The organism is Rhodococcus sp. KRD197, from assembly GCF_017168235.1.
Classification (GTDB): domain Bacteria; phylum Actinomycetota; class Actinomycetes; order Mycobacteriales; family Mycobacteriaceae; genus Rhodococcoides.
The window spans coordinates 56675-112601 of the sequence record NZ_JABFAO010000004.1 but is presented as its reverse complement, the minus strand read 5'-3'; the positions used below and the strand labels follow the sequence as shown (position 1 = coordinate 112601).

Sequence of the window (55927 nt, the reverse complement as noted above, 5' to 3'; positions counted from 1 at the left end):
ACACCTGATTCGCCGACGCTCGACTGCGAGCGGGAGAGTCGCCGCGGTGCCCGACGCGAATGCTGTTAAGCCCCTTCTTCGCAGGCGTAACCTGTGCGCATGTCGAAGACCTTCGTCGGTGCGCGGTTGCGGCAGCTACGCACCGAACGCAAGATGAGCCAGGTTGCGCTCGCTGGACGGCTCGAGATTTCGGCCAGCTATCTCAATCAGATCGAGCACGACGTGCGCCCGCTGACGGTCCCTGTGCTTCTGCGCATCTCCGAGGTGTTCGGCGTCGACACCTCCTTCTTTTCCTCCGAGGACGACACGCGCCTGGTCGCCGAACTCCGCGAGGTCGCGCTCGACCAGGACATGGGCATCGCCGCCGATGCACACGAGATCGCACAGATGGTCTCGTCCCATCCGCAGTTGGCGCGAGCGATGGTCAACATGCATCGCCGCTACCGAAACACCACCGCTCAGCTGGCCGCCGCAACGGAGGAACGCTTCAGCGACGGCAGCGGAAGTGGCTCGATTTCCAAGCCGCACGAGGAAGTCCGCGACTACTTCTACCAGCGCCAGAACTACCTGCACGAGTTGGATACAGCGGCGGAGGAGCTCACCTCTCGCATCCGGTTTCATCGCGCCGATGTGGCCGGCGAGATCGCCAAGCGATTGCAGACGGTGCATGAGGTGCAGATCGTGCACCGGATCGATCTCGGTGAGAACGTGCTGCATCGCTTCGATCCCGAGACGCGCCTGTTGGAGATCTCGCCGCATCTCTCGGGTGGACAACGGGTGTTCAGGTTCGCAGCCGAACTCGCCTACCTGGAGTGCGCAGACCTCCTGGACACGATGGTCGCGGAGGGCGCATTCACGAGCGAAGCATCCAGAAAGCTCGCCGTTCTCGGCTTCGCCAACTACTTCGCCGCTGCCACGGTGCTGCCATATCACCAGTTCCACGATGTGGCCGAGGAGTACCGCTACGACATCGAACGTCTATCCGCGTTCTTCTCCGTCAGCTACGAAACCATCTGTCATCGACTCTCGACCCTCCAGCGCCCCGCACTGCGAGGCGTCCCGTTCTCTTTCGTCCGTGTCGATCGGGCCGGCAACATGTCGAAGCGGCAATCGGCGACGGGGTTCCACTTCTCGTCGAGTGGCGGCACCTGTCCGCTGTGGAACGTCTACGAGACCTTCGCCTATCCCGGCAAGATCATGACCCAGATCGCCGAGATGCCCGACGGACGCAGCTACCTCTGGATCGCCCGAACCGTCGAGCGTCGCGCGGCGCGCTACGGCCAGCCGGGCAAGACGTTCGCGATCGGTCTGGGCTGCGAGATCCGGCATGCCGGCCGGCTCGTCTATGCCGACGGCTTGGACGTGCACGGCGCCGCGGTGGCCACCCCCATCGGCGCGGGCTGTCGCGTCTGCGAGCGTTCGAACTGTCCGCAGCGCGCCTTCCCGCCCCTCGGCAAGGATCTGGACATCGACGAGCACCGCAGTTCGGTGTCTCCGTATCTGGTCCGCTGACCCCCGCACCCGCAGATCTCACCCTGTCGGATTTCACCCTGTCGGGTTGTTTACTCGGACGCCTCCGTGGATGCAGGATCGATTGCATGGCCGACGAGAGTGCCACCCCCAGGCGCAGCCTGATCGATGCGTTTGTCGAATCTCCGCTCTCGGGGCTTGCGCCGTGGATAGCGATGTCGCTGATCGTCGGCCCGGGTCGCTTCGAAGAGGCGGCGAGCATCTCGCTGGGCATGGCGCTGCTGTTCCTCGTGCTCGGGCACCAGCGGCGGGCGAAGCGAAGCAAGCCGACCGATCGAACCGGGCGCCCCAGGATCAAGGCGATGGAACTGTTCGACGTGGCCTACTTCGCCATCATCGCCGCCATCGGCCTGTTCGCATCTGCCGAGGTCATCTCGTGGATGGAGTTGTGGTCCGGCGAGATGACCAACTTCGCACTGGTGGTCTTCGCGTTCGGCTCGATACTGCTACGCAATCCGTTCACCCTGGAGTATGCGAAGGAACAGGTCGACCCGGAGATGTGGGACAACCCGCTCTTCTTGACAGTCAACTACCGGATCACGCTCGCGTGGGCGTTGGCTTTCTCGTTCTCGGCGACCGTGGGCCTGTTCGGCATCATCGTCCTGCACTCCTCGGACAACTTCTGGACCGGTTGGATTCTGCAGATCGGCGCGATGCTGTTCGCCGTCGCGTTCACCGAGTGGTACCCCGATGTGGCGCCGAACAAGGCCGAGATGGCGGCGGGGATACCGACGGACCCGCCGCTACCGCTCATCGATCTCTTCGCCTGGTTCCCCACGTTCGTCGGAATCGTCGGCGCGGCCCTACTGATCACCGATTCCGGTCCGGTGTGGCTCGGCATCGCACTTGTGGTGGCCGGTCTGATCGCCTTCGCCGTGGTCCGACGCGTCAGCGCCCGTAGCCACGCCGCAACCTGACGCCTGTCGGTCCGCCCGCCCGCAGCAGTGAACCGGCGTCGGCGAACGCTTTTGCTCTTCGAGCGAGTGTGGGTGGTGCGGCCGGTTCACCGTGCCACAGGCGGTACAACGTGGACATGCTCAGTACCAGCCGTTCCGGCGAATCCCAGTGCGCAAAGCGTCGAAACTCGGGCGAGGACAGCATGTTCCGTGCCGCGGTCGCCGACCCGACACCAGCCTTGTACTGTTCCCTGCCGGCGGCATCGACCCACAGCCAGTACTCGCGGAGTTCCCGAATCTCGGCAACCCCGCACTGCGGACCATGACCGGGCAGATACACGGCCGCGTCGAGCGATATCAGGTGGTTCAGGGCATCGATCCAGTTGCCGAGCGGGCCGAACCACAAGACCGGCGTCGACTCGATGAACAGCAGGTCGCCGGTGAATACCACGCCGCAATCGGGCACGTGGGCGATCAGATCACCCTCGGTGTGGGCCGGGCCGAGGAATCGAAGCTGCACGTCCCGGTGCCCGACGGTGATCGTCTCGGTCGACTCGAAGGTGTGATCGGGCAGTCGCGGACGCGTGCGCGGAAATGCGGCCCCACCGCGAATCCTGTTCATGTAGCCACCCATCGCACCGACCGGACCCGGTACTCGCCTGACCAACGAACCGAGCGTGGCGAACGCGTCGACACCCGCGGGCGGCGTCTCCTCCTTCATCGCATGCAGAGATGCAGCGCTCGTCGTGATTCGGGCGTCGGCGGGAACGGTGTCGTTGCCCCACCAGTGATCTCCGTCGGAGTGAGTGTTGATCACCTCGGTGATCGGTGCGTCACCCACCAGCTCGGCGGTCTCAGCGGCGATCTGCTCGGCCCGGACCGTATCCCACACGGTGTCGAGCACCATCGTGGCCGCGCCGGGGTCCACGAGCACCCCGGTGTTGGTCTCCCCCCAGCTTCCGGGCTCCCACATGAACGCCCAAACGTTGTCACCGATCTGCGTCGGTCCGGTCTCTGTGTACTTTGCGCCTCTCCCCATGAGAGGCGACCGTACTGGACTGGGCTGTCAGATTTCCTCGTTCTCGAGCGGAATAGTGACATCCACCAGCGCGGGCATTCGTGCCGCTCACTCCCCGTTGCGTTCGAGCAGTTCGCTCCGTTCGAGGTTCTCGGCCTCGATCTCGTCCTCGCGCGCGAGGCGTTTGCTGCGGGCGATACCGTATGCGGCGCACACCAGCCCGAGAATTGCACCGAAAACCATGCCGACGATCGTCGGCGACCGGACGCTTCCGTCTGCATCGGAGAAGACCAGCGTCACCACTATGCCGATAGCTGCGGTGAAGTAGAGCCCCAGGTACAGGAACAGTCTCGGCCGTATCAGTTTCTGCGAGGTCTGCATGTCCACGCCGCGACTCTTGGTGTACGCCGTGACGATCCAGCTGATCGTCAGTAGGACCAGGAGTATTCCGAGGGCCGTGTAACTTCCGGGGACCCCGGCGACCCACGGAAGAACCGCCCCGGCAATCAGAGAGCACCAGAGGAACAGCTGAAACCCTATGGCCGAGGCCTCGTTCCAGACGTCTCGCTGACGCTCGTCGTGGTAGAACTCGTCGTCCAGATCTCCGACGAAGCGCATTGCTTTGGTGAAGGTACTCATGCTCGTCACTCCTCGCCTGCGAACAGTATTTCGACAGTGGTGCCCAGAGCTTTCGCAAGTTTCAGGCCGAGGTAGACGCTCGGCGCATAGTCGCCACCCTCCACCGAAACGATGCTCTGCCTGCTGACTCCGCACGCCTTGCCCAGTTCCGCCTGTGTGAGCCGCGCGGCTTTGCGGTAGTCGCGCACCTTGTTGGTCCTCGGTGCGTCGCGCATGGGAAAAGTCAAGCCGACTTGTCACCAAAAGTCAAGCAGGATTGTCATTCTTTCAGCACCGTTCCAGCACGAACCCGACAAACCGGGCCGACCTGGGGTGTTTACACACTGGTAATCCTCGAAACGAACTTGTCACCGCACAACACATTTACGCAATAACCGGCCCTTAATGTCTGCAATCGCGAATACAGGTCCGTATACAAGCGAAAGGGCGTCAAAGATGCCTGCTTTTCCCTCCAACAAGTTTGCTACTCGTGCGCTGGTTGCCCCAGCTGCACTGGCAATGGTCGGTTTGGCACTCACCGCGTGCGGTAGCCGTGCCGGTGACACCGACACCGGTGACGGCGCAAGTGCCGTCGAGTCCTGCGTAGACACCTCCGGTGACACCATCAAGGTCGGATCGCTCAACTCCCTCTCCGGCACGATGGCCATCAGCGAAGTGACAGTGCGTGATTCGATCGCACTGGCCGTCGAGGAGATCAACGCCTCCGGCGGAGTCAACGGCAAGCAGATCGAGGTCGTCGCCGAGGACGGCGCGTCGGAGCCCACCGTATTCGCCGAGAAGGCGGAGAAGCTGATCAGCAGCGACTGTGTCGCAGCAGTGTTCGGCGGCTGGACTTCCTCCTCGCGCAAGGCGATGCTCCCGGTTTTCGAGGACAACGACGCGCTGCTGTACTACCCCGTGCAGTACGAGGGCCTCGAAGCATCGGAGAACATCTTCTACACCGGTGCGACAACCAACCAGCAGATCATTCCCGCCCTGGACTACCTCAAGGAACAGGGCGTCACCTCGCTGTATCTGGTCGGTAGCGACTACGTCTTCCCTCAGACCGCCAACCGCGAGATCAAGGCGTACGCCGAGGCCAACGGCATCGAGATCCTCGGCGAGGACTACACCCCACTCGGCTCCACCGACTTCTCCACCATCATCAACAAGGTGCGCGCAGCAGACGCCGACGCCGTGTTCAACACCCTCAACGGCGATTCCAATGTCGCGTTCTTCCGCGAGTACACCAACGCCGGCCTCAATGCTGCGGACATGCCGGTGATCTCGGTGTCGATCGCCGAGGAAGAGGTTGCAGGCATCGGTGCGGAGAACATCGCCGGCCAGCTCACCTCCTGGAACTACTACCAGACCGTCGACACTCCGGAGAACGCCGCATTCGTCGCCGCCTACAAGGCGAAGTACGGCGAGAACAAGCCCACATCGGATCCGATGGAGGCCGCGTACACCTCGGTCTACCTGTGGAAGAACACCGTAGAGAAGGCGGACTCGTTCGCAGTCAGTGACATTCAGGCAGCCGCAGACGGCGTCAGCTTCGCAGCACCGGAAGGCGAAGTGACCATCGACGGCGACAATCACCACATCACCAAGACCGCGCGTATCGGTGAGATCCGCCCCGACGGTCTGATCTACACCATCTGGGAGTCGCCGGCACCGATCGAGCCCGATCCGTTCCTCGAAACCTACGACTGGGCCGACGACCTCAACTGACCCAGGCGCTCCGCGCATGTGAGTGGAAATACATAGCCCGCTATGTATTTCCACTCACATGTGGCGCAGCCGCCTAGAAGGAGCCTCATATGGATGTCGTAGTCGGGCAGCTGTTCACCGGCCTGAGTATCGGATCGATCCTCTTGCTCGCCGCTCTGGGCCTGTCGCTGACGTTCGGTCAGATGGGCGTCATCAACATGGCCCACGGTGAGTTCATCATGGCCGGGTCGTACACCGCGTACGTCGTGCAGCAGGTTCTCTCCACCGGCGGAGCGTCACTGTTCATCTCGCTGATTGTCGGATTCCTCGTCGGCGGCGCCATGGGCGTCCTGCTCGAGGTCACCCTCATCCAGCGGATGTACCACCGACCGCTGGACACTCTGCTCGTCACGTTCGGCGTCGGACTCGTACTGCAACAGCTGGCCCGAGACATCTTCGGGGCGCCGGCGGTCAACGTCGTCTCCCCCGCTTGGTTGACGGGCGGCGTCGACATCCTCGGTGCCGTCGTCCCCAAGACCCGCATCTTCATCCTCGTACTCGCGATCATCTGCGTCATCGCACTGTCGGTCGCGCTCAAGAAGAGTCCGATGGGTCGACGCATCCGCGCTGTGGTGCAGAACCGCGATCTCGCCGAAACCTCAGGCATCTCGAGTCGCAGGACCGACATCTCGACGTTCTTCATCGGCTCCGGACTCGCCGGAGTCGCCGGAGTCGCACTGACACTCATCGGGTCGACCAGTTCCACCGTCGGCCAGAGCTACCTGATCGACGCCTTCCTCGTCGTCGTCGTCGGCGGCCTCGGACAGATCAAGGGCGCAGTCATCGCCGCGTTCGCACTCGGCATCCTGAACTCGTTCATCGAGTACAGCACGACCGCATCGATCGCGAAGGTCATCGTGTTCGTCCTCATCGTGATCTTCCTCCAAGCCCGCCCGCAAGGCCTGTTCGCGGTCAAGACAAGGAGTTTGGTATGAGTACCGTCGTCCAGAAATATGGGGCGTGGCTCGGGTTCGCGGTCGCCGCCATCCTCCTGTTCGCCGTCGCACCCGCCGTCCTCAGCGATTTCCGGTTGAGCCTGCTAGGCAAGTTCATCTGCTACGCCATCGTCGCGGTCGGCATCGGTCTGGCCTGGGGCCGAGGCGGAATGCTCACGCTCGGTCAGGGTGTCTTCTTCGGGCTAGGCGCCTACATGATGGCGATGCACCTCAAGATCGCCGACGCAGAGATAGCGGGCGACGACGTACCGGATTTCATGTCCATCGCCGGTATCCGCGAGTTGCCCTCGTACTGGGTGCCGTTCACCTCTCCGTTCGTGACCATCGTCGGAATTCTGTTCGTGCCGGGGCTCGTCGCGCTGGTGCTGGGGCTCGGGGTGTTCAAGCGACGCGTCAAGGGTGCCTACTTCGCCATCCTCAGCCAGGCACTCGCCGCTGCCTTCGCGATCCTGCTCATCGGCCAGCAGACGACCGGAGGATCCAACGGACTCAACCGGTTCCGCACCTTCTTCGGATTCAACCTCAACGACCCCGCCAACAAGCAGATGCTGTTCTTCATCGCCGCCGGTGTGCTGCTGGCCGTCGTCGCCATCACCCGCCAGCTGATGTACTCGCGCTACGGCGAACTGCTGGTGGCTGTTCGAGATCAGGAGGAGCGCGTCAGGTTCCTCGGCTACGACCCCGCCAACGTCAAGGTCGTCGCCTACGTCACCGCGGCGTTCTTCGCCGGCCTCGCCGGGGCTCTGTTCGTGCCGATCGTCGGTATCGTCTCCCCCAACGACGTCGGCATCGTCCCCTCGATCGCCTTCCTGATCGGTGTCGCCATCGGCGGGCGCACCACGCTGCTCGGCCCTGTCCTCGGCGCACTCGGTGTCGCCTGGGCGCAGACCACCTTGTCCGAGCAGTTCCCGTCCGGGTGGACATACGCGCAGGGTCTGCTGTTCATCGTCGTCGTCGGATTCTTCCCGGCGGGTGTCGCCGGTCTGTTCGCTCTGCGGCGACGCAAGAAATCGGCAGACGATGCCGGTGACGTGGTCGATGTCGACGAGAAAGAGCTGGTCAAATGATTCACACCGACAGCCACCAACCCACCTTCGGTGGAAACGCCGGAATGTCGAGTCAGTACCTCGAGGTCCGCGGGCTCACCGTCAGCTTCGATGGATTCAAAGCCAACACCGATGTGAACCTCACGCTGATGCAGGGCGACCTTCGGTTTCTCATCGGCCCCAACGGTGCCGGCAAGACGACGCTGATCGACGCCATCACCGGCCTCGTACCCGCCACCGGATCGGTCACCAAATCCGGTGTCGAGTTGCTCGGCAAGAAGGTTCACAAGATCGCTCGTCTCGGGGTGGGTCGAACCTTCCAGACCGCAAGCATTTTCGAGCAGCTCTCGGTGCTGCAGAATCTCGACATCGCCGCCGGTGCCGGTCGATCGGTGATGACGATGCTCCGCAAGAGGAAAACGGTCAGTGCCGAGATCGAGGAGGCATTGGAGACGATCGGTTTGACGGCCGAGCGCGACAAGCCTGCAGGCATCCTCGCGCACGGTCAGAAGCAGTGGCTCGAGATCGGCATGCTGCTCGTGCAGAACGCCGATGTGCTCCTGCTCGACGAGCCGGTCGCCGGGATGAGCCATGAGGAGCGCGAGGAGACGGGTGAGCTGCTGCGCCGAATCGGCGGGGAGCGAACAGTTGTGGTCGTCGAACACGACATGGATTTCATGCGGGCTTTCGCCACCTCGGTGACGGTGCTGGCCGGTGGACGCATCCTGTCGGAGGGCACCGTCGCCGAAGTGCAGGCGGATCCGAAGGTCCAGGAGGTGTACCTGGGAACTGCCGCAGCAGGAGAAGAACTCGATCAGGTCGCCGAAGCGGGAGACGCCACACCACGAGGAGAGAGCAATGCTTGAACTTGTCGACGTACGCACCGGTTACGGCCGCAGCGAAGTCATCCACGGCGCGTCACTGACCGTCCCGGCCGACGGGGTAGCCGCTGTGATGGGCCACAACGGCGCCGGCAAGACCACGTTGCTGCGGGCTGCCGTCGGACTGCTCTCCGTCACCTCCGGCAAGGTGCTCTTCGACGGTGAAGATGTCAGCTCGCTGCGACCGAGCGCCCGCGTTTCTCGGGGGCTCGCCTATGTCCCGCAGGGCCAGCAGTCCTTCGGCCAGCTCACCACCGCTGAGAACCTGCAGGTCGTCGCCGACGGCCGCAAGCGTGGAAAAGCGCTGATCGACGAGGCACTCGACCTCTTTCCTGCGTTGAAGGAACTGCTGACCCGACGCGCCGGCCTGCTCTCCGGTGGTCAGCGCCAGCAGCTCGCGATCGCGCGGGCGCTCATCACCGAACCGAGGATGCTCATTCTCGACGAGCCGACCGAGGGCATTCAGCCCTCCGTCGTTGCCGAGATCGAACGCACCATTCTCGATCTGACCCGACGCGGCGGACTCGGCGTGCTGCTGGTCGAGCAGCACATCGGGTTCGCGCTCGAATCGGCACAGAACTACTACATTCTCGAAGCCGGACGGATCACCTCCAGCGGAACCGGTGGTTCCGAATCCGAGGCCGATGTACGCGCTGCCATGGCGATCTGATAGACCGAAACCCATGGCGCGCACCGACCTTCGCGAGAAGGTCTACACATCGTTGCGCCGAGACATCATCTCCGGCGCCATCACGGCCACCGAACGCCTCGGGGAAGAGCGACTGGCCGAGCTGTACGGCGTCTCACGCACTCCGGTGCGTGAGGCGCTCGCCCGACTCGAAGCCGACGGACTCGTCGTGCGCGGCGAGGACGGTGTGCACCCGTACCGGCCACGGGTGGACGACCTGGCAGATCTGTACGAGCTGCGTCGCACTCTCGAACTACGCGGAATCGCCCGGGCCATCGAGGATTCGACGTTGCGCCACGATACCGCGTCCATCACCGTCGAACTGGAGACTTGGCGCCGGGCACGAGAGTTGCTGCCGGACGAGAGCGAGATAGTTCAGATGGACGAGCAGTTTCACACAACTCTCCTCGCAGCCTCGGGCAACACAGCGCTCTGCGACGCACTGCGAACGGTGAACGCGAAGATCCGCCCGGTGCGAGTCCTCGGCCCGACCAACGAGGAGGCCATCCGCACACTCGTCGACGAGCACATCGCGATCGGCGAGTCGCTGGTCGAGGGGAACCTGGAGCAAGCCTTGGCCGCCTTGCTCGAGCACATCGACGCCTCGCGCGATCGGGTCATTGCCCGTGCGATGCAGGCCGCCTCCATGGCCGACGCAGTGCGCGCCTAGCCCGTGCGGGCGCGGGTCAGCACGAACGGGGTGCCCGGTGCGCGGCGCAGGCCGGGGACGTCGACGAACGTCATACCGAGCAGGACCCCGTCCGGGTGCCACGGCCGGAACTCGTCGCGGACCCACCGCCATGGCCGGGGCCCGTCGGCGGGGTACGTCACCAGCAGCGCGGGTCGGCCGTCGGCGAGCGAGGATCCGATCGCCGCGCTCATCGGCAGGGTCTCGGTGAGTCCTGCTCCCCGCGTGGGCCGTAGGAGGTTCTGTCCGTCGAGCGTCCCGGGACGGTTCGGTGACGCGGCGAACCGCTTGCCATACCACCGCGGGAGCCCGACCAGCGCCAGCCCGCGCGGCGCGACGGCCCGCAGGGGCCGGCCGACGTACGAAGCCTCGAAATCGCCGACCAGGTCGGTGAGCTGTGGCGTAGCGAGCGTCCCCCAGGCCCGGCCCAGCTTGCGCAGGGTGTGGTCGTGGATCGTCATGAGGTCCTCCCGTCCGCGAGGGCATCTATCGGCTCGCGGCGCTCCGCGTCCGGCGGTGCGTCCGGAAAGCCGGCCGCGAATCGCTCGGCCATCGCGGTGATCGTCAGCGACGGGTTGACGCCGAGGTTGGCCGGGATCGTGCTGGCATCGGCAACGTAGAGGCCCGGGTGGCCGAACACCTCGTGGTGCGCGTCGACGACCCCCTCCGTCGCGTCGGAGCCCATCGCGGCGCCGCCCAGGATGTGGGCCGTCACCGACAGACCGCCGAGGGTCTCGCCGATCAGGTTGAAGGGCGTGCCGCCGGACGCCTCGGCGTACGCGCGGGTGACCTCGTTGGCAACCGGCAGGAAGCTTGGTGCTTCGTGGCCCTTGACCGAGCGGGAACGCAGCACCCGACGCCACGGCCGGAACGGGGACCGGCGGAACTCGAACGCGAGCTCGTTGTCGAGCCGCTGCATCACGGTCAGCACCGTCATCCGCTGCTCGAAGTCGCGCGCCACCATGGCTCGGAGCTGCCGGAACGGGTGCCGCAGCATCGCGCCGAGCGTCTTGCCCGCCCGCAGCAGGGGTTGGTGGCCGTCCATGATGGGGCCGATCTGCAGGCGCATGTGCCAGCCGCCGATGTAGCGGTTCTGCGTCACGTGGGTGTCGGCGTCCGGGTGGAAGTCGGTGGTGATGGTCGGGCCGTACGAGAGGTCCTGCCCGGGCGGCTGCTGGATCGCGGTCAGCGCTTCGCTGTTGGTGCGCACGTGCCGGCCCAGCTGGGTCGACACGCGGGTCAGGGTGCCGAGCTCGTCGCGGCAGCGGAACAGCAGGTCGAGCGTCCCGAGCACGCCGCCGGCCAGCACGACCCGGCGCGCGCGGACCGGCGCGCGCCGGACTCCGCGCTTCCATGGGTGCCCGACGGTGAGCTCGTAGCCGCCACCCTCGAGCGGGGTGATCGCGGTGACGTCGTGCTCGGCGCGGATCTCTGCGCCGTACCGCTCGGCCAGGTGCAGGTAGTTGCGAGTGAGCTGGTTCTTCGCGCCGTACGGGCAGCCGAGCAGGCACTCGCCGCACAACTTGCAGCCCGTACGTTCAGGTCCCTCGCCGCCGAAGAACGGGTCCGGCTCGGTGACACCCGGCGCACCGAAGTGGATCGCGACGGGGACGGGTCCGAAGGTGTGCTCGGCGCCGACCGCGCGGGCCGCTTGGTGAAGGTAGTCGTCCATCGGGCCGGTGTGGCTGTTGGTTACCCGGCCGAGCATGCGGGCCGCCCGCTGAAAGTGCGGGGCGAGCTCGGCCTTCCAGTCGTCGGCGAGGTGCGCCCACGCCGCGTCGCGGTAGAACGTCTCGCCGGGCTCGAGTAGCACGCCGGCCCAGACGATCGAGCCGCCGCCGACGCCGTTGGCACCGATGAGGCCGACGTCCTTGAAGATGCGCTGCCAGAAGAAGCCACGCATGCCGGCTGCGGGTTGCCAAAGGTACGCCCGAGGGTCCTTGCGGGCGCGCAGCAGGTCGTCGTCGCTCAGCCGTCGGCCCCGCTCCAGGACGATCACCCGGTGGCCCGCCTCGGTGAGCCGCAGCGCGGTCGCGGAGCCGCCGAATCCACTGCCGACCACGACCACGTCGGCGTCAAAGGTCGTCATGGCGCTGACACTAGCCTCAGCGAGGGGTTGGGCGACGGATATTGCGAGCAACCACTCTCTAAGTTAGCCTTCGAGGTAGACGGTGATGGAGGTCACATGCGCGCTGACGGTTCTTACGACGTAGTACTGACCGGTGGGACGGTCTACGACGGAAGCGGGGGTCCCGGAGTCCGCGCCGATGTCGGCATCGCCGACGGCGTCGTGCGCGCCGTGTCCACCGACCCGCTCGAGATCTCGGCCTCGACCGAGGTTGTCGACGCGACCGGCCGGTGGGTGATGCCCGGCTTCGTCGACGTCCACACCCATTACGACGCCGAGGTTCTGGTCGGCCCCGGCCTCGAAGAATCCGTCAGACACGGGGTCACCACCGTGCTCCTGGGCAACTGCTCGCTCTCGACGTTGTATTCGACACCCGTGGACATCGCCGACCTGTTCAGCCGCGTCGAGGCATTGCCACGCGACCACGTCCTCAAAGCCGTCGACACGCACAAGACATGGTCGGGTCCGGACGAGTACATCGACGCGCTCGAACGTCTACCGCTGGGCCCCAATATCGCCGCGCTCGTCGGGCATTCCGATCTGCGAGCCCACGTCATGGGCCTCGACCGGTCGACCGACCGGAGCCAGAAGCCGACGCGCGAGGAATCGAAGGCGATGGCCGACGCGCTGAACTCGGCCCTCGACGCCGGCCTGCTCGGCATGTCCACGATGACCAATCCGTGGGACAAGCTCGACGGCGATCGGTACCGCTCCCGTTCGCTCCCGTCCTCGTACGCGCGGTGGTCGGAGTTTCGTGCGCTGCACAAGATCCTGCGCCGACGCGGCCGCCTCCTGCAGAGCATCCCCAATCTCAACACCAAGTACGACATGGCGTTCTTCCTCGCCGCGACAACGGGACTGGGTCGATCCCCGCTCAAGGTCTCACTGCTCGCTGCGGCCGACCCCAAGGCATCACCCTGGATTCATCATGTTTTCGGGCCACTCGCGCGACTGGTGAACGGCCCCGGTCGGGGATTGTTCCGCTGGCAGCACCTGCCCACGACGTTCGATGTGTACTCCGACGGCATCGATCTCGTCGTCTTCGAGGAGTTCGGTTCCGGCCGAGCCGCCCTGCATCTGCGGGAGGAACTCGGCCGCAACGAACTGTTGTCCGATGAGGCGTATCGCCGTTGGTTCCGCGCCGATTTCGAGAAGAAGTTCAGCTCCCGCGTCTGGCACCGGGATTTCGCCGACGCCCAGATCACCGAGTGTCCCGACGCGTCGGTGGTGGGTAAGAACGTCGCCGAGGTCGCCGCCGAAAGAGGCATCCACGTCGTCGACGCTTTCCTGGACCTCGTGGTCGAGCACGGCCGGAAGTTTCGCTGGCACACCACGATCGCCAACCACCGCAAACGGCAGATGGACAAGCTGATCAACTCCCCCGGCGTCACCGTCGGCTTCTCCGACGCGGGCGCGCATCTGCGCAACATGGCGTTCTACAACTTCGGCATCAGGCTGCTGCACCGCGTGCACGAGGCCGAGCGCGACCGTCGACCGTTCATGAGCGTGGCGAAGGCGGTGCACAAGCTCAGCGCCGAACTCGCCGATTTCTACGGCGTCGACGCGGGCCACCTGCGGGTCGGTGATCGCGCAGACATCGTCGTCGTCGACCCGAGCGGGCTGACCGATGAGGTCACCGCCTACCGGGAGGAGACGATGCCAGAGTTCGGCGGCCTGAGCCGAATGGTCAATCGCAACGATCGCGCGGTCACGGCCACGCTCGTCGCCGGTCGCATCGTCTACCGCGACGGTGTGTTCGCGCCGTGGTTCGGGGTCTCGGAGCGCGCAGGCAGCTTCTTACGCGCGGGTGTACCGAGCACCCCCCGGCGCCGGGTTCGCGCGTGAGCCGAACCCAACAGCAGCGCCGAGAGCAGACAATCGGCAAGCTGCTCGACGCCACCATCGATTCGTTGTGCGAAAAAGGTTATGCAGCAACAACGGTCAGTGCAGTCGTTTCTCGCGCTGGACTGTCCTCCGGTGCACTGTTCCGCCACTTCGCCACCCGACTCGACCTCCTCGTCGCGGCCGCCGACGAGGTCCGAAGGCGCCAGTTCTCCGAGTTTCGCGCCGGGATCACCGCCTTCGGGGGTGCGTCGATCGAGCAGTGCCTCACCTTGCTCCGCGCCGCGTGTCGCGCTCCGATCAACGGCGCCTGGTACGAGTTGCTGATCGCCGCCCGTAGTGACGCCGAGCTACGAGAGCGACTCATCCCGTTCACCGTTCGATATCACGCGCAGATAGCAGAACTCGCCCGAACGTTACCTGTGGCCGCAGCCATCGATCCGCGCCAGCTCGATACCGTCATCTTCTCCGTCGTCCATCTGCTCGACGGAGAGGCGCTCGCAGCCGTCGTCCATCCCCAGCCCGAACAGGAGGACATGCGGCTCGAGATGATTGCACACATGCTCCGCGCCGGAACCGTCCACACTCGAATCGAGGCAGTGTAAAGCAATGGCTGACTGGATCGTAGAAGCCCCGGGCGCAAGAATCGCGGTGTTCGAATACGGCAATCGCAGCGCCGACGCGACCGTGTTGCTGGTGCACGGGTATCCCGATGACCACCACGTCTTCGACCCCTTGATCGCAGAGTTCGGCGATCGAGCCCGCATCATCGCCTACGACACACGAGGCGGAGGTGAGACCGTCGTCGACGACGGTCTGTCGAACTACTCGATCGAGCGTTTGGCGGCCGACGCGTTCGCCGTGGTCGACTCGATTCCCGACCGCGCCGGCCCGGTCCACGTGCTCGCGCACGACTGGGGTTCGGTGCAGATGTGGGAGGCGATGGCCTCGCCGCGGGCAGCACAGGCATTCGCCTCGTACGTGTCGGTGTCCGGACCGAGCCTCGATCACATGCGCGAGCTGTCCCGGTCCTGGCTGCTACGCCCCACCCGATGGCCCTCGCTCGCAACACAACTCGGACGCTCCTGGTACATCTGGGGATTTCACGTTCCCGTGCTGCGTGGCCGCGTCCCGCACCTGTTCTCCTCGCTCGGCAACGAGGACGCACCGGTACCCGATCCGGCCGATCAGCAACGCGGTGTCGCTCTGTACCGCGCGAACATCCTGCGGCGCCTCACTGCCGGCCCTGCCCCCAGGTGCGAGGTGCCCACCACCGTCGTCGTTCCCCGCCGTGACCGTTTTCTGTCCGAACATCTTGCGGAGGATTTGGATCGCTGGATTCCGCGTCTGCGCGTCACTCGGGTCGATGCCGAGCACTGGTGGCCGTACACCCACCCGGGTGATGCGGCCGCGCTCGTGCTCTCGTACTCCTGACCGTCACATCTTCCTGGTATGTGCGCGGGTCCTGGTGTGCGCGAGCGCACGCAGGTAGCGTCGCTCGGATGAGCACACCACGTATCCCGTCCGGTTCGTTCAGCCAACTCGGTCCGATCAATTGGGTTCTGTGCCGAATACTGTCGAAGGTCGCCGGAACCCCCGATGCACATCTGTTCAGCACGCTGGGCCGGACCCGAGGACTGTTTCGCGGCTGGCTGTTCTACAGCGGCAAACTCATGCCGGGGGGACGCATCTCTCGCAAGGAAACGGAGCTGATCATCAACCGCGTTGCCCACCTGCGCGATTGCGGATACGAGATGGACCATCACCGTAGGATCGGCGCCCGCTTCGGTGTCACCGAGGAGCTCCTGGCGCAGGTGAAACAGGGCCCGCAGGCCCCCGGACTGACGCCGCGGCATCGCAAAATCCTGACGGCGACCGACGAACTGATGGACACCAAGAACCTGTCCGACGCGACCTGGGCAGCGCTGGCGGGCGAGTTCGACGATCGCCAACTGATCGAATTCCTGCTCTTGGTAGGCCAATACGACTCTCTGGCCACCACCATCGCAACATTGCGCATCGAGCGTGACTTCTAGGCCCACCCCACCCTGCCACGAAAGCGGAGCCGAAGGTGCCCGAACGCCCCCGCAGTCGCCCCATTCCGACCTCGCGCATCGCACGCGGGAGCCGATTGGGTCGAGCAGCTGCAAGTGCGGCACTTCGCACCGCCGGGACGCGGATGTCGATGGTCTCTCGTTCCGAGGAAATGCGATCACTGCTGGCCGAGAAGTCCTCGATTCAGGCCGCGGATCAACTCGTCAACGTTCTCGGCGGTATGAAGGGCGCCGCCATGAAGATCGGGCAGATGCTGTCGGTGCTCGACTTGGCGTTGGTCCCCGAGCAGCACCGTGAGCGTTTCCAGAACAAACTCGCCGCACTGCGCGACCGAGCACCGGACGTCGACTTCGAGTCGATGAGGTGGGTCGTGGAGAAAGACCTCGGCCGCTCGATCGACCAGGTTTTCGCGCGGTTCGACGAGACACCGATCGCGGCTGCATCGATCGGCCAAGTGTATCGAGCGATCTTGCACGACGGACGCGAGGTGGCGGTGAAAGTGCAGTACCCGGGCGTGGACCTCGCGATCGAATCCGATATGAAGAATCTCGCGCTGTTCCTCAAGTTCTGGCGGTCATCCATGCCGTCGTTCTCCGCTCCCGCACTCATCGACGAACTCCGCATTCACTTCGAACGAGAACTCGACTACACGGAAGAGGCTCGTACGCAACGCATCTTGGCGCAACGATTCGCCGGCCATCCGTCCGTTTTCGTACCCGACGCCATCCTCGATGTGTGCAGCCCACGCGTTCTCGTGACGGAATTCGTCCAAGGTCGCCGCTTCGACTCGATCCGGGATCTCGACGCCGGCGAACGCGATCGGATCGGCGAGATCATCTACCGCTTCTATGTGGGTTCGCTGTACAGGTTCGACGAGTTCTGCGGAGACCCGCACCCGGGCAACGTGCTTCTCTGCGAGGACGGCCGAGTGGCTTTCATCGACTTCGGACTGTACAACCGAATGCTGCACGAACACGTCGAGTTCGAGATCGACTGTCTGCGCGCTGCAGCCGAGGAGCGGGGCGAGGATCTGCTGGCGGCGATGATTGCCCGCGGCATCGTCGATCCGGATGCCGGTGTCACCGCCGACGAGTGCCTCGAGTACACCTTTGCAGCGTCGGAGTGGAACCTGGTGGACCGAATGCTCACGGTCACACCATCGCTCGCGACCAGCGGACTGCTGCTCGCAGTGAATCCACGGGGTGGTCGATTCGCCGGCATGAAGAGTCAGTACCTGCCGCCGGAGCACCTCTTCTCGCGGCGCGCCGACTTCTTGACCTTCGGAGTGCTCGGCCAACTGGAAGCGACCGCGAACTGGCATCGCATCGCGCGCGAATGGATCTACGGAGACCCCCCGACGACCGCCATCGGCGCGGACGAGCAAGCGTGGCTCGCGCACGCACGTAATCGGTGAGCCGAGCCCTCTACCGCTCGCCCACACCCATCTTGCTTTGGGCCGAACGCCCCGCCCGGTACAGCGGCGCGAGAAGGTCCTGATACCGAGGGCCGACGATACGCGGAACGAGATCGAATCCCCTCGCGTCGGGACCGATGAGAATCCTGGCTTTGTTTCGCTCCACACCGGCGAGGATGACCTGCGCCGCCTTGGCGGGTGTGGTCATCGCGATCTGTTCGAAACGCCGTGTGACCTCGTCGCGATCGCCGAGGTCCTGCATACCGCGTGCGTTGGCGACGATATTGGTCTTGATACCTCCGGGGTGCACGCAGCTGACACCGACGCGATGACGAGCGATCTTCATTTCTTGACGCAACGCCTCCGTGAAGCCGCGCACTGCGAACTTCGCCGAGTTGTATGCGCTCTGGCCAGGAATCCCCATCAATCCGAACACGCTGGAGATGTTCACCACGTGACCGTCACCGGATTCGATCAGCGCGGGGAGAAATGCTTTGGTTCCGTTGGCGACGCCCCAGAAGTCGACGTTCATGACCCACTCGAAGTCGTCCCACGTCATGTCCACGACGTCGGCACCGAGTGCGACCCCCGCGTTGTTGACGACCAGGTTCACTCGGCCGAACTCGGCCAGCACCGCATCGGCGTGCCGGTGAACGGCAGCCCGATCGGATACGTCGAGTTCGAACGACACCGTGCGGGCGCCAGCTTGCTCACAGAGCGCATGCGTCTCGGCAAGACCGGCGGGATGAACGTCGGAGATGGCCAGATACGCGCCCCGACCCGCGAGATCCAGAGCCAGCGCGCGGCCGATTCCCGACCCGGCGCCGGTGACCACGGCCACCTTGTCGTCGAAGTTCTTCATGCGGACACTTCCTTCGATTCGACGAGTGAGTCGGCGTCCGGCGGTTCGTCCACCGGGCGCCCGACGCGTGCGGGAAACAGAAACTCGTACTCCGACGGGACGAAACGCCTGGTTCGCAACCAGTACTGCCAGGTGAAGCCCGGCCACACGGTTCGGTTCACCCCGTGCGAATCGAGGTACCAGCTGGTGCAGCCGCCGGTGGACCACACTCCCGTGGACAGCTTGCGGGCGATGTCGGAGGTGAACTGGCGCTGAACCTGTGGACGCACGGTCAGTGCACCGGCCGCCCCAGCCTCGACGAACTCGATCGCCTCCAACACGTACCGAATCTGTTGTTCGATCATGAACACCACAGAGTTGTGTCCCAGGGCAGTGTTGGGGCCGAGGAGGAAGAACGAGTTGGGGAAGCCGGCAGTCACGATACCGAGATACGTCTCGATCCCGTTCTCTTGCCAGTGCGGGACCAGTTCGCGGCCTCCGATCCCGGCCACATTCATCGACTCGAACCCGTCCGTCACGTGAAAGCCGGTGGCGTAGACGATCACATCGACATCGCGTTCGGTTCCGTCGGACCCGACGATCGATCCCGTTCGAATCTCCTCGATCCCGTCGGTGATCACCTCGGCATTGGAACGAGCGAGCGCAGCGTAGTAGGAGTCCGAACCTAGGATTCGCTTGCACCCGATTCGATAGTCGGGCAGCAGTTTGCGTCGAAGAACTGGGTCCTTCACTTCGCGTTCGATGTACTTGCGTGCGGCGTATTCCATCGGACGCAGCAGATTCACGTGACCGTTCAAGCCAACAGCGAGCCACTCGGCCGAAAGGTACACCGAGGTGCGGAATGCCCTGCGCAACAGCGGTACCCGGCGGAACATCCGCCGCACCGGGCCCGGTATGGAGTAGTTGCTGCGAGGCAGCACCCAGGCGGGTGTGCGCTGATAGAGCTGCAGTTCTCCGACCGTGTCGACGATACGGGGAACGAACTGGACTGCACTGGCGCCGGTTCCGATGACGGCGACCTTCTTGCCCGTCAGATCGACATCGTGGTTCCAGCGGGCCGAGTGAAAGGTGTCACCGGCGAACGAGTCGATACCGTTCAACTCCGGAACATTCGGAATGTGCAGGGCCCCGATGCCGGAAACCAGAAACTGCGCGATGTACTCGTCGCCGTCGGCGGTACGAATGTGCCATTGCAACTGCGCTTCGTCCCAGTACCCACCGACACATTCGACACCGAACCTGATGTTCTCCTCGAGCCGGTACTTCTCCCCCAACCCGTCGAGGTAACTCTTGATCTCGGGCTGCTGCGCCCACATCTGCGACCAGTCCGGATTGGGTTCGAAGGAGAACGAGTACATGTGCGACGGAACGTCGCAGGCGCAACCTGGGTAGGTGTTGTCGCGCCACGTACCACCGAGCGCCTGCGACTTCTCGAGCACGAGGAAGTCGGTGCGCCCTCGCTTGCGAAGCTGAATTGCCATGCCCAGTCCGGAGAATCCTGCCCCGATGACGAGGATCCCGGTGCGATGTACCGTCACGAAATCTTCCTTTCGGACGCAACTCCGGTGAGCGTCCACAATGACGAGGTGATCATGCCGTCGAGCAAATTCACCGAATCGAGGAATTCGACGACCGGCGCGGCCGTGTCGATCCTGCGGTTGCGGCGCACTCGCCTCGACGCGATCAGCCCCCGCACGGGCGAGAACCCAACCGAGCGATACACCGCGGGCGAGAGGTTCAACCGAAGTATTACGTTTGCGAGGAGCGCGAGCAGCACTCGGTTGAAAGCTCGCTCGATCCGTCCCGATCTCGACTGCGCGGCAGCGACTTCCGATCGTGCGTAGCTCAACCGCTCCTCGGACTCGAAGCGATATATCTTCACCGCCTGACGCACGTGCGGTTCGATGTCCGGGTCCTCGACGACGCTCTCGATGCCACGGATGAACGTCTCCTCCACCAGCAGCGTCGAGGCATACGACGCCGAGCCCAGCGGCAGAAAAGCCAACAACTTGGCAGCCGTCTCGGTGCCGCGCGGCGGTTTGTACGGCTCCAGCCCGGTGGCCCGCACGAGCCGACCGAAGGTGATTGTCGCCCGAGATCCGCGCGCAACCTCGAGCAGCGCACTTCTCGATGCCGCGCTGTTCAGACCCTCTTCAGCCGCTCGCCGGAGTTCGTTGCCCGAGAGAATCGCAGAGAGGTACGCGAGCGTGCTCCACCCACTGACGGCCTCGTGCAGCGCGAGGGTTCGCTGCTGCTCCGGCGTCAGCTTCCTCCACCTGCGTGTGCCGTACAACGACACCGACGTGGGCGGCAACGCGAACATCTCGAATTGCCAGGGTGCATCCCAGTCGATATCGACGTGCGGATCGAAGTGGACTCGTGCCGCACGTGAACTCATAGGAGGTCGTCCGGCATCGCGCGGGTCATCCGCCACAATCTGCGGGTCACGAAGCCCTCGCACATCCCGGCGTCGGCGAAGAACCTCACCATCGGTTCCGACATGAACTGCACGTTGTTCTTGTACGTGGTGCTGAACATCGCAGTGAGGCTGCCTCGAATCGGGTTGATACCGACTGCTCGATAGACCCGGGGATTGACGAGAGAGGGATAGGCGACATTCGCGATCGCCGCAAGAATCACCCGGTGTAGCGCCCGATTGAACCGATTCATCGACCGCATGCCGCGGACGAGTTCCTCGCGCGCGTAGGTGATGTGCCGAGATTCCTCCACCACGTGGATACGCATCAGCTGGCGCAGGTGCGGTTGCATCTCCGGATCGTTCTGGATCTCGCGCTGCGCGCGGTCGAGCACCTCTTCGATCAGCAAAGTCGCGCCGTACGTGGCCGGACCGATCGGAAGGAACTGCCCGAGCTTGACCAGAGTCAACGAGAACTTCGGCAGTAGGTAGGGCTCGATACCCGCCTTTTCGATGAGCTTCCCGAACATGATCGAGTGCCGAGATTCCTCGCCCACCTCGGCGATCGAATACAGCGAGTGGTCCGAAAGCGATCCCATCCCGAACACTCGCAACAGGCTCGTACTCAAGAACCCCTCGGCATAGATCCCGAACGAGAGGATGCTGACGATCTCGTGCCGGCCGAGTTCTCGTCGCTGCTCCTCATCGAGCTTGTTCCACAGCGAGGTGCCGTAGAGCGAGATTCGATGATCGGGGAGCCACTTCTTGCCCTCCACCACTGGTGCGTCCCAGTCGATGTCCACCTCGGCGTCGTAGAACTTGTCCGCGGTGGACTTCAGCAGACGCCGAGCCGTCTTGTCCCGTGGACCGACCGTTCGCGCCCTGACGGTGACGGCGTCCTGCGTCGTGAGAGCGGGCCGCGCGGCCTCCACCGGATTCATGACAGATCCCCCTCGTGATCGCCGATGTGCTGCACCGAAATCCCCCAATTCCCGAACCACAAACTACCGACAACGCCCGAAGAACGCACCGATCAGTACCCGAAACCCCCGGTAGCCAGTACCAGCGGTAATGGGTACTATCGAAGTGTGGTTCAGGTCACCGAGCATGTCAACCCCAACAACCATGCCGAGTCGTCTCTACCGCGGGTCGACGCCCGCAGCGAGAGATGGCGCGAACACCGACTCGCGGTGCGCCAGAGCTTCGTCGAAGCCGCACTCACCGCCATCGAGCAGTTCGGCCCAGATGTCAGCATGGGCGATATCGCGAAATCTGCGGGTGCCTCCAAGCCCAAACTCTATCGACACTTCGCCGCCAAGACCGACCTGTACGCGGCCATCGTCGATCACGTCCAGAACATGCTGTGGGACCGAATACTGCTCAGCGTGAACCTCTTCGAAGATTCGGTATCAGCTCTCGTCGAACAGGGGACGGGCGAGTACGCAGTCATCGTGGCCGAACACCCCAACCTGTTCCGATTTCTGGTGCACAGTCATTTCACCCAGCGCGCGACCGACAGGCATGCGAGACCGGACCCGACGCTCGCGTCCGCGCGCCTGGCCGCGAGTCGGCTCGCGCATCTGTTCGCAGATGCCACCAGCGCACGAGAATTGGACGGCGCGGCAGTCGAAATGGTGTCCTATTCCGCGTTCGGTGCCGTCGCCTCGGCTACCGACTGGTGGCTGGGCGACTCGGCACACTCCGAACCGGCAATGCCCATCGAAACCTTCACGGCCTATGTCGCCTCGTTGATACGTGGCCTGATGAACTCCTCGTGCGCACTCGCAGGCGTCACTGTGGACACCGATCAACCCATGCACACCGCGTTCTCGCGAACAGAAGGAGAGCAGCACCTGTGAGCGATCTGTCGGGAAAGCCCGATTTTCGAGGCGACGCGACGCTGACCTTCGCGACGCCTCCGGCTCGGTTCGACGTCGAAGTCGATCTGCGGGGGCATTCACAGCCCATCGACGGACGCTACCGGTGGTACGGGCGAATCCGACCGCACGACGAGTTGGATGCGTTCATGGCGGAATGCGGCGGGCGCAACCGTTCGGGCACTCTGCGAACCGAGTCCGGCGAGGGCGCTGTCACCGTCAGCGAAGTCGATTTCTGGGGTCGGTACCGGCTTCAGGGTGCCGGAATGCCGCCCTACCCCGTCGATGGCGACAGCGGCGAGACCGAGAGTGGCGACAGCGGCGAGACCGACGCTGGAACGGCTCCCGTCTCGGACGCAGCCGATGCCCTGGACCGAGCAGTTGCGCTGATGGAACCCGACGCCCGCGCATCTGTCGAGCTGTCCCGCGGTTACGCGGAGCTGCTCGGAGGCACCCCAGCTCCGTCTCCCACCGCAGCGAGCCGAGCGATGAACAGCCGCGTCGTGGCTTCCATCTACGAAAAGCTCTGGCGCCCTGCCGGGGTCGCGATGATGGGCCTCGGCGGCTTGTCGATGACGGCCGAGCGCGACAAAGCCGTCGCCGATCTGCGACTGTCCGGCGATATGACCGTCCTCGATGTAGCCTCCGGACCGGGCAATTTCACCAAGCACCTGTCCACCCATCTGTCCGGAGACGGCGTCGCGCTCGGTTTCGACATCTCCGAGCCGATGATTCTGCGTGCCGTCCGCGACAATCGTGGCCCGCACGCCGCTTACGCCCGCGGAGATGCTCGAGCACTCCCGTTTGCCGACGGCACATTCGACGCCGTGTGCTGCTACGCCGCGCTCTACCTGGTGCCCGAACCCTTCACCGTGACACAGGAACTCCTGCGAGTCCTACGTCCGGGAGGCCGAATCGCGATCATGACGAGCTATGGCCGCGAAGCCGCGCCGGTGCGGACGTTGCTGCGGGCCGGCTCGAGACGGATCGGAGTCACGATGTTCGACAGAGACACCTTTCCGTCCATCTTCGCGAGCGCCGGGATGACAGAGATCGAACAGGAGATCCGAGGGCTGGCGCAGTTCGTCAGTGCAACCAAACCTGCAACCGAACCCGCGACCGGTCAGGCCTTCGGTCCGTAGTCGCTGACGGTCCACAACCCGTCCTGATCGGTCACCGTCACCGTGAGCAGGTTCGGAACCGCACCGGCATCGGGCTGCTGCACGTTCTGCGTGGTCTGCTGCGCGAACACCGTCACCTTGTATTCGCCTCCACCTTCGGAATCGACTGCTGCGGAGAGCACTTCACCTGTCGCGACCACTTGCGATTCGGTCATGATGGTCGTCAGCGCATCGCGCACACCGTCGTACCGATCACGCAAGCCCTGCGAGGCCCCTTCGTCGACACCCTCGAAGAAGGCGTCGAGATCGCGATAGTCGTACGTCAGCGACCGCGCAGCGTAATCCGTAGCGGTGTTGATTGCGATCTGCCGATCTCGCTCCTGAGCCTGCGCCGAAGCGAGGTCGCTCGCCGCGGCGCGCCACAGAAACCCGAATACGACAGCCAGCACCACAGCGACGAGCGCGATAATTCCCAGCAGCAGCGGCAGCCGCGTGCGAGCGGTGGAGGTGGCTTCGGTTGGTGTCTCGACGGTCATGAGGGGTGCTCCGTTCAGTTCGGTATCTCCACCGAGAGCTTGGCCGGCCCTCCGGGCGGAAACACGGTGTTCAGCACGTCGACGATCGAACCTGCGTCGAAGCGTAAGGGTTTGATGGGCTCGGTGTACGGCTTCAGCAGTGCGGCGATCAGCGCCATGTCCGGGGTGACCGGGGTGAGATAGCCGTCGATCTTTTCGACGAGCGGACCGAGCGGGGAAACCCAGACATCCGAGGCCACGTAGGAGAACTTGTTGAAGGATTCGAGCAGTTCGGCCACTCCGGCGCCCGTTGCGCCCACCTTGGGCGCGGATTCGGTCAGCACCGGTCCGTAGCCGTATCCGTCGCGCCCCACCTGCTGGGCGTTGTCGTACAGGTTCTCGATCTCGGTGTTCTTGTCGCGCAGCGTGGCCGCCAGATAGCCGAAGGTTTCGACGAGTCGATCGATGTCACTGTCACGACCCTCGACCGCCTCGGTCGCGGTCGCGGCGAGCGAGGTCAGCGCGTTCGCGTCCAGTTGCGCGGCGAGTGCGTCACCCATCGCGAGTGCCTCGCTCACCGTTGCTGCCGCGATGACACGATCCGATTCGATCACGTCGCCGTCGGTGAGATACGGGCCGCCGGCGGTCCGTGGACGAATATCGATGTATTGCTCTCCTGCCGCAGACAGGTTGGCGATGTACACATCGGAGTCGACCGCTACGGGATGCCCGGCATCGAGGGCGATACGAGCCTCCAAACCTCCTGCCGTGACCGAGATTCGCTCGACGGATCCGACGTGGATACCGCGTGAGGTCACCGCCGAGGAATCCATCAATCCACCCGAGGTGTCCATGCGGACGGTCACGTGGTGCGTCGTTCGCCGCGGATCCATGTCGAGCACCCCGACTGTCAGGTACCCGACTCCGGCAAGGGTCAGCACCACGAGCGCGACGAGGGAAAGCGCTGTCGACGGTTTCACTTGACTATCCCTATCCCACGGAGGATTCCGATCATCTCGTCGGCTCGCGCGACTGCGCCCTGATCCGCCGACACCGAACGCACGGCCACATTCGGGACCGATTGGAAGTACGGGACGAGCCGATCGCGCAGCAACGCGTTGACTTTCTCCACGTTCATCGGAACGGTCGAATCCGCGTTGCCGATGGTGACCAGGGCGGGCGCGAGGATACCGATGGCCTCGCTGAGCTCCTCGTACGGTGGACCCAGCACGTCGCCGATGTTCTCGGACATGTAGCCGAGCGCGAAGATGAGGTTGACGACGCTGAAGAGCACCTCCGACAGTCCTCCTGCCCGCTGCGGCCCGACGGTGAGAATGCGATCGACGCCGGCCTGACGCTCGACGATGGAGTTGGACACTCCCTCTGCCGCAGCGAGTATCCGGTCGATCTCAGCGGTGTTGTCGGCGATATCGGTCAGTGCCGCCCGCGCTGCCGTGTTGACCGTGTCGAAGTCTCGAGGATCGGAGGGCACAGCGGCATTGACGTTGCCGACCGCCTCCTGCAGTTGCACGTAGTGGCCTCCGGTCACCACGTTGGACAGACCGCGCAGGACGTCCTCGACGTTGTCGGCTGGTTTCGTTCGTGCGAGGGGAATGACGTCCCCGTCCCGAAGTAGATCGGTGTCGCTGTCGGAACCTGCGTCAGAACCTGTTTCGGGACCCGGGGGCGGCAGCAACGATATGTAGATTTCTCCGAGGATCGTCGATTGCCTGAGCTCGGCGACGGTGTTCTTCGGCAGACGCACCGCCGCAGCAAGGTCCACCGTCGCCACCGCCGTGGTTCCCACCAACTCCACCGTGTCCAGGATTCCCGCGTCGACGCCACCGACGACTACCTTGGCCTTGCTCGGTAGGTTCAGCACACTCGCGAATTCGATGTCGATCGAATAACTCTCACCCGAGACGTAGCTGCCCGGGACGGGTAGCTCCACCGCCTCGACACTGCATCCGGCGAGCACCGCCACGGAGCACACCGCCACGCAGCACACCGCGGCTGCCACTCGCCTCATCGCCAACCTGCCGATCCGAGAATCAGCTGCACGAGTCCGACATCGATGACATCGCCTCGCTGTTGGTCCGCCGAGCAGGTCGGCGAGTACGTGTTCAGGAGAGCACACACCTCGTTCGGCGAGTTGGTGTCGATCTCGAATTGCGGTGGACGGTAGATCAATCGGCCACTTCGCAGATCACTGTCGTACATCGTCATCAGGTTTTCGCTGACGCTCGGAACCTGCTCGAGAATGTCCTTGATGTCACCGACCCGCCCGAGTGCGACTTCGACGATCGGCATCAGCTGATCGAGCGCGCCGTAGACCTTCTCGTCGTACTTCTCGATGGTGCGAGTGAGCGGGGGTAGGAAGTCGACGGTCAGCAGCACCGCGCTCGCGAACTCCTGGGTGAACTCCGAGAGTGTGATCATCCCGGCCGCAAGGTTGTCGAGCAGCTTCGCGACGTCGGGCCAGCTCACCGCGAACGTCTCGATGAGTCCGTCGAGGTTGTCGATCAGCCGCCGTACGGTCGTATCGCGGTCTGAAGGCTCGCCCACCAGCTCCGCCAGCTGCTCGAGCGCAGCATTCAGCTGGGCGCCCGAGCCCTGAAAGGAGCCATCCACTGCGCGTAGCGTATCGCCGAGGACCTCGGCGTGCTGTCCGTCCTCATCGGGCGGCCCCAGCAGATCCGAGGCGAGTTGCTCCACTGCATCGAGGGTTTCACTGATTCCGAGCGGAGTTCTCGTCCGCTCCAGCGGGATGCAACTCGCACGGTCGAAGCTCGGCCCACCTGTGTACGGCCGAGTGAATTCGACGCGCCGGTCGGTGACGATCGAGCTCGACAGCGTCACTGCACCGACATCGGCGGGCAACGTGACGGTGTCGTCGACGTCCATGGTGACCACCACCGAGGTGTCCGCGCTTTCGATCCGGGTCACCGTGCCGACCTCGACGCCGAGCATCGTCACCGAATTGCCCTCGTACAGACCGACGGTGTCCGTGAATTCGGCGCAGACGCTGGACGTGCGTGTGCGTATGTCCATCACACCGGTCGCCGAGGCTGCCGTCCCAGCTACGGCCACGATCGTCAGCACCGACAGCGCGGTGACGATACTTCGTCTCATCAGCACGGCCCTCCCGGCACCGGGATACAAACCCCTAGATCGGTGACGGTGCTCTGTGATTGGTCGATCACAGGGCCTTCACCTCCGGCGAGCAGCGAAGCTAGCTGGTCCGAGCTCTCTTTCATCAGGGTGATCGCGCCGTCGAAATCGCCGAGCCGGGCGAAGAGCTTCTGCGTGATTTCTTCCAATTGCAAGATCGACGGCTCCAGCCCTTCCTCGAATGCCATGACCGGCCGGTGGAACAGCAGAAACAGTCGCCCGAGAAGGTTGAACGCCCGGACCACATCGTCGCGTTTGTTGCCGAATCCCTCGGTCAGCGTGCCGAGTTGACGTACCAGTTCGGTGAGCATCAATCGGTCTGCGGCCAACGCCCCGACATATTCGTCGGACACCGTCAGGCCACGCTCGAGCTGGTCCGACCGTTGCGCGATCACGTCGGTCAGCGAGGTGAGATCGTCCACGATCGCCCGCGTCGACTCGGGCTGTGCACTCAGCGCAAGGTCGACTTCCGCGACGGTTCGACGCAAGGTGTCCCCGTCGATATCGCGCACCAGCGGCGTTGCCGTCTCGATCACGTCGGACAACTCGTAGGGAACCCGTGTACGTTCGCGCGGGATGTTCGCCGAGCCGAGTTCGGAATCACCTACCGGATCGAGCATGATGTAGTGCCCGCCGATAGGTGTCAACAACTTCACGGTCAACGTGGATGCAGCGCCGACGAAAACATCGCTGCGAACACCGAATTCGATATCGACGTGATCGCCAGCGAGTTCTACCGAGCGCACCGAACCGACGCCGATACCCGCGATGCGCACCTCGTCCCCGGGTCGCATTCCCGCCGCGGACGCGAAGTCGGCGGTGTAGGTGCGTTCACCGAACGGCATCGCGTAGAGCGCCCCCGCAACCAGCACGAACACGAGGGTGACGGCCACCCCGACCGTGCCCCAGAACAAGTGCGCCTTGTTCTCCGACTGTTCGTCGCGGACACCCTTGCGCACTACACGCCCGATCATCGGCACACCACCAGCTTCTGATTGCCCAGCACTATCTGTCCGATTCCAGGAATCTCCTGACTTCCGCGACTGCACGAGTACGTCTGTGCACCCGGCTCGGGAATGCTGCTGTTCAATCCGGTCAGCAATCCAGGTGTCAGAGCGAGGATTTCGGTGACCTGTTCGGTCTGTGGTAGCGAGCGCCGCAACAGTCCGTCGATGGGCATGTACCCCTCGTCGTAGGCGTCACGCAGCTGCTCAGCGATCCCGACCAGCGGCCCGAGTCCGTAGTTGGCGTGATCCAGCGCGCCGAGCACCCCTTCCATCTGAGTACTGAGCCTCGATACCAGACTGGTCAGTTGCTCGATGAGATCGGCAACGGCCGCCGACTTTCCACCGATCGTCGTCGAGATCTGACCGAGATTGTCGATGAGCAGTCCGATGATCGCCTCGCGCTGGACAGCGAAGTCGGCGATGCGGTCGATATCTCGCATGACAGGGGCAAGACCACTGCCGTCGCCCTGGACCATCCGGAGTATGTTCTCCGCGAACAGATTGACCTCCGCCGTATCGAGTGTGTCGAAGATCGGTTGGAAGCCCCGGAACAGCTCGGAGATGTCGAACGACGGAATCGTCTGCTCTCGCGCAATCGTCTCCCCTGCAGAGAGTGTCGGTCCCGGTTCGGTTGTCTGAACCAACTCGACGTACCGCTGCCCGAGCAGGTTTTGGTACCGAACAGCGGCCTGGGTGGTGGCGAACACCGGCCGCCCGTCGGATATCGAGAAGGACACATGTGCGATCGCCCCGTCCAGATCCACCCCGGTGACCTTGCCGATCTGCACCCCGGACATTCGGACATCGTCGCCGACGTAGAGCCCTGACACGTCGTCGAACTCGGCCGCGTACGACGAGGTGGGGCCGGGCACCGGCGTGCGCAGAGCAGTCACGATCACCACCGCACACAGACCCGTGACCACGAAGAACACCGCCAACTTGGTCAGTGTCGCAGCGACTTTGATCATCGTCCCTGCCCTTCGGCGACGTATGCGGCCACCGGCCCGGCCATGTTCGGCATGGTCCGCACGATGACGTCGAGCTGAAGTTGCGGTGATCCGTCGACCAGCGGGAACGCGTCGGAGATTCCGTCGATCACGTCGGGAACGCGCTCGTAGCTCGGCGCGAGCGAACCGAGCGAGGCAGTGATGGGGACCAGCAGATCCAGCACCGTGGACAACAGCGTCGTCAGATCGGGATTGCTGGTTTTCAACAGGTCACCGATCGGTATGAGCAGGCGGTTGCTGAGTCCGTCGATCGCCCGGAGCGTCCGGGTTCGATCCTCCTCGGCTTCGAAGTAGGCGCTCTTGTCGACGACACCGGTGATCAGATCGAGCAGCGGCGGGACGAGATCGTCGAGCCCGTCCCCCATTTCGGCCCCCCGGTGCAGCTTCCAGGCGGTGGTGTCGATCTGGTTGTCTGCCAACATCTGCATGGTGTCGAAGTAGGGCTCGAGGTTCCGGCTGACGTCGACGGAGGTGTCGGCCAGGCGATCCAGCAGATCCTGGACCTGATCGGAGTCGAGCACCTCGGTCAGTTCGGCCACCCGCCGAAACACTCCGGTGACTGTGGCACCGCGCGCACCCGGGCCGATCGTGAGCGTGGCACCGTCGGCCAGCGGGCTGCCGGTGCCGTCGGACACCAATTCCACCGCGGTGGAACCGAACACGTTGGAGGAGGAGAACTGGGCCTGCATCGTGTCGGTCAGCTCACCGGCCTGGCGCGGATCGATCTCGAGTTCCAGCATCTGTCGGTCGAACCCGACGGTGTCGATCCCGGAGACTGTGCCGATCGCGACGCCCCGAAACTTCACGTCGGCACCCGCTGTGAGTCCGTCACCGACTGCGGACGCGTCGATCGTGAGATCGAATGTCGGATCGAACATTCCGCGCGCATACGCGGTGAGCACGGCCGCGATCACCACGATCAGAGCCGCGACGACGATCCCCCTCGATCTCAGGGTGGCGCGGCCGGCCGAGCGGCCGGAAAGATCCTCGAAGACAGCCATTCCCCTACCCCGAAATCCTGATGCCGGAATCGAAGCCCCACAGAACGAGCGTCAAGATCATGTCCAGGATCACCACGGCGATGAGACTGGAGCGGATAGCCCGACCCGACGCCCGGCCGACCCCTTCGGGACCGCCGGTGGCGTAGTACCCCTGATAGCCGTGGACGAGGATGATCGTCACCACGAAGACCGCCGCCTTCAGCAGCGAATACAGCACGTCGATGGGCTGAAGGAAGGCGCTGAAGTAGTGGTCGTAGGTTCCCGCCGACTGTCCGCTCACCACGCTCACCACGACAGCGCAGGAGACATAGCTGAGAATGAGCGTCAGCAGGTACAGCGGAACGATCGTCACCAATCCCGCAATGACGCGGGTGGTGACGACGAACGGGATCGGTTGTATCCCCTGCGCTTCGAGAGCGTCGATCTCCTCGGAGATCCGCATGGCTCCGATCTCGGCGGTCATTCTGCAGCCTGCCTGGGCGGCGAATCCGATGGCCGCGATCATCGGAGCCAACTCGCGGGTGCTCGCGTAGGCGGAGACGAATCCGGTCAGTGGTTCCATCCCGACCGTGCCCAGTGAGTTGTAGCCCTCGATACCGATCGAGGCGCCGACGGCCACACCCAGTACGACGAGTACCGACACCGTCCCGCCCCCGACGATCAGCCGGCCGTTGCCCCAGATCATGTCGGTGAGAATCAACGTCGTCTGACGCTGATACGACCGCACGGTGTGCGGAATCGCGCCCAGAACCTTCAGACAGAATGTCAGTTGATGCCCGAGCATCTCGAGCAGGTCACCGGGGATACGTGCTACCCGGCGCACCCCGCGAGTGAGCCTGGCCGTGCCGGGCAACGTGTAGGTCGATGGAGTCGCCATGGCCGGTCAGCCCAGCTTCTGGGGCATGAACATCGCGACCAGTTGCGTGATGACGACGTTGACCGTGAACGCCGCGACGACGCCGAGTACGACTGCCGCGTTGACGGCATTGGCCACCCCGCGCGGGCCATGCGTCGCGCCCAGCCCCCGGTGGCAGGCGATGATGACGACGATGACGCCGAATATCTGGGTCTTGACCAGCGCGACGACGAGGTCGCCGACCGAGGCGAACGATGCGAACGAGCTGATGTAGCTGCCAGGTGTGCCCGCCTGGAACGCGACGTTGATCGCATATCCCGAGGCCAGGCCCATGAAGATGACGAGGATGCACAGGAAGGGGGCGACGATGAGGATCGCAGCCAACCGCGGTACGACGAGCCGACGAACCGGATCGATACCCATCGTGCGCAGGGCGTCGATTTCGTCGCGGATGGTGCGCGCGCCGAGATCGGCCGCGATCGCTGCCCCGGCGGCACCGCCCAGCAGAAGTGCGGAGACGATCGGTGCGCCCTGGCGGATCACGCCCAAACCGCCGGCTGCGCCTGCGATGGAGGTGGCGCCGATCTGGTTGGTGAGACTGCCGACCTGGACAGAGACGATGACGCCGAACGGAATGGAGACCAGTACCGCAGGAACGACGGTAACGGTGACCACGAACCACGCCTGATCGACGGTGTCTCGCCACGGGTGTCGCAGTGCCACGATGTCGCGGAACAGATGCAGGAACGCCGCCGCACCGAGTTCGAGCGTCTGCCCGAACACACGCAGACCACCGAGGACACCACCGCTGATACGCGCCGGGACCGAGGTCCGCATCGACATGCCTGCCACAACCATCCCCTTCTGCCGCGCCCCTCGTGCGGCGTAGGGGAAGCTATCAGCTCGAACGGAACGAGAAGTCCATTCGAGCCCGGGCAGGGTTTATGAATCCTCACAGAGATATCGGACGTTGTTGGGGTCACCTGTTTCCGCAGGTCGAATGCCCTTTGCGCACACCTGTCCGATCAGTGCGAGGCGCCAGATTGCGGCCCCTCTTCTGCTGGATAGATGTACTCATTCGGGTGGTGAAAGTGATTCACCCGTCCACGGCGAGCGGGATCGAGCGTGACCGGGGGATGCCAGAGAGTGCGCCCCGCGTACCGATGACCCGAACCCGCCTTGGTCGTCGCCCAATCGCGCTCTCGCGGCCCGACCAACCGATGATGCACATCGCACCCGAACGTCAACGATTCGATATCGGTGCCACCACCGTCGGCCCACTCGTCGATGTGGTGCGGCGACAGATTCAGCAACGTGGCCAGCGACTGCTTCGCCGGTCCCTCGATCACCTCCAACCCGTTCTGCGCCAACAGATCTGCAATCCAGGTATGCGAGAGACCGAACAGCGACCGGCTCACCGCCTCGCACCGCACCAACAGCGCCCGCCGGTCTGCATTCGACGCGCCCACCGTCTGGATACGCCCCAGCACCTCCACCTGTTCCTCGAGCGCGGCCACAACCCGCTCCAGAAACGCGGACTCGATCGTCAGCCCAGCCGCATGCCCCGAGACTGCATCAGCCGTCTCGGTCACTCTTGCAACGCCATCCCCCGAAAGCATGCAGTCAACATAAACCGACCCACCGACAAGAACTCGAACACCAGTTCGATGTCGATGGTTAAAAAAGCGGCGGCAACCACCGAGGTGGTCACCGCCGCCGAAACGGGTGCAGGATCGTCAGAAGTTGATCATGTGCCCTGCGAGGCCGTGGATGGCTTCCTGCAAGGCCTCCGACAGCGTCGGGTGCGTGTGCACGTTGCGGGCCAACTCGTTGACGGTGAGATCCCACTTCTGCGCGAGGGTGAGCTCGGGCAATAGCTCCGACACATCGGGTCCGATGAGATGGCCACCGATGAGCTCGCCGTACTTGGCGTCCGCGATCAGCTTGACGAACCCGGTGGCGTCGCCGAGACCGTGAGCCTTTCCGTTGGCCGCGAACGGGAAGGTTGCCACCTTGATATCGCGGCCCTCGTCCTTGGCTTGCTGCTCGGTCAGACCGAAGCTCGCGACCTGCGGCTGGCAGAACGTCGCACGAGGCATCATGCGGTAATCGTCGATCGGCATGGTCTCGGCACCGGCGATGGTCTCCGCGGCGACGACGCCCATTGCTTCGGCGACGTGGGCGAGCTGCAGCTTGGCCGTAACGTCACCGACTGCGTAGATGTGCGGGACGTTGGTCTGCATCGTGTTGGTGATGCCGATGGCGCCGCGGTCGGTGAGCTCGACGCCCGTCGTCTCGAGGCCGAAGCCTTCGACACGCGGTGCGAAGCCGACGGACTGCATGACCTTGTCGACGGTGACCGTCTCGGTCTCGCCCGACTTGTTGTTCTTGATCGCGACGGTGACCTTGGAGCCGTCGTCGTCGATGCTCTGTACGGCGGCGCCGGTCATGACCTTGACGCCGAGCTTCTTGTACTGCTTCTCGATTTCCTTCGAGATGTCCGCGTCCTCGTTGGGAAGCGCGCGGTCGAGGAACTCGACAATGGTGACGTCGACACCGTAGTTCTTCAGGACATAGCCGAACTCCATGCCGATTGCGCCTGCACCGACGATGAGGATCGATCCGGGTAGCTCCCGGGTCATGATCTGCTCTTCGTAGGTGACGACGTTCTTGCTCAGCTCGGTGCCCGGAAGCAGCTTGGTGGTGCTACCCGTCGAGATGATCGCGTTGTCGAAGGTGAGCGTCTCGGTGCCGCCCTTGCTGAGCTCGACCTCGATGGTGTTGGCGTCGGTGAACGTGCCCGTCCCGTCGTACTCGGGGATCTTGTTCTTCTTCATCAAGAAGTGAATGCCCTTGACGCGGCCGTCGGCAACCTTGCGGCTGCGATCGAACGCTGCGCCGAAGTCGAAGGACGCCTCACCCGAGATGCCGAAGAGCTTCGCCTCTTTGGTGAACAGGTGCGCCAGCTCGGCATTGCGGAGGAGAGCCTTCGAGGGAATGCAGCCGACGTTCAGGCACACACCACCCCAATACTTCTTCTCGATGATGGCGGTGCTCAGCCCGAGTTGTGCCGCGCGGATAGCAGCGACATAACCACCGGGACCGGCTCCGAGGACAACGACGTCATAGTGTGAGGTCACGTTGACCCAGGGTAGTCGCGTGCCCGGACACTGTCTCGCGATGGTCCGTCTTACCCGCCGGTAGCCTCCGCGATCCGGTTCACCCGCCGGGGTAGAAATAGTGCATGAGTAATACCGGCGATCCGTACCTGTGGCTCGAAGAGGTCACCGACGACCGTGCCCTCGACTGGGTCCGCACCCGCAATGCTGCTACCACTGCGGAACTGGCCGGCGACGAGTTCGACGACATCGAATCCCGCATCCGGGAGGTACTCGACACCGACGCGCGTATCCCCTACGCCCGTCGGCGCGGTGAGTATCTCTACAACTTCTGGCGCGACGCCTCACACGTTCGCGGCCTGTGGCGCCGTACCACGATGGACGAGTACCGCAAGGACTCGCCGGAGTGGGATGTACTCCTCGACCTCGACGTGATCGCCGCAGCCGAGGGCGAGAACTGGGTGTGGAGCGGCGCTCAGGTATTGCGGCCGGCTCAGGAGACTGCGTTGGTCACGCTCTCCCGCGGCGGCGCCGACGCCACCGTGGTGCGCGAGTTCGATCTCACCACGCGCACCTTCCGCGACCCTGCCGACGGCGGCTTCCGCGTCCCCGAGGCCAAGACCGACATCGGTTACGCAGGCCCGGACGCCGTCTACATCGGAACGGATTTCGGCGAAGGGTCACTCACCGATTCCGGCTACCCACGTATCGCCAAACGGTGGCAGCGCGGCACCCCACTGTCGGAGGCGGCGGTGGTCTACGAGGGGGAGACCGGCGATATCTCGATCTCCGCGTGGCACGACCGCACCCCCGGGTTCGAACGCGACTTCGTCCAGCGCGCCACCGACTTCTACAACGCCGAGTTGTATTTCCTCGACGGTGACGCACTCACCCTGGTCGAGACCCCGACCGACGCGACCACATCGGTCAACCGGCAGTGGCTGCTCGTCCGGACGATGACGGAGTGGACCGTCGGCGAGAAAACCTATCCGGCAGGAGCGCTCCTCGCCACCGACTTCGATCGTTTCATGGCAGGTGAGCGGGAGATCACGGTGTTGTTCGAGCCCGACGCACACCGCTCGCTACATCAGTTCGCGTGGACCGAGAACCACTTACTCGTCGTCACACTCGTCGATGTCAAGACCGAACTCCGAGTTCTCACACCGAGTTCCGATGCCTGGAGCGACCAGCCCCTCACCGGCCTGCCCGAACTCACCTCCATCGAAATCGTCGGAACGGACTCGGAGGAAAACGGCGACGAGTACTTCCTCTCCTCGAGCGGCTACCTGACTCCGGCGACCCTCCTGTTCGGCACGGTCGGTGGCGAGGTCGAGGCACTCAAGCAGGCCCCCGCATTCTTCGACACCGACGGGCTCACCGTCACACAGCATTTCGCTACGTCGGACGACGGCACGGCGATCCCCTACTTCGTCGTGAGCCAGGAGAACTCCACTCCCGGCCCCACCCTGATGTACGGCTACGGCGGCTTCGAGATCTCACTGACCCCGTCGTACAGCGGGGCGACCGGGCTCGCGTGGCTCGAGCGCGGCGGAACCTACGTCGTCGCGAACATCCGCGGCGGCGGAGAATACGGGCCGGAGTGGCACACACAGGTACTCCGAGCCGGACGGCACAGGGTGCACGAGGATTTCGCGGCTGTGGCTCGTGACCTCGTCGCTCGCGGGATCACCACCGCCGAGCAGTTGGGCGCTCAGGGTGGCAGCAACGGCGGCCTGCTCATGGGAATCATGGCCACCAAGTACCCCGAACTGTTCGGTGCGCTCGTCTGCCAGGTGCCGTTGCTGGACATGAGGCGCTATCACCTGCTGCTGGCTGGAGCTTCGTGGGTGGCGGAGTACGGCGACCCCGACGACCCGAACGAATGGGAGTTCATCGCGAAGTACTCGCCGTACCAGAACATCGTGGGCCCTGAGGAGCGGAGGTATCCGCCGATCCTGATCACGACCTCCACTCGGGACGATCGAGTCCATCCCGGGCACGCACGCAAGATGGCGGCGCGGCTCGAGGAAGTCGGTCAGGACGTCCGCTACTTCGAGAACATCGAGGGAGGGCACGGCGGGGCGGCCGACAATGCGCAGCTGGCCTTCAAGTCAGCGCTGGCCTTCCAGTTTCTTCGGCAGAAGCTCGGCTAGCGTTTGAACCAGGTCTCGATCTCGTCGACGACCGCTTTCGGCATCCGCACCCAGTCGTTGTGGCCTCGGGGCTCGTCGAGGTGTCGGGTGGTGATGTCGGCGCGGGGAAACTTCTTCAGCAGATTCTGCATCGATGCCTTCGGCGCGAGATCGTCGCCGGCGAGGGTGATGGCCAGTATCGGTAGCGTCAGTCGGGCGATGCGCTCCTCGTAGTCCATGTCTGCACCGACCGGCTCGATCTTGCCCGAGCGAGCGAACCGGGACCAGTCGTCGATAAGAACCTTGGATTGCCGTCCGAAACCGCCGATATCGATGCGATCGCCGGGCCAGAATCCTGCGATGCTGCTGGTCAACGACATCGCAGCCGCACCGACGAACAGGGATGCGCCACGTGCGACACCGAAACCACGATGGTACGGCGAACCGGACGCCACCAGGATCAGTCCGCCCAGGCGTCCACGAATCCGCGAAGCATAGAGCGAGGCCAGCTGGCCGCCCATGCTGTGCCCCAGTGCGTACGGCGTCGCGTCGGGAAAATTCTCGCGAACCACCTCGAAGACTGCAGGAAAATCGACCGAGACCAGTTCCTGGTAGCCGTAAGCGCTGGAACTGCTGGGGCGGGGCCTGCTGTCGCCCTGGCCGCGAAGTTCGGCAATCGCGATGTGGAAGCCGCGCTCATTGAGTGATTTCGCCAACAACTGATAGTAACCGGCGGGGATGCCAAGCCCGGGGAACACGACGATCACCGGAATGTCCGACCTCGGCTCCGCCGATTCGAAGAGCGAGACCGGAACGGTGGTCCCGTCGGGCATCTGAATGGGAACGGTCTGCACCAGGCAAAGACTAGGACGTTCGCTGCGGCGCCGGGCGCCAGGCCCACCGCCGCGTCCCCGGACGGCACCGGCCGCAACCGAAAAGTTCGGCTGCGGCCGGTGTCGACAACGGGGTATTTATACCTCCGGGGCGTCCGCGCTTCCCGAAAAGAGCATCGCGAGGAGAGCGAGAATATTGGTGTCGAGTTCACTGGAAGAAAACATGGGCGTAACTCCTTGTGAGATTGCGGTCGATTGCCACTGGAAATGGCAGTGAAAAGAGCGGATCAATCACTGCCATTTCATTGATATCAAACCGAATTACGCCCTGGCTATAGTTAGCGCAATAAAAGACCGAATGCTCATATCCAACAAATAAACAAGAAACTTGCTTTGTGCCTCAGAAAACAAGCGATTCACCGCGGCCCCCGACGCCGCGGGTGAATCGTCGGATCAGGAAGCGCTGCCGGAAGTGAATGCACCGACGATCTGGTCGACGATCGCGTCGACGAGACCGTCTAGGACGCCGGAAACGATGTCACTGAAAAACTCGGCTGCAGAACCCATGAAATCTCCTCGGTTGTGGAAGTGAGCCGATCGGAACACGGCCCACGTTCGTTCATACCCCATGAGTCACCGAGATGACGTGCGGCCCGTTGAATATCTGGTTAAACATTATGTGGGAAAAACTTCGTATACCAGTTCAATCGCCGGACAATAAGGACGAATTACTCGCCGATCACGTCAATTGCCCGTCCCACGAGCAACGGGTCGGTTTCTCCCACAATTTCGGGGTCCTTGTTGGTGTAATCGAATTTGTTGAGAACGAAGCGCATCGCGTTGATGCGGGCGCGCTTCTTGTCGTTGCTCTTGACGATCGTCCACGGCGCTATGTCGGTATCGGTGGCCCGAAAGTTCTCTTCTTTGGCGGCGGTGTAGGCGTCCCACTTGTCGAGGGACGCCAGATCCATCGGCGACAATTTCCACTGCCGCACCGGATCGACCTGACGGATCGCAAAGCGGGTTCTCTGCTCGAGTTGCGAGACCGAGAACCAGAATTTGGTGAGGCTGATTCCGTCGTCGACGAGCATTTGTTCGAACAGGGGCGCCTGTCGAACGAAATGCGCGTGCTGCTCGTCGGTGCAGAACCCCATCACCCGCTCCACTCCAGCCCGGTTGTACCAGGAGCGGTCGAATAGCACTATTTCACCCGCGGCAGGCAGGTGCTGGATATAACGCTGAAAATACCATTCAGTCGATTCCCGCTCCGACGGCTTCTCCAGTGCGACCACGCGTGCGCCTCGCGGATTCATGTGCTCGGTGAATCTCTTGATCGTGCCACCCTTGCCCGCAGCGTCACGGCCCTCGAAGACGACCACGTGACGGCGACCGGTTTCCTTGGTCCACATCTGGAGCTTGAGGAGTTCGATCTGCAGTAGGCGCTTCTGCATTTCGTACTCTTCGCGCGACATCCGCTCCTGGTAGGGATAGCCCTCGCGCCAGGTATCGACGATGTGGCCATCCGACGACCTGAGCAGGATGGGATCATCGTCGTCACTGTCGTCGACGACGAAGCCTGCCGTGTCCGTGAGGTCGACAGAGGTACCCAGGAAAACAGATTCGTGCGTCATGAACCGAAGTTAGCGCCGAGGGGGAACCAGTTGGTGACGATCCGGTGAACGCTGGATGCCCCGACACAGCCGAAGGCCCTCCTCGGCACGGTGTGAACCGAGCTGGGGAGGGCCTTCGAGTGCGTGCTCTAGCTGGAGCCGAAGCTTCCGGTGCTGTCAGCGGACAGCGAGTCGAGCAGACCGTCGAGGACGCTGTCCAAGACGCTGTCCAGGAGGCCGTCGAAGAGGCCGCCGAGGAGGTCTCCAGTGATGATGTCGCCAATGAGATCGAGAAACATGGGGGGTGTCCCTTCCAACTACAGTTGTCACGCCGATTTGTCAGGCCGAACGCTATCGGCACGGCGACATGGCAATCCACGATTCAACCAAAAAAGTCCATACGACTGTTACCGCCGGATTTTCCTGCCAGCCGCAACTTTTCGTATCAGGGTAGAAACCAGGGTTTGTCCCGATGTGCCGACCCGTGTCGGACCAGCACACTCTCTTCCATGACATTCACAGACTCGCCCAAAGAATTCGTTCGTTCCGATACCGAGAAGATCGTCGCCGGTGTATGCGGTGGCGTCGCAGACTACTTCGACATCGACGTCAACCTCGTCCGCGTTCTCACCGTGATCGGCGCCGTCATCTCGTTCGGAACCGTAGCCCTCGTCTACCTCGCAGCATGGATGCTGATGCCCCTGCGTGGGTGATACCCGTGCACGGGTCAGCGCACCAACCATCCGCAGGGGGCAGCGAGCTTGTCGGCCCCCTGCGGTCCCATCGATCCCGGTTCGTATGACTGGACCTCCGGTGGGTCGTTCAGCAACGGCGCGGCAACCTCCCACACCCGCGCGAGCCCGTCCGGCCTGGTGAAAAGCGAACGGTCCCCGCTCAACACGTCGAGAATCAGTCTCGAATACGGCGACAGGGGCTCGGCGTCGGGCACGGACCGCAGCGGTAGGGACAGGTGACCGACCGACAGGTCGAAAGCCGGGCCAGGCTCCTTCACCGTCATCGCGACGTCGATCTCGCCGTTCCCGGACAGATCGAACGAGAGCACCGTTCCGTCGTGCGGGAGATCGGTGAGCGGGCTGCTCGTCGGCTTGCGGAACACGAGCGAGACGCGCTGTGCGCCCACGCCCAACATCTTGCCGGTGCGCAGCAGAAAAGGGACTCCGCGCCACCGGTCGGTGTCGACCCACAGCTTGGCCGCGACGAAGGTATCGACGGCCGAGTCGGCTGCCACCCCGTCCACGTCACGGTAGCCGTCGTACTGGCCCAGAACCACTTCAGCAGTATCGATGGGGCGGAAGCACCCGATGACCGTTTCGCGCGCCGACTGCAGATCATCGGCACCCAGCGAGGCAGGCGTTTCCATCGCTATCTCCGCGGCCACCTGAAAAAGGTGAGTGACGAGCATGTCCAGCACGGCACCGGTTGCGTCGTAGAACTCGGCTCGGTCGTCGATGTCGAGGGTCTCGGGCACGTCGATCTGCACCTGCTCGATGTGCTCGGCGTTCCAGATGCCGCTGATCATTCCGTTCGCGAAACGCAGCACATGCAGGTTCTGTGTCGCTTCCTTTCCGAGGAAGTGGTCGATGCGATAGACCTGCTTCTCGTCGAGCACGTCGTGCACCACCCTGTCGAGCTGCTCGAACGCCTTCTGCGACGTGCCGAACGGCTTCTCGTACACCACCCGGGCACCGTCGGCGAGCCCGTGCGCACCGAGAGCCGTGGTGTATTCGACGAAGGTGTTCGGCGGAAGCGCGAGATAGTGCACGAGCTGGGCGTCGCCGATCTCCTTGCGACCCGCCTCGACCACACTGGGGAGATCACCCGCGTCCTCGGGAGTGAAGCCGTTTCCGGCGAACCGGAGTCGCTCTGCGAACCCGTCCCACTTTTCGTCACCGAGATCGGAACCGAAATCCTCGATCGACGAGTGCACGTGATCACGAAACTCGTCGTCTGAGGTCTGGTGTCGGCCGTTGCCGATCAGCAGCCACTTCTCCGGCAGTAGTCCTTCGACGAAGAGTTGATAGAACGACGGCAGAACCATCCGCTTCGCGAGGTCACCGGTAGCGCCGAACAGAACGAAGATCGTGGGTTGCAGAGTCGCCATGAAATCCATCATGCACCGCCCCGCCGTTGCCCGTGGCTACAGTCGGAGTGATGGAAAGGTCACGGTTCCACGGCGAGATATTCGGGATAGGCACCGAGGCGGGCGTCCGTGTGGTCATCGGGCACTGGAACGACTCACCTCTGGGCGAGTTCACCGATGTCATGGTTCAATTCGCCGACGGCCACCGGTTGCTACTGGCGCCGACCGAAGCGGTCCGCGAATTCGTCACCGCCACGTACACGTTCGACGAGACATACCTGACGCCGGTCGAATTCACCCGGCTCGGCAACCACGTGGACCTGAGCGCGGACGATCTCCGTGTGCGCCTGACACTCGGCGGGCCGACCGCCCTCGGCAGACTCCTGCACCTTCTGCCCTCGGCGATCTCGACGGCGCCCTGGTTCTGCACCATCTCCGACCCCATCGCCCGAGTGGTCCTGCGCGGCGTCCGCACCCGAGGCAGCGCGGGCAACGGCCGTCGCAAGTACTACGGCGCCCGGCACCAGCACCGCATCACCGCCGCCGAAACATCTTGGCGCGGCGAGGAACTCGGGAAACTGACACCCGTCACTCCCCCGGTGACATTCGGATTCGGCAGCACCCCCACCGCACCCTCGGTCACCTCGATCACCACGACGATCGACGCCTAGATCAGCGTGGCTCCGGCCGCCCGCAACTCGCTCAGCGACGCGTCCGAGGACTCAGCCGCCACCCCCGCGACCATGGCGGTGAGGATCCGCACGTTCAGGCCCAGAGACAACGCGTCGAGACCCGAGGCCTTGACGCAGAAGTCCGTCGCGAGCCCGACGAGGTCGATATCGGTCACCTCGTTGCGACGGAGCACCTCCGGCAAAGTGATCCCCTCGTCGGTGATGCCCTGAAACGCCGAGTACGAGGGCTTGCCCTGCCCCTTGTAGACGTGCACGTCGACCGCGCCGGTGACGTAGTCCGGGTGATACTCGGCGCCCTTCGTGCCGGCGACGCAATGCACCGGCCATGTGGTGTTGAAGTCGGGCGCCGCGTCGACGGCGAAGTGGCCACCGTTGTCGTTGTCACCGTCGTGCCAGTCACGTGAAGAAACAACGAGGTCGTACTCGTCGCCTTCCTTTGCCAGCAGCACGCTGACCTTGCGCGCGATCTCGCCGCCGCCCTCTATCCCGAGCGCGCCGCCCTCGGTGAAATCGTTCTGTACATCGACTACCAGAAGTGCACGTGTCATGGGTCCCAGTATCCTCGCCTCTGTGAGCGCGACGGTATCGGAACTCGTGTGCTATCCGATCAAGGGATGCGTCGGGCATTCACTGCGCACGGCGCGGATGACCTCGAGGGGAATCGAGCACGATCGTGCCTTCATGATCGTCGACGAGAACCGAAGCTTCCGCAGCCAACGGAGCGACCCCGTTTTGGCGTTGATCCGCCCGAACATCGACGGTGACACGATCACGCTCGAGCATCCCGAGTTCGGCATGGTGTCCGCGTACATCGACCTCCGTTCCGACGCCGAGGAGGTGACGATGTTCCGGCGACCGCTGCGCGGGATCGATCAGGGCGAGGACGTCGCAGCGTGGTTGAGCAAGCTCATCGGTGAGCACTCTCGGCTGGTAGCGGTGCCCCCGGAATTCGACCGCGTCACCGACGGCCACGTACCCGGAACCGCAGGGTTCGCAGACAGCTCGGCGGTGCACATTCTCTCGGACACGACGTTGGACGCACTGAATTCCAGGCTGGGGCATGCACTTCCGATGAACCGCTTTCGGCCGAACATCGTCGTCACCGGCTGGGAGTCACCGCACACCGAGGATCTGGTGCGTGAGATCGCCGTCGGCGACAGCGTGCTGGCCTACACCAAACTCGCGATCCGCTGCCCGGTGACCACCGTCGAGCAGAGCCGAGGTGAGCGCGACGGCCCGGAGCCGTTGAAGACCCTGGCGACATACCGCACAGCGCGACAGAAGGGTGTCGCCTTCGGAGCCAAGTTCTCGGTTGTCCAGGAAGGCATGCTCTCGGTCGGAGATGAGGTCAATGTGGAGACCTGGGGCGCGTCGGAACTGTAGGGGGCCGTGTCTGGCGCTCCACAATCTTCGAATTCTTCCGGGATTCCGTCAAAATCGAAAGGTTGAGGAGCGTCAGACACCCTCTGCGATCTGCACCGCCAACGCAATTCGCGCCTGGCCCGCCCTCAGCAACGGCGAGAACACCGCACCCGCCTGCACGAGGTCGGCTCCGCCTCCGCCACCGCCATAGGTGGGCGCGATCGGACCCATCGGCACCCGAGTGGTCACGACTACGGGAATGCTGCACTCACGCACCGCTGCCACGACCTCGGCGTTGGTGTTGCCGGACCCTGTTGCTTCGAGCACGATTCCCTGCGCACCCGCAGCGACGCACGCGTCGATCGCCACCGAGTCCGCTCCCGGATACAGCGCGACGATATCGACCCTGACACCGGCGATGCGCACACGCGGCACGACGCGTCGAGGCTCGGCTGCACTGACGAACGCATCCAGATTCGAGGTGTGCGCCTTGCCGAGGCCTCTGGCCTGCAGAATCCTTCCGCCGAACGCCACCAGTACACCGCGTCCGCGATTGCCTCCATCGCGGACAGCTTCCACCGCCGCGCTCACGTTCGCAGGCCCGTCGGGCTCCGGGTGATCTGAGGTGCGCTGCGCTCCGGTGAACACCACGGGACGCGGATCGTCGTGGAAAAGGTCGACGAGCAAAGCGGACTCTTCCATCGTGTCGGTGCCGTGCAGGACGACGACACCCGAGCACGCTGGGTCTGCGAGCGCATTCGACACAGAGTCGACGATGCGGTCCATGTCCGCGAAATCGAATGTCGAGCTGTCCTTGGACATCACCTCCCGAACCTCGACGTCGGAGGCGAATTCCAGGGGCATCGGACCGCTACCTGGGCGACTGATTCCTTGGGCGTCGCGGCTACTGGCGATGGTTCCGCCGGTGGTCAAGATTACTATGCGGGACAAGCGATCTCCCCTGTCGTTGTCGGGCTCTCGAAACTACCTCGTCGAGGTTTCGGGTGCGTCGGCATGCTCGGTGGGCACGACCCTGAGGTTGGCGAGATGCTCGGGGCTGAGCAACCGGTCGAGTTCGACGCGTCCGAGCAGCTTCTTCTCGAGTACCAGATCGACGACATTGCGCCCGGTCAGCAGTGCTTCCTTGGCTATCGCCGTGGACTCGACATACCCCAGGTGTGGGCTGAGCGCGGTGACGAGGCCGATCGAGTTCTCGACACGCTCGCGGAGTAGGTCGACGTTGGCGGTGATGCCGTCCACGCACCGGCTCGCAACGGTGCGGCAGGCTGCACCGAGGTGGGCCATGCCGTCCGAGAGCGACTTGACGATGATGGGCTCGAATGCGTTGAGCTGCAGCTGCCCTGCTTCTGCCGCCATGGTGATGGTGACGTCGTGGCCGATCACCTCGTAGGCGACCTGGTTGAGTACCTCGGGGATGACGGGGTTGACCTTGCCCGGCATGATCGAGGAACCGGCCTGCACTGCTGGGAGGTTGATTTCGTTGAGCCCTGCGCGTGGCCCGGAAGACAGCAACCGGAGATCGTTGCAGATCTTGGACAGCTTGACTGCGACACGCTTGAGCACTCCCGACAGGTGAACGAACTGCCCCACGTCCTGCGTCGCCTCGATGAGGTCGGTGGCAGATACGAGCGGCAGACCGGTCTTGCGTCGCAGGTGTTCCACCGCCGACGCGGTGTACCCGACGGGGGCGTTCAGCCCGGTGCCGATAGCTGTTGCGCCGAGGTTGATTTCGTGTACCAGCAGGGCTGCTTCTTCGAGGCGGCAGCAATCCTCGTCGATCATGATCGCGTAGGTGCCGAACTCCTGGCCCAGAGTCATCGGGACCGCATCCTGCAGCTGCGTGCGCCCCATCTTCACGACGGTGGCGAACTCCGTCGCCTTGCGGCGGAAGGCGTCGCGCAGAATTTTCATGGATTCGATGAGTTCGTGCGCTGCGTAGATCGTCGCGATGTTGACGGCCGTCGGGTAGACATCGTTCGTCGACTGGCTGGCGTTGACGTGCTCGTTGGGGTGCAGGTGGCTGTACTCGCCGTGTTCGTAACCGAGGATCTCGAGCGCACGGTTGGCGATGACCTCGTTGGCGTTCATGTTGGTGGACGTACCTGCGCCGCCCTGCACCACGTCGACGACGAATTGTTCGTGCCAGCGTCCGTCGAGGATCTCCTGGCATGCCTGACGAATGGCCTCGCTGCGGGTGGCGTCGAGGATGCCGAGTTCTTCGTTCGCCGATGCTGCAGCCCACTTGACTGCGGCCAGACCTCGGACGAGGTGGGCGTTGGTGGAGATGGGGCGTCCGGTGATCGGGAAGTTCTCCAGTGCGCGCAGGGTGTGAATGCCCCAGTACGCGTCGTTGGGGATCTCGCGTTCGCCGAGAAGGTCCATCTCGACACGGGTATCGACCACGTTGCGCTCCTGTTTGTCTAGCTGTCCGGCTGTCTGACAGGTTCAGTGTGGGCCATGCACCGTCGCCAGTCAACCCGTGGCACCATGAGGCCATGGACCTGTCGGACAGCTGGGCGGTCAGTCAACCGACCGCAACGAGAATGAGCGCCGCCGAAGCCGTCTTCGCCGACATCCGCGACGCCATCGTCTCCGGTCGGATCGCAGTCGGCGAACGCCTTCCCGCCGAGGCCGCCCTGGCCACCCGCCACGGCGTCAGTCGATCCGTCGTCCGCGAGGCCCTACGCTCGTGCACCGCCCTCGGCCTGACCGAAACAAAAACGGGCAGAGGCACATTCGTGATCCGCGACCGCATCAACGCAGACCTCGACATCGGCAACTACGACGCCCGCGAGCTCATCGAAGCCCGGCCCCACGTCGAGATCCCGTCCGCCGGTTGGGCCGCCGAACGACGCACCGACGACGAACTCCGAGAGCTCGAAACCCTCGCCGACCAGATGCGAATCGAGGACGACCACCGCGCCTGGGTACTACTCGACGGAAAGTTCCACACAGCAATCGCGCGGGCCAGCAAGAACCGCGTCTTCGAAGCCATCATCGTCGACATCCGCGGCGCGCTCACCCGTCAGTCGGAAACCCTCAACCTCGTCGCCCGACGCCAACGAGCATCCAACGCCGAGCACGACCGTATCGTCGCCGAGATACGCGCCGGCGACTACGACGCCGCCGCGAGGGCAATGGCCGACCACCTCGACGCCGTCCGCGGGGCCGTGGAATCCCTGCGGCGCTGAGGACATCCCCAGCCTGAACGAGAAGGTCAGCAGGCGAAGTTCGGGTCACCGTTCGAAGCGTCGAGTCGAGCCAGCTCGCGGCGGGTGGCATCGTCGACCCGAGCGCGAACAGTGGGCCGATATCCGGCGATGAGGGCAACCTCGACGAAGTGATAGAAGAAGATGAGCAGGATCGGTACAGGGTTCTTGCTCATGCTCGCGCAGGACAGATTGCGCGCCGTGTCGTCGCGGCCGTTCTCGCCGATGCGATGTCCGAGTACCAGCTGGATCGTGAAGGTCACGGCGAACGCGGCGCTCGATGCGACGATCGCCCACAGACCGAGGTCGGCGAGCAAAGTGCTGGCCACGAACCAGATTGCCACGAGCTGCACCGACCAGAGCAGACCGAGAAACAGCTCTGCCGTGCAGTACAGCGCGCCGATGAGCGCGACGGCGACGAGGCCCGCATCGACGGGCCCCACATCGACAACCGACAGCAGTCCCAGTACGGCCCCGAGTTCGATAGGGATGCATATCCAGTGGACCACGCGATTGAGAAGACTCTGATGGTAGGCGTAGTGGACGCCCATGCGCTCTATCCAGTCGAACCGAACCACTGCTCCCCCTCCGGATCAGCGAACCGGAACCGAGGGTATCGCATACCTGCAGTCCGGGTGCCGAATCGGCGCTATCACACGGCGTCGGACCGGAACTGCGCGTCCCAGCTGTCCGGCACCGGTGTGTCGAGGTCGATCGACAATCCTGACCGACGCGCCCTGGACACGATCATCTCCGATATCACCGGCATGATCTCTCCGACGAACGCGGCGGTGTCCATGCGTGGATCCGACGACTCCAGCCACCATGCGGCAGCGCCCGTGACAGCGCCGACCACCATGGAGGCAAGCAGCGCGACATCGTGATCGGGCTGGCCCGGTGCAATGGTGGCGGTGAGAAGAGGCTCTATCAGATGAGCAACCGTCCGCGAGTTCTCGGCCGTGTATGCCCCGGCATTCTCGACGCCGAAGAAGAGGTATCGGCTGAGATTGGGATACGTTTGGATCAGCGACGCATACCCAGAAAGGGCCGCGCCCAGAAGATCTCCCAATGTTTCGGGTGTTGTGTCGCTCAGTCGAAAGAGCTCGGCGACCACATCGTCACGCGCACGCTCGGCCACGGCCTGCATGAGTTCGGACTTGTCGACGAAGAATCGGTAGAGCGCCGGCTTGGGTACGCAGGCCCGCGCAGCGATCTCGTTCATCGTCAGCTGCGGCCCGATGTCCTCGATGGCATCCTTGGCAACATCGACGATGCGCCTGCGTTCGGCCGCTCGGTGTTCGGCCCAGCGTTCGGTTCGAGCGTCGGGCATTGCTCGGCTCCTTGAATTCGATTCGAGACTGTGTGTTCACCCAAAGCTCGTCACTCCGGGGGTGTCGACGATACCAATGGCGGCACCGTCACTGATCGAACGCGATTCCGACGTGATCGGAAACCGGGAGGGCTTGGCACGCCAGCGTCAGTCCGAGCCGAATGTCGGCATCCACCAGTGTCTGGTTGCGGATCATGCGGACCTCGCCGTCGACCACTCTGACCGCGCAAGCGCTGCACTCACCCTCCCGGCACGAGTACGGTGCGTTCAGTCCTTGGCCCAGCAGGACATCGAGCAATGTCCGATTCCGCGGCCAACGCAGGGTTGTTCTCTCGCCGCCCCGGTCGATCTCCAGTCCCGCGGGTTCGGTGGCTTCAGCGTCTGAGCGTGCATCGATGTCGACGAACGGATCGCCCGAGAGTGATCGAAACCTCTCGACATGAATGCGGCCCGGCGGTGTCCCGATCAGTTCGAGCGCCGAAGTCGCGACGTCCATGAACGGGCCAGGCCCACAGACGAACGCGTCATACCGGTGATAGGCGCCGAGCCGCTGCACCAGCGCGTCGACAGTCGGACGACCGTCCTCCGATTCGAGCCAATGGTCGACGAACAGGCGGTCCGGGAATTCGATCATCATGTCGTCGAGGTCGCTACCGAAAATGACGGTTCCGCGGTCTGCGTTCGCGAAGAACAGGTACACCGTCGCGGAGCCGCCGAGTAGGGCCGAGGTGAGGATCGACATGAGCGGGGTGATTCCGCTGCCCGCCGCGATCAACAGCAGATCCGCATCCAGCGAACCGGGAGAGAAACGACCCGAAGGAGGTAAGGAGGCAAGGGTGAGTCCGGGACGGGCGTTGTTGCACAGCCAATTCGAGGCGTAGCCCCCGAGTGTGCGCTTCACGGTGACCACCAGACGGTCGTCGAGGTGCGGGGAACTCGACAGTGAGTAGCACCGCGCCGCCGGCGTGTGCTCGCTGGGCACTCGCAGAGTCAGGAATTGGCCCGGTCGGTAACGGCAGGTGTCCAGGGAACGCTCCGGCACGTCGAACACGATCGACACGGCCTCCTCGGTCTCCTGCACCACCTCGACCACCGTCAGTTCCAGGACGTCGGGTCGTAGCGGAGCGCCGGCAGGCTCGCCGGGGACGGATGTGTGCATGTTCGCCCTGTCTACTGTGCGCCACTGTTGCGAACCCACGGTATCGCATACCATCGGTTCGCGCCCCCTGTTGCGGGCCGACGCGAAGGAGTTGTCGATGATGTCGACGCACGAGATGTTTCCCAGCAGCCATCACGCCGGATCGCACTACCGCGGCCGAGCGGTGGTCACCATTCACGGGCGCGATATCGAGGTGGACGTGGAACTGAAAGGACGCCGCGAACCTATCGATGGCGTGTTCCGCTGGTTCGGCCGGATATCGGAGAACACCGCTCTGATCGAGATGGTGGGCGACGCCCCGCGGATCCGCGTGCGAATACGAACTCTTCACAGCGCCCGAGATGCCTGGATCGGTGATCTCGATCCATGGAACCGATTGCGGGTCACCGGAAAGAGCACGCCACCGTTCGAGGTTCCCACCGCCCTGTCGGCCGAGGAGAAGCAATGAGCCAGTCGAGCCACGGTTTTCGCCGTCCGGAGGTCGTCGGCGGTGGAGCTGTTCGCTTGCGCCGCAGTATCACCGATCGGCAGGATGCGGCGAGGCGATTGTTGTTCGAGGCCGCCGAGGACGTGTACGACGGTGACCTCGACGTCGATTGGGGCAGTGCACCCGTCCCCGACCTTCGATGGATGCCCGACGAGTTCTGCTCGCTGTTCGGAACCTCGGTATGGGATGCGATGACCGATGGCCAACGGCGGACTCTCGTCACCGCCGAGTTCGTCGAATTGATCGCGCTGGCAATGCAAATGGACTCCGTAGCGTCGATGATCGCGTTCAAGACGATTGCCCGAGATCGCGTCCTCGCAGACGATCGCGCCCGACTTCTCCTGACCGTAGTCGACGACCTGGCACGCAATGTCACCATGTACAGCAGGGTGATTGCCGCCACCGGCGTCGAACCCGCGATGAGTCGTCGCCGAACGACCCTCCCTGCCCGCTACTCGTTGATGCTCCCACGTAGAACTCTGGCGGTGTCGGTGATGCTGTTGAGCGCGCAGTTGCTCGGCGGCCTGTCCGCCGCCGTGGCCTTCGGAGACGAGGTTCAACCCCACTGCAAATACCTGTTGCAAATTCAGGCGGGCTCCGCGGACCGGGTGACGCGCTTCGCGCGCGCCGAACTCGACGATGCCGGGGTTGCTGGTCGTTCACGGTCCAGCTCGGTTCGGCGAACGGCACATTCGGCCGCGCACGCATCACTCGTGGTCTCGATCGGGTGGCGGTTGATCAGCGACGAGGCTTATGTGAGTGCAGGTGTGGACCCGGTAGTCGCCCGAGCCGCTGCGTCCGCGCGCGCGGTGCGCGCGCGTCGGCTCACCACGATCCTGGGTCCGCACCTTGCGATCTGCGACGAGGACGGTCTTGTCGACGGGCAGCTCGCCGGGCTAGTACTTCGGGCCGGCGGTCTGCGCGAGCGCGGGCGGTGATTCCCCGATCAGGAGCGCCCCGAGACCTCCGCCAGAATGTCCGCAGGTAGCGCACGAGAAAGCCGGTACAGGCGCGTTGTGACTACGCCGCGGATCATTCCGACTTCGTGCAGGTAACGCATCAACGGCTCGCACGCGAACACGGCGCGATCGCGGTATCGGGGGCTCGATACCGCGGTTGCCCAACCTCGCACGGGTGAGATCCCGACGCTGCGGTACACCGAGGGGTGGATGAGAGACTGCACCACGACGATTGCCTGTATCGCAGTGAGAACACGATGCAAGGCATTGCTCAGGGGTCCCCGTTCGTCGATGGATCGAACCAGTTCTTCACGCGCGTAGGTGATGTGGCGCGCCTCCTCGAGAACGTGAATCTTCATCATCTGCCGAAGGTGTGGCTGGATTTGCGGGTCGTCCATCATCTCTCGTTGCATTCGATCGAGAACCTCCTCCACGAGCAGGGTTCCCGCGTGGATCGACGGTCCCCGCGGCAGCAGTCCAGCGAAGTTCAACAAGATGCCGAGCACCGCCGGTTGCTTCACAGCAGGCAATCCCGTCTTGTCGATGATGCGCCCGAACATCGTCGAGTGACGCGTTTCCTCGGCCACCTCGGCCAGTGCGTACCGGCTGTGCCCCGTTGTCAATCGCCCACCCTCGACGACACCACGCAGGAGCATGATGCTCAAGAACAGCTCGGCCATGATTCCGTAACTGAGCACGGACACAGCCTCGTGCTTACCGAGCGTCAGTCTTTGCTCCTCGGTCAAGCTGTCCCATAGCCGTGTTCCGTAGAGCGAGTGCCTGTGATCGGCCACCCATTTCGCCCCGGGGACGGTGTCCGCCGACCAATCGATGTCGACCTCGCCGTCGTACGCACGATCGGCCGTTGAGCGCAGAAGCCGTTCAGCTGTCTGCTCCCTGTCTCCCACGGACTTTCGCGTCAGTGTCGAAACCCCGGCCCTGCTCAGTGCGTGCTGGCTCGGTGCGTGCTGGTTCGTCGTGTTCGGGGTGGTCATACCGACTCCCTCCGGGAGCGTCCGTCAGCGGTTGACAGGTCGAAACCAATGGTATCTGATACCGACGGTAGCAATCGTCCACCGGCGCGTTCGATCTGTCAATCGCGGGTGCGCTGTTCCATCGACGAAAGGGAATCCAACCCGATGAACGTCGCACATTGCCGAAGTGAGTACGCAGGATGAGCGCGGTCCTGATCAGCGGGGCCGGGCGCGGAATCGGACTCGCCTGCACGCGCAGGCTTGCTGCAGCGGGAACGACCGTCTATGCCGGAGTGCGGTCGGCGTCGCACCGGGACCTGCTCGGCGAGATCGACGGTGTTCATCCACTTCTTCTCGATGTCACCGAACCCGATTCCATCGCTGCCCTCGACGACGTACTTCCGGACCGACTCGACGCAGTGGTCAACAATGCGGGGATCGCGCTGCAGGGGCCGGTGGAGACGGTGCCACCGAACGATTTCACCGATCAGCTCGAGGTCAATGTCACCGGCCCACTGCGGTTGACGCAAGCGGTGCTGCCGAGAATTCGCGCCAGCCGCGGACGGATCGTCATGATTTCCTCGCTCAGCGGGCTACTGGCGACACCGGGGACAGGGGCGTACTGCGCCTCGAAGTTCGCCATCGAGGCGCTTACCGATGCGCTGCGTATCGAGTTGCGACCGTGGAAGATTCACGTCAGCTTGATCCAGCCGGGCACCACGCGGACCGATATGTGGACCAATGTGGTCGAAGAATTCGACGCGGTGTCCGACGCGATGTCAGCCGAACACCGTGAGCTATACGAGCCTCAATTGACCCGCATGCGTGGCCTATTGCCACGCATGCAGAAGCTGGCGGTGGATCCCGACAAGGTTGCCAAGAGCGTCGAACACGCGCTGACCTCGAGTAGGCCGCGACGACGCTACCGCTGCGACGCCGCAAGCCGTGCGCAGGTGCTCGCGACGTCCTGCGCACCGGCTGCGGTCACGGACATGATTCTGTCGGCCGCCACCAGAACGGGTTGACGACTCCATGTCGGCGGGTAGACGGAATGTGAGCCGCAAAAGCGTCATCACTGCACTTCAGCGGACACTGATCAATCCGATCAGCAGGCGCGTTCCCAGCGCGCACCTGATCGAAACTGTCGGCCGCAAGAGCGGTGAACCCCGCACGACTCCGGTCAGCGGGCGCCTCGACGGCGACGAGTACTGGTTCGTGTCCGAATACGGCCCTGCCAGTCAGTACGTCAAGAACATTCAGGCCAATCCCGAGGTGCGCATCAGAGTGAAGAACGTCTGGCGCAGCGGTAGGGCGGTACTGCGACCGGACGACGACCCGCGGCGACGGCTTCGGACCATCTCACGCAATGCGTCGGTCGTGGTCCGCGCCGTGGGCGACGATCTGCTGAGCATTCAGGTCGTATTGCGATCGACCGGTTGACATCGGCGAAAAGAGAGTGATTGATCGGGATAGCGCCAACAGCCGGGAGTCGAAGCGTCAGGGACCTTGGACGCTCACTCCTCCGACTCGGTGAGACCTTCCCGCTCGTCACGCTCGGCCCATTCGAGCAGTTGGTCCAGGGCGAACACGGCGTCGTCGATGCCCGCGTGCAGGTCGCCGAGTTCGGCGAATCGCTTGGGCACCGTGAAGATCGTGAACTTGTGCGGATCCACAGTCGCCACCTCGTCCCAGGAGATCGGGGTGGACACGGTGGCCTGATGGTTTCCGCGCACCGAGTAGGCGCTGGCGATGGTGTGGTCACGGGCGTTCTGGTTGTAGTCGACGAACAATTTCGTGGGGTCACGGTCCTTGCGCCACCACGTCGTCGTCACGTCCTCGGGTGCACGCCGCTCAACTTCACGCGCGAAAGCCAGTGCTGCCCTGCGCACGTCCTTGAAGCCGTGATCCGGTCGGATGCGTACGAAGACGTGCAGTCCGTGCCCGCCGGACGTCTTGGGCCACCCGACCGCGCCGAGATCCTCGAGCACCTCTTTCACCACACCCGCGACGCGACGCACTCGGTCGAACGGGCAGTCGGGCATGGGGTCGAGGTCGATGCGCCATTCGTCGGGCCGTTCGACGTCGGCGCGACGCGAGTTCCACGGGTGAAACTCGACGGTCGACATCTGCACCGCCCAGGCAACGTGCGCCAACTCGGTGACGCACAGTTCGTCGGCGGTGCGGTTGTAGCGCGGGAACGTGACGCGCACGGTTTCGAGCCACGGGGGCGCACCGTTCGGCACGCGCTTCTGGTGCACCTTGTCGCCGGCAAGCCCCTTGGGGAATCTGTGCATCATGCACGGGCGCTCCCGCAGCGCGCGCACGATTCCGTCACCGACGCTGAGGTAGTAGTTCACCAGGTCGAGCTTGGTCGCCCCGCTCTCGGGGAAGTACACCCGATCGGGGTTGGAGATGCGCACCGAGCGCTTGCCCACCTCGAGTTCGACTGCCGGAGATGCCATGCCAGCAAAGCCTAGGGCAAGCGTCCGAAAAGGTCATTCGACCGCGCTGGGGGTTCCCTCAACGGAGGTGCTTCGCTGGTGTCGCGACGAGATCTCGTGGATTGCGTACCGCTTGCGCTCGCATCATCAACTGAATTCGGTGTTCGACGATGCGAAGTTGCGCAGCCAGCGGGCTACGCATCAACGCTAGTTCGTACTCCATTCGACGGGACCACTCGGCTGGGAGGTCGGCGATCGTGCTGTGCGAGACGAAAACGTCCAATGGCGTCGACCGCGAGATATCGAAACCGGCCATGTCATCCTCTCCTCGAACAGCGACACGTAACCCACCCTCCGAAGGTGCGTTGCCCACCGCTACATCGTGTTCGCGAACGGCTCCCATCGATAGGGCCCAAAGTCACGTCCGCTGTCGACTTCGATGTCGTTCGGCCCTACGTGCGTGGTTGTGGCAGCGTCGAGGATGAGTGACGTACATAGCTCGATCGTCGAGAAGATCATCGGTGTCGAAATTGCGGAGGACCACATGACAAGAGCTGCTGTCGCACCCGGTATCGGCGCACCTGCCGTTCCATCCGGCGGTGACTCAGTTGTCGGACTTCGGAGCAAGCGGGATCCCGGAGCCAGGACGGTCATCATTCCAGCCGGCAACGACCGCACGCTCGAGGTGCTCGACGCGGGCCCGGAGGACGGGTTTCCACTCGTCTACCATCACGGCACGCCGCAAGCCGCGGTCCCTTTCCCGACCCTGGAACGCGCCGCGGCCGAGCACGGGCTCCGGGTCATCTCCTACTCACGCCCCGGGTACGGCGCGTCCTCGCCGCGCTCCGACGGCGCCACCACTGCGCAGGTCGGTGACGACGCCGCAGACACCGCGACGGTGCTCGACCACCTCGGTGTCGGCAACTTTCTCACGATCGGTTGGTCCGGCGGTGGACCCCGCGCGCTCGCGTGCGCAGCGCTGCTGCCCGACCGGTGCCTGGCGGCCGCCTGCTGCGTCGGCATCGCTCCTGCCGACGAGTACGACGGTGACATCCGTGACGGCATGGCCGAGGAGAACGTCGCGGAATACTCGGCGATCTTCGCTGGTGTCGAGGAGCTGGAGGCGTTCCTCGATATCCGGAAGGGATTCTTCGCCGTCACCGCCGAGCAGGTCGCGGAGGGATTGGGTGCGCTGGCACCGCCGGTGGACCGCGCCGCGCTGACCGGAGAGCTCGCCGAGTACCTCGCATCCTCGGTCAATGCGGCCGGCCGTCAGGGCATCGTGGGGTGGCGCGACGACGACCTGACCCACACCCGACCTTGGGGGTTCGACCTGAGCGAGATCCGCGTCCCAGTCTCCCTGTGGCAGGGCCGCCTGGACACCATGGTGCCGTTCGCACACGTGGAATGGCTGGCCGCCAACATCGCCGGGGCGCGAGCTCACCTCGTCGACGGCGAGGGACACATTTCATTGATGCAGAAGGTCCCGGCCATTCTCGAGGAACTCCGCCAGCTCGGCGGTGTCGAGTAAGGCTCAGCGCGCTTGTGGGGTCGAGGCTGACAAGGTGGCACAGATCGCGTCCGCCCACTCGTCGATGTCGGTGCGCGATCTGGTGTCTCCGTCATCGGCTTGAATCAGCTTCACCACGAGTCGCTCGAACCTCGACAGCTCCGACCGATCGAGCTTCCCCCCGAAAACTCGATGCTCGATCGCCCAGGAAGCCTCATTCCACTTCGACGATGTCGCTGAGGGTGCTTCCTCGTCTATCGGCCCGCTGGAGAACAACCACACGGGCCTGTTCTCGAGTTCGACGCGCTCTCGCTTGACCAGTGATCGCGCCTCCCGCAGCCAACGGCCCATATACACTCCGCTTCCGATGATGACGGCGTCGTACCCGGCGATGCCGTCGACGTCAGCGGCGTCGAGGACCTCTACCGTCACCGAATCCATTGCGCCGTCCAGTCTTTCGGCTATCGCGGATCCTAACCAGTGCCCGAGTTCGCGGGTGGAACCGTGCCGGCTTGCTGTGGCAATCAGGATTCGCATGATGTTCTTCTCTCGTATGGGAGTTCTCAGCTATGGAGCTGCATCGTCAGCCGGTCCACGGCTCTGCGGTACTGGACGTCATCGATGT

Annotated in this window: 60 protein-coding genes (1 of these 60 only partly in view); 25 read left to right on the top strand and 35 right to left on the bottom strand. The window is 64.0% G+C overall.

The window, feature by feature from the left end; translation table 11 throughout:
- Positions 1-99: 99 nt before the first annotated feature.
- Together ramB and J1M86_RS06660 are read left to right on the top strand one after the other, a co-directional pair.
- Positions 100-1512 (top strand): acetate metabolism transcriptional regulator RamB, encoded by a 1413-nt coding sequence (ramB, locus tag J1M86_RS06665; protein WP_206509293.1) that lies wholly within the window; start codon positions 100-102, stop codon positions 1510-1512.
- An 86-nt stretch (positions 1513-1598) separates the two neighbouring features.
- Complete coding sequence (locus tag J1M86_RS06660; protein ID WP_206509292.1) at positions 1599-2447, top strand: hypothetical protein; 849 nt, start codon at positions 1599-1601, stop codon at positions 2445-2447.
- Here J1M86_RS06660 and J1M86_RS06655 read toward each other — a convergent pair.
- The 3 genes from J1M86_RS06655 to J1M86_RS06645 all read right to left on the bottom strand — a co-directional run bounded on the left by J1M86_RS06655 (position 2419) and on the right by J1M86_RS06645 (position 4298).
- Positions 2419-3465, bottom strand: a complete 1047-nt coding sequence (locus tag J1M86_RS06655; RefSeq protein ID WP_206509291.1) for an MBL fold metallo-hydrolase — start codon at positions 3463-3465, stop codon at positions 2419-2421. The two genes, J1M86_RS06660 and J1M86_RS06655, sit on opposite strands and share 29 nt — an antisense overlap.
- Positions 3466-3552: 87 nt before the next feature.
- Positions 3553-4083, bottom strand: a complete 531-nt coding sequence (locus J1M86_RS06650; RefSeq protein WP_206509290.1) for a hypothetical protein — start codon at positions 4081-4083, stop codon at positions 3553-3555.
- A 5-nt stretch (positions 4084-4088) separates the two neighbouring features.
- Complete coding sequence (locus tag J1M86_RS06645) at positions 4089-4298, bottom strand: helix-turn-helix transcriptional regulator (protein WP_075839170.1); 210 nt, start codon at positions 4296-4298, stop codon at positions 4089-4091.
- Positions 4299-4518: 220 nt separating this feature from the next.
- Between J1M86_RS06645 and urtA the strand changes: the two genes are divergently transcribed.
- The 6 genes from urtA (at position 4519) to J1M86_RS06615 (ending at position 10073) form a co-directional block, all read left to right on the top strand.
- Complete coding sequence (urtA, locus tag J1M86_RS06640) at positions 4519-5793, top strand: urea ABC transporter substrate-binding protein (protein ID WP_206509289.1); 1275 nt, start codon at positions 4519-4521, stop codon at positions 5791-5793.
- Positions 5794-5882: 89 nt separating this feature from the next.
- A complete protein-coding gene (gene urtB, locus J1M86_RS06635) occupies positions 5883-6767 on the top strand; it encodes an urea ABC transporter permease subunit UrtB (protein ID WP_206509288.1) in 885 nt (294 codons plus the stop codon).
- A complete protein-coding gene (gene urtC, locus J1M86_RS06630) occupies positions 6764-7855 on the top strand; it encodes an urea ABC transporter permease subunit UrtC (RefSeq protein ID WP_206509287.1) in 1092 nt (363 codons plus the stop codon). Before urtB ends, urtC begins: the two co-directional genes overlap by 4 nt.
- Positions 7852-8700: an urea ABC transporter ATP-binding protein UrtD gene (gene urtD / locus J1M86_RS06625; protein ID WP_075839169.1), complete on the top strand. Its 849-nt coding sequence runs from the start codon at positions 7852-7854 to the stop codon at positions 8698-8700. Before urtC ends, urtD begins: the two co-directional genes overlap by 4 nt.
- The gene (gene urtE, locus J1M86_RS06620; RefSeq protein ID WP_075839168.1) at positions 8693-9385 is read left to right on the top strand and encodes an urea ABC transporter ATP-binding subunit UrtE; all 693 of its coding nucleotides are present in this window, start codon (positions 8693-8695) and stop codon (positions 9383-9385) included. Before urtD ends, urtE begins: the two co-directional genes overlap by 8 nt.
- A 13-nt stretch (positions 9386-9398) precedes the next feature.
- Positions 9399-10073, top strand: coding sequence for a GntR family transcriptional regulator (locus tag J1M86_RS06615; RefSeq protein ID WP_206509286.1), 675 nt, complete (start codon positions 9399-9401; stop codon positions 10071-10073).
- Here J1M86_RS06615 and J1M86_RS06610 read toward each other — a convergent pair.
- Together J1M86_RS06610 and J1M86_RS06605 are read right to left on the bottom strand one after the other, a co-directional pair.
- Positions 10070-10552 carry a hypothetical protein gene (locus J1M86_RS06610; RefSeq protein ID WP_206509285.1) on the bottom strand — a complete coding sequence of 161 codons (483 nt, stop codon included), beginning with the start codon at positions 10550-10552 and terminating at the stop codon, positions 10070-10072. The two genes, J1M86_RS06615 and J1M86_RS06610, sit on opposite strands and share 4 nt — an antisense overlap.
- Positions 10549-12180, bottom strand: a complete 1632-nt coding sequence (locus tag J1M86_RS06605; protein WP_206509284.1) for an FAD-dependent oxidoreductase — start codon at positions 12178-12180, stop codon at positions 10549-10551. Before J1M86_RS06605 ends, J1M86_RS06610 begins: the two co-directional genes overlap by 4 nt.
- A gap of 96 nt (positions 12181-12276) precedes the next feature.
- On the opposite strand from J1M86_RS06605, the gene J1M86_RS06600 reads away from it, so the two are divergent.
- The 5 genes from J1M86_RS06600 to J1M86_RS06580 all read left to right on the top strand — a co-directional run bounded on the left by J1M86_RS06600 (position 12277) and on the right by J1M86_RS06580 (position 17530).
- Positions 12277-14064, top strand: coding sequence for an amidohydrolase family protein (locus tag J1M86_RS06600; protein ID WP_206509283.1), 1788 nt, complete (start codon positions 12277-12279; stop codon positions 14062-14064).
- Positions 14061-14666: a TetR/AcrR family transcriptional regulator gene (locus J1M86_RS06595; protein WP_206509282.1), complete on the top strand. Its 606-nt coding sequence runs from the start codon at positions 14061-14063 to the stop codon at positions 14664-14666. Before J1M86_RS06600 ends, J1M86_RS06595 begins: the two co-directional genes overlap by 4 nt.
- Before the next feature lie 4 nt (positions 14667-14670).
- The gene (locus tag J1M86_RS06590; RefSeq protein WP_075839165.1) at positions 14671-15495 is read left to right on the top strand and encodes an alpha/beta fold hydrolase; all 825 of its coding nucleotides are present in this window, start codon (positions 14671-14673) and stop codon (positions 15493-15495) included.
- A gap of 68 nt (positions 15496-15563) precedes the next feature.
- Positions 15564-16097, top strand: coding sequence for a carboxymuconolactone decarboxylase family protein (locus J1M86_RS06585; RefSeq protein WP_075839164.1), 534 nt, complete (start codon positions 15564-15566; stop codon positions 16095-16097).
- A 35-nt stretch (positions 16098-16132) separates the two neighbouring features.
- A complete protein-coding gene (locus J1M86_RS06580; protein ID WP_307786547.1) occupies positions 16133-17530 on the top strand; it encodes an AarF/ABC1/UbiB kinase family protein in 1398 nt (465 codons plus the stop codon).
- Between the two features lie 10 nt (positions 17531-17540).
- Here the strand turns inward: J1M86_RS06580 and J1M86_RS06575 are convergent, their stop codons facing one another.
- Genes J1M86_RS06575 through J1M86_RS06560 form a run of 4 tightly spaced genes read right to left on the bottom strand, consistent with a single transcriptional unit; the run spans position 17541 to position 21749 of the window.
- Positions 17541-18392 carry an SDR family oxidoreductase gene (locus J1M86_RS06575; protein WP_206509281.1) on the bottom strand — a complete coding sequence of 284 codons (852 nt, stop codon included), beginning with the start codon at positions 18390-18392 and terminating at the stop codon, positions 17541-17543.
- Complete coding sequence (locus J1M86_RS06570; RefSeq protein WP_307786545.1) at positions 18389-19930, bottom strand: NAD(P)/FAD-dependent oxidoreductase; 1542 nt, start codon at positions 19928-19930, stop codon at positions 18389-18391. The genes J1M86_RS06575 and J1M86_RS06570 overlap by 4 nt, the downstream gene beginning before the upstream one ends.
- Entirely contained in the window at positions 19927-20790 is an 864-nt protein-coding gene (locus tag J1M86_RS06565; protein ID WP_206509280.1) for a diiron oxygenase, read from the bottom strand. The genes J1M86_RS06570 and J1M86_RS06565 overlap by 4 nt, the downstream gene beginning before the upstream one ends.
- Complete coding sequence (locus J1M86_RS06560; RefSeq protein ID WP_206509279.1) at positions 20787-21749, bottom strand: diiron oxygenase; 963 nt, start codon at positions 21747-21749, stop codon at positions 20787-20789. Before J1M86_RS06560 ends, J1M86_RS06565 begins: the two co-directional genes overlap by 4 nt.
- Before the next feature lie 147 nt (positions 21750-21896).
- On the opposite strand from J1M86_RS06560, the gene J1M86_RS06555 reads away from it, so the two are divergent.
- Positions 21897-22667, top strand: coding sequence for a TetR/AcrR family transcriptional regulator (locus J1M86_RS06555; protein ID WP_075839160.1), 771 nt, complete (start codon positions 21897-21899; stop codon positions 22665-22667).
- Entirely contained in the window at positions 22664-23827 is a 1164-nt protein-coding gene (locus tag J1M86_RS06545) for a DUF4873 domain-containing protein (protein ID WP_307786543.1), read from the top strand. The genes J1M86_RS06555 and J1M86_RS06545 overlap by 4 nt, the downstream gene beginning before the upstream one ends.
- Here the strand turns inward: J1M86_RS06545 and J1M86_RS06540 are convergent.
- From J1M86_RS06540 to lpdA, 11 genes are all read right to left on the bottom strand, one after another.
- A complete protein-coding gene (locus J1M86_RS06540; RefSeq protein ID WP_206509278.1) occupies positions 23809-24342 on the bottom strand; it encodes a hypothetical protein in 534 nt (177 codons plus the stop codon). The two genes, J1M86_RS06545 and J1M86_RS06540, sit on opposite strands and share 19 nt — an antisense overlap.
- Positions 24343-24356: 14 nt before the next feature.
- Positions 24357-25301, bottom strand: coding sequence for an MlaD family protein (locus J1M86_RS06535; RefSeq protein ID WP_206509277.1), 945 nt, complete (start codon positions 25299-25301; stop codon positions 24357-24359).
- Positions 25298-26350, bottom strand: a complete 1053-nt coding sequence (locus J1M86_RS06530; protein ID WP_206509276.1) for an MlaD family protein — start codon at positions 26348-26350, stop codon at positions 25298-25300. Before J1M86_RS06530 ends, J1M86_RS06535 begins: the two co-directional genes overlap by 4 nt.
- Positions 26347-27453, bottom strand: a complete 1107-nt coding sequence (locus J1M86_RS06525) for an MCE family protein (RefSeq protein ID WP_206509275.1) — start codon at positions 27451-27453, stop codon at positions 26347-26349. The genes J1M86_RS06530 and J1M86_RS06525 overlap by 4 nt, the downstream gene beginning before the upstream one ends.
- Complete coding sequence (locus tag J1M86_RS06520) at positions 27453-28466, bottom strand: MCE family protein (protein ID WP_206509274.1); 1014 nt, start codon at positions 28464-28466, stop codon at positions 27453-27455. Before J1M86_RS06520 ends, J1M86_RS06525 begins: the two co-directional genes overlap by 1 nt.
- Positions 28463-29467, bottom strand: a complete 1005-nt coding sequence (locus tag J1M86_RS06515; protein WP_206509273.1) for an MlaD family protein — start codon at positions 29465-29467, stop codon at positions 28463-28465. Before J1M86_RS06515 ends, J1M86_RS06520 begins: the two co-directional genes overlap by 4 nt.
- The gene (locus tag J1M86_RS06510) at positions 29464-30507 is read right to left on the bottom strand and encodes an MlaD family protein (protein WP_206509272.1); all 1044 of its coding nucleotides are present in this window, start codon (positions 30505-30507) and stop codon (positions 29464-29466) included. Before J1M86_RS06510 ends, J1M86_RS06515 begins: the two co-directional genes overlap by 4 nt.
- A gap of 4 nt (positions 30508-30511) precedes the next feature.
- Positions 30512-31291, bottom strand: a complete 780-nt coding sequence (locus J1M86_RS06505) for an ABC transporter permease (RefSeq protein WP_241259781.1) — start codon at positions 31289-31291, stop codon at positions 30512-30514.
- A 99-nt stretch (positions 31292-31390) separates the two neighbouring features.
- Positions 31391-32206 (bottom strand): ABC transporter permease, encoded by an 816-nt coding sequence (locus tag J1M86_RS06500; protein WP_206509959.1) that lies wholly within the window; start codon positions 32204-32206, stop codon positions 31391-31393.
- 182 nt (positions 32207-32388) lie between these two features.
- Positions 32389-32955: an HNH endonuclease gene (locus tag J1M86_RS26240; RefSeq protein ID WP_241259711.1), complete on the bottom strand. Its 567-nt coding sequence runs from the start codon at positions 32953-32955 to the stop codon at positions 32389-32391.
- Positions 32956-33099: 144 nt separating this feature from the next.
- Positions 33100-34503, bottom strand: coding sequence for a dihydrolipoyl dehydrogenase (gene lpdA / locus J1M86_RS06490; RefSeq protein ID WP_206509270.1), 1404 nt, complete (start codon positions 34501-34503; stop codon positions 33100-33102).
- Between the two features lie 104 nt (positions 34504-34607).
- Here lpdA and J1M86_RS06485 point away from each other — a divergent pair, with 104 nt between their 5' ends.
- A complete protein-coding gene (locus tag J1M86_RS06485; RefSeq protein WP_206509269.1) occupies positions 34608-36635 on the top strand; it encodes a prolyl oligopeptidase family protein in 2028 nt (675 codons plus the stop codon).
- Here J1M86_RS06485 and J1M86_RS06480 read toward each other — a convergent pair.
- The 3 genes from J1M86_RS06480 to J1M86_RS06470 all read right to left on the bottom strand — a co-directional run bounded on the left by J1M86_RS06480 (position 36632) and on the right by J1M86_RS06470 (position 39356).
- Positions 36632-37468, bottom strand: coding sequence for an alpha/beta fold hydrolase (locus J1M86_RS06480; RefSeq protein WP_075839152.1), 837 nt, complete (start codon positions 37466-37468; stop codon positions 36632-36634). The genes J1M86_RS06485 and J1M86_RS06480 overlap by 4 nt on opposite strands.
- 707 nt (positions 37469-38175) lie before the next feature.
- On the bottom strand, positions 38176-39078 hold the full coding sequence (ppk2, locus tag J1M86_RS06475) for a polyphosphate kinase 2 (protein WP_075839151.1): 903 nt from the start codon (positions 39076-39078) through the stop codon (positions 38176-38178).
- Positions 39079-39206: 128 nt separating this feature from the next.
- Positions 39207-39356, bottom strand: coding sequence for a hypothetical protein (locus tag J1M86_RS06470; RefSeq protein ID WP_158050635.1), 150 nt, complete (start codon positions 39354-39356; stop codon positions 39207-39209).
- Between the two features lie 210 nt (positions 39357-39566).
- Here J1M86_RS06470 and J1M86_RS06465 point away from each other — a divergent pair, with 210 nt between their 5' ends.
- A complete protein-coding gene (locus J1M86_RS06465) occupies positions 39567-39770 on the top strand; it encodes a PspC domain-containing protein (protein ID WP_075839150.1) in 204 nt (67 codons plus the stop codon).
- Positions 39771-39784: 14 nt separating this feature from the next.
- Here J1M86_RS06465 and J1M86_RS06460 read toward each other — a convergent pair whose 3' ends face one another.
- A complete protein-coding gene (locus J1M86_RS06460; protein ID WP_206509268.1) occupies positions 39785-41191 on the bottom strand; it encodes a glucose-6-phosphate dehydrogenase (NADP(+)) in 1407 nt (468 codons plus the stop codon).
- Positions 41192-41229: 38 nt separating this feature from the next.
- Here J1M86_RS06460 and J1M86_RS06455 point away from each other — a divergent pair, with 38 nt between their 5' ends.
- Positions 41230-41829 (top strand): hypothetical protein, encoded by a 600-nt coding sequence (locus J1M86_RS06455; RefSeq protein ID WP_206509267.1) that lies wholly within the window; start codon positions 41230-41232, stop codon positions 41827-41829.
- Here J1M86_RS06455 and J1M86_RS06450 read toward each other — a convergent pair.
- On the bottom strand, positions 41826-42398 hold the full coding sequence (locus J1M86_RS06450; protein ID WP_206509266.1) for an isochorismatase family protein: 573 nt from the start codon (positions 42396-42398) through the stop codon (positions 41826-41828). The genes J1M86_RS06455 and J1M86_RS06450 overlap by 4 nt on opposite strands.
- Positions 42399-42420: 22 nt before the next feature.
- Between J1M86_RS06450 and J1M86_RS06445 the strand changes: the two genes are divergently transcribed.
- On the top strand, positions 42421-43233 hold the full coding sequence (locus J1M86_RS06445) for an MOSC N-terminal beta barrel domain-containing protein (protein ID WP_307786542.1): 813 nt from the start codon (positions 42421-42423) through the stop codon (positions 43231-43233).
- Positions 43234-43305: 72 nt separating this feature from the next.
- Here the strand turns inward: J1M86_RS06445 and J1M86_RS06440 are convergent, their stop codons facing one another.
- The gene (locus tag J1M86_RS06440) at positions 43306-44163 is read right to left on the bottom strand and encodes an asparaginase (protein WP_206509264.1); all 858 of its coding nucleotides are present in this window, start codon (positions 44161-44163) and stop codon (positions 43306-43308) included.
- 33 nt (positions 44164-44196) lie between these two features.
- Positions 44197-45636 carry an aspartate ammonia-lyase gene (gene aspA / locus J1M86_RS06435; RefSeq protein WP_206509263.1) on the bottom strand — a complete coding sequence of 480 codons (1440 nt, stop codon included), beginning with the start codon at positions 45634-45636 and terminating at the stop codon, positions 44197-44199.
- Positions 45637-45728: 92 nt separating this feature from the next.
- On the opposite strand from aspA, the gene J1M86_RS06430 reads away from it, so the two are divergent.
- Positions 45729-46424: a FadR/GntR family transcriptional regulator gene (locus tag J1M86_RS06430; protein WP_206509262.1), complete on the top strand. Its 696-nt coding sequence runs from the start codon at positions 45729-45731 to the stop codon at positions 46422-46424.
- Between the two features lie 26 nt (positions 46425-46450).
- On the opposite strand, the gene J1M86_RS06425 is transcribed toward J1M86_RS06430, so the two are convergent.
- The 3 genes from J1M86_RS06425 to J1M86_RS06415 all read right to left on the bottom strand — a co-directional run bounded on the left by J1M86_RS06425 (position 46451) and on the right by J1M86_RS06415 (position 48931).
- A complete protein-coding gene (locus J1M86_RS06425; protein ID WP_206509261.1) occupies positions 46451-47020 on the bottom strand; it encodes a hypothetical protein in 570 nt (189 codons plus the stop codon).
- 74 nt (positions 47021-47094) lie between these two features.
- Complete coding sequence (locus J1M86_RS06420) at positions 47095-47772, bottom strand: TetR/AcrR family transcriptional regulator (protein ID WP_075838314.1); 678 nt, start codon at positions 47770-47772, stop codon at positions 47095-47097.
- An 88-nt stretch (positions 47773-47860) separates the two neighbouring features.
- Positions 47861-48931, bottom strand: coding sequence for a ferredoxin--NADP reductase (locus tag J1M86_RS06415; protein WP_206509260.1), 1071 nt, complete (start codon positions 48929-48931; stop codon positions 47861-47863).
- A 97-nt stretch (positions 48932-49028) separates the two neighbouring features.
- Between J1M86_RS06415 and J1M86_RS06410 the strand changes: the two genes are divergently transcribed.
- Together J1M86_RS06410 and J1M86_RS06405 are read left to right on the top strand one after the other, a co-directional pair.
- Entirely contained in the window at positions 49029-49379 is a 351-nt protein-coding gene (locus J1M86_RS06410) for a DUF4873 domain-containing protein (RefSeq protein ID WP_206509259.1), read from the top strand.
- Positions 49376-50356, top strand: a complete 981-nt coding sequence (locus J1M86_RS06405; RefSeq protein WP_206509258.1) for a diiron oxygenase — start codon at positions 49376-49378, stop codon at positions 50354-50356. Before J1M86_RS06410 ends, J1M86_RS06405 begins: the two co-directional genes overlap by 4 nt.
- A gap of 8 nt (positions 50357-50364) precedes the next feature.
- Here the strand turns inward: J1M86_RS06405 and J1M86_RS06400 are convergent, their stop codons facing one another.
- Complete coding sequence (locus tag J1M86_RS06400) at positions 50365-51372, bottom strand: diiron oxygenase (RefSeq protein WP_206509257.1); 1008 nt, start codon at positions 51370-51372, stop codon at positions 50365-50367.
- Positions 51373-51551: 179 nt separating this feature from the next.
- Here J1M86_RS06400 and J1M86_RS06395 point away from each other — a divergent pair, with 179 nt between their 5' ends.
- Together J1M86_RS06395 and J1M86_RS06390 are read left to right on the top strand one after the other, a co-directional pair.
- Positions 51552-52376, top strand: a complete 825-nt coding sequence (locus tag J1M86_RS06395) for an SDR family oxidoreductase (RefSeq protein ID WP_206509256.1) — start codon at positions 51552-51554, stop codon at positions 52374-52376.
- Between the two features lie 7 nt (positions 52377-52383).
- Complete coding sequence (locus J1M86_RS06390; protein WP_075838319.1) at positions 52384-52791, top strand: nitroreductase/quinone reductase family protein; 408 nt, start codon at positions 52384-52386, stop codon at positions 52789-52791.
- Between the two features lie 74 nt (positions 52792-52865).
- On the opposite strand, the gene ligD is transcribed toward J1M86_RS06390, so the two are convergent.
- Positions 52866-53813: a non-homologous end-joining DNA ligase gene (gene ligD, locus J1M86_RS06385; protein ID WP_206509255.1), complete on the bottom strand. Its 948-nt coding sequence runs from the start codon at positions 53811-53813 to the stop codon at positions 52866-52868.
- Positions 53814-53871: 58 nt separating this feature from the next.
- Positions 53872-54108, bottom strand: coding sequence for a hypothetical protein (locus tag J1M86_RS06380; RefSeq protein WP_075838321.1), 237 nt, complete (start codon positions 54106-54108; stop codon positions 53872-53874).
- A 165-nt stretch (positions 54109-54273) separates the two neighbouring features.
- Here J1M86_RS06380 and J1M86_RS06375 point away from each other — a divergent pair, with 165 nt between their 5' ends.
- Positions 54274-55323, top strand: a complete 1050-nt coding sequence (locus J1M86_RS06375; protein ID WP_206509254.1) for an alpha/beta fold hydrolase — start codon at positions 54274-54276, stop codon at positions 55321-55323.
- Between the two features lie 3 nt (positions 55324-55326).
- On the opposite strand, the gene J1M86_RS06370 is transcribed toward J1M86_RS06375, so the two are convergent.
- Together J1M86_RS06370 and J1M86_RS06365 are read right to left on the bottom strand one after the other, a co-directional pair.
- Entirely contained in the window at positions 55327-55839 is a 513-nt protein-coding gene (locus J1M86_RS06370; protein ID WP_075838322.1) for a flavodoxin domain-containing protein, read from the bottom strand.
- A gap of 26 nt (positions 55840-55865) precedes the next feature.
- Positions 55866-55927: the end of a hypothetical protein gene (locus tag J1M86_RS06365; protein WP_206509253.1), read on the bottom strand. 154 nt of this gene lie beyond the right edge of the window; 62 of the gene's 216 nt are visible here — the last part of the coding sequence; its start codon lies off the right edge, out of view; it ends in the stop codon at positions 55866-55868.

Bases quoted from the DNA above. Each gene is read 5' to 3' on its own strand.
- urtB (WP_206509288.1), top strand. From the start codon at position 5,883: ATGGATGTCGTAGTCGGGCAGCTGTTCACCGGCCTGAGTATCGGATCG.
- J1M86_RS06585 (WP_075839164.1), top strand. From the start codon at position 15,564: ATGAGCACACCACGTATCCCGTCCGGTTCGTTCAGCCAACTCGGTCCG.
- J1M86_RS06420 (WP_075838314.1), bottom strand. From the start codon at position 47,772: ATGCCCGACGCTCGAACCGAACGCTGGGCCGAACACCGAGCGGCCGAA.
- J1M86_RS06390 (WP_075838319.1), top strand. From the start codon at position 52,384: ATGTCGGCGGGTAGACGGAATGTGAGCCGCAAAAGCGTCATCACTGCA.
- urtD (WP_075839169.1), top strand. From the start codon at position 7,852: ATGATTCACACCGACAGCCACCAACCCACCTTCGGTGGAAACGCCGGA.
- ramB (WP_206509293.1), top strand. From the start codon at position 100: ATGTCGAAGACCTTCGTCGGTGCGCGGTTGCGGCAGCTACGCACCGAA.
- J1M86_RS06430 (WP_206509262.1), top strand. From the start codon at position 45,729: ATGGACCTGTCGGACAGCTGGGCGGTCAGTCAACCGACCGCAACGAGA.
- J1M86_RS06460 (WP_206509268.1), bottom strand. From the start codon at position 41,191: ATGATGGATTTCATGGCGACTCTGCAACCCACGATCTTCGTTCTGTTC.
- J1M86_RS06525 (WP_206509275.1), bottom strand. From the start codon at position 27,453: ATGAGACGAAGTATCGTCACCGCGCTGTCGGTGCTGACGATCGTGGCC.
- J1M86_RS06395 (WP_206509256.1), top strand. From the start codon at position 51,552: ATGAGCGCGGTCCTGATCAGCGGGGCCGGGCGCGGAATCGGACTCGCC.
- J1M86_RS06660 (WP_206509292.1), top strand. From the start codon at position 1,599: ATGGCCGACGAGAGTGCCACCCCCAGGCGCAGCCTGATCGATGCGTTT.
- J1M86_RS06450 (WP_206509266.1), bottom strand. From the start codon at position 42,398: ATGACACGTGCACTTCTGGTAGTCGATGTACAGAACGATTTCACCGAG.
- J1M86_RS06470 (WP_158050635.1), bottom strand. From the start codon at position 39,356: ATGTTTCTCGATCTCATTGGCGACATCATCACTGGAGACCTCCTCGGC.
- J1M86_RS06380 (WP_075838321.1), bottom strand. From the start codon at position 54,108: ATGGCCGGTTTCGATATCTCGCGGTCGACGCCATTGGACGTTTTCGTC.
- J1M86_RS06560 (WP_206509279.1), bottom strand. From the start codon at position 21,749: ATGAATCCGGTGGAGGCCGCGCGGCCCGCTCTCACGACGCAGGACGCC.
- J1M86_RS06370 (WP_075838322.1), bottom strand. From the start codon at position 55,839: ATGCGAATCCTGATTGCCACAGCAAGCCGGCACGGTTCCACCCGCGAA.
- J1M86_RS06410 (WP_206509259.1), top strand. From the start codon at position 49,029: ATGATGTCGACGCACGAGATGTTTCCCAGCAGCCATCACGCCGGATCG.
- J1M86_RS06530 (WP_206509276.1), bottom strand. From the start codon at position 26,350: ATGAGGCGAGTGGCAGCCGCGGTGTGCTGCGTGGCGGTGTGCTCCGTG.
- J1M86_RS06540 (WP_206509278.1), bottom strand. From the start codon at position 24,342: ATGACCGTCGAGACACCAACCGAAGCCACCTCCACCGCTCGCACGCGG.
- J1M86_RS06600 (WP_206509283.1), top strand. From the start codon at position 12,277: ATGCGCGCTGACGGTTCTTACGACGTAGTACTGACCGGTGGGACGGTC.
- J1M86_RS06405 (WP_206509258.1), top strand. From the start codon at position 49,376: ATGAGCCAGTCGAGCCACGGTTTTCGCCGTCCGGAGGTCGTCGGCGGT.
- J1M86_RS06605 (WP_206509284.1), bottom strand. From the start codon at position 12,180: ATGACGACCTTTGACGCCGACGTGGTCGTGGTCGGCAGTGGATTCGGC.
- ligD (WP_206509255.1), bottom strand. From the start codon at position 53,813: ATGGCATCTCCGGCAGTCGAACTCGAGGTGGGCAAGCGCTCGGTGCGC.
- urtC (WP_206509287.1), top strand. From the start codon at position 6,764: ATGAGTACCGTCGTCCAGAAATATGGGGCGTGGCTCGGGTTCGCGGTC.
- J1M86_RS06515 (WP_206509273.1), bottom strand. From the start codon at position 29,467: ATGATCAAAGTCGCTGCGACACTGACCAAGTTGGCGGTGTTCTTCGTG.
- J1M86_RS06500 (WP_206509959.1), bottom strand. From the start codon at position 32,206: ATGTCGATGCGGACCTCGGTCCCGGCGCGTATCAGCGGTGGTGTCCTC.
- J1M86_RS06615 (WP_206509286.1), top strand. From the start codon at position 9,399: ATGGCGCGCACCGACCTTCGCGAGAAGGTCTACACATCGTTGCGCCGA.
- J1M86_RS06375 (WP_206509254.1), top strand. From the start codon at position 54,274: ATGAGTGACGTACATAGCTCGATCGTCGAGAAGATCATCGGTGTCGAA.
- J1M86_RS06465 (WP_075839150.1), top strand. From the start codon at position 39,567: ATGACATTCACAGACTCGCCCAAAGAATTCGTTCGTTCCGATACCGAG.
- J1M86_RS06645 (WP_075839170.1), bottom strand. From the start codon at position 4,298: ATGCGCGACGCACCGAGGACCAACAAGGTGCGCGACTACCGCAAAGCC.
- J1M86_RS06565 (WP_206509280.1), bottom strand. From the start codon at position 20,790: ATGAGTTCACGTGCGGCACGAGTCCACTTCGATCCGCACGTCGATATC.
- J1M86_RS06485 (WP_206509269.1), top strand. From the start codon at position 34,608: ATGAGTAATACCGGCGATCCGTACCTGTGGCTCGAAGAGGTCACCGAC.
- J1M86_RS06510 (WP_206509272.1), bottom strand. From the start codon at position 30,507: ATGGCTGTCTTCGAGGATCTTTCCGGCCGCTCGGCCGGCCGCGCCACC.
- J1M86_RS06650 (WP_206509290.1), bottom strand. From the start codon at position 4,083: ATGAGTACCTTCACCAAAGCAATGCGCTTCGTCGGAGATCTGGACGAC.
- urtA (WP_206509289.1), top strand. From the start codon at position 4,519: ATGCCTGCTTTTCCCTCCAACAAGTTTGCTACTCGTGCGCTGGTTGCC.
- urtE (WP_075839168.1), top strand. From the start codon at position 8,693: ATGCTTGAACTTGTCGACGTACGCACCGGTTACGGCCGCAGCGAAGTC.
- J1M86_RS06505 (WP_241259781.1), bottom strand. From the start codon at position 31,291: ATGCTCGGGCATCAACTGACATTCTGTCTGAAGGTTCTGGGCGCGATT.
- ppk2 (WP_075839151.1), bottom strand. From the start codon at position 39,078: ATGACGCACGAATCTGTTTTCCTGGGTACCTCTGTCGACCTCACGGAC.
- J1M86_RS06400 (WP_206509257.1), bottom strand. From the start codon at position 51,372: ATGACCACCCCGAACACGACGAACCAGCACGCACCGAGCCAGCACGCA.
- J1M86_RS06590 (WP_075839165.1), top strand. From the start codon at position 14,671: ATGGCTGACTGGATCGTAGAAGCCCCGGGCGCAAGAATCGCGGTGTTC.
- J1M86_RS06415 (WP_206509260.1), bottom strand. From the start codon at position 48,931: ATGCACACATCCGTCCCCGGCGAGCCTGCCGGCGCTCCGCTACGACCC.
- J1M86_RS06610 (WP_206509285.1), bottom strand. From the start codon at position 10,552: ATGACGATCCACGACCACACCCTGCGCAAGCTGGGCCGGGCCTGGGGG.
- J1M86_RS06520 (WP_206509274.1), bottom strand. From the start codon at position 28,466: ATGATCGGGCGTGTAGTGCGCAAGGGTGTCCGCGACGAACAGTCGGAG.
- J1M86_RS06575 (WP_206509281.1), bottom strand. From the start codon at position 18,392: ATGAAGAACTTCGACGACAAGGTGGCCGTGGTCACCGGCGCCGGGTCG.
- J1M86_RS06455 (WP_206509267.1), top strand. From the start codon at position 41,230: ATGGAAAGGTCACGGTTCCACGGCGAGATATTCGGGATAGGCACCGAG.
- J1M86_RS06655 (WP_206509291.1), bottom strand. From the start codon at position 3,465: ATGGGGAGAGGCGCAAAGTACACAGAGACCGGACCGACGCAGATCGGT.